The organism is Desulfitobacterium sp. (assembly GCF_982384815.1).
Genome location: NZ_CEVWNY010000005.1, coordinates 1 through 57,671, shown reverse-complemented (window position 1 = coordinate 57,671; position 57,671 = coordinate 1). Strand labels below are relative to the sequence as shown.

Annotated in this window: 44 protein-coding genes, 2 pseudogenes and 1 riboswitch; of the genes and pseudogenes, 32 read left to right on the top strand and 14 right to left on the bottom strand. The window is 42.6% G+C overall.

The features are described from left to right. Nucleotides 1–401: 401 nt before the first annotated feature. On the bottom strand, nucleotides 402–914 hold the full coding sequence (locus AC1U9U_RS01975; RefSeq protein ID WP_479958870.1) for a ferritin: 513 nt from the start codon (nucleotides 912–914) through the stop codon (nucleotides 402–404). A gap of 224 nt (nucleotides 915–1,138) precedes the next feature. On the opposite strand from AC1U9U_RS01975, the gene AC1U9U_RS01970 reads away from it, so the two are divergent. The 12 genes and pseudogenes from AC1U9U_RS01970 (at nucleotide 1,139) to thpR (ending at nucleotide 14,249) form a co-directional block, all read left to right on the top strand. After that, complete coding sequence (locus AC1U9U_RS01970; RefSeq protein ID WP_479958869.1) at nucleotides 1,139–2,053, top strand: NAD-dependent epimerase/dehydratase family protein; 915 nt, start codon at nucleotides 1,139–1,141, stop codon at nucleotides 2,051–2,053. A gap of 104 nt (nucleotides 2,054–2,157) precedes the next feature. Continuing rightward, a complete protein-coding gene (locus AC1U9U_RS01965; protein WP_479958881.1) occupies nucleotides 2,158–2,343 on the top strand; it encodes a glycosyltransferase family 2 protein in 186 nt (61 codons plus the stop codon). A gap of 216 nt (nucleotides 2,344–2,559) precedes the next feature. After that, the gene (locus AC1U9U_RS01960) at nucleotides 2,560–2,976 is read left to right on the top strand and encodes a bacteriohemerythrin (protein ID WP_479958868.1); all 417 of its coding nucleotides are present in this window, start codon (nucleotides 2,560–2,562) and stop codon (nucleotides 2,974–2,976) included. After that, nucleotides 2,976–3,437: a chemotaxis protein CheX gene (locus AC1U9U_RS01955; protein ID WP_479958867.1), complete on the top strand. Its 462-nt coding sequence runs from the start codon at nucleotides 2,976–2,978 to the stop codon at nucleotides 3,435–3,437. Before AC1U9U_RS01960 ends, AC1U9U_RS01955 begins: the two co-directional genes overlap by 1 nt. 338 nt (nucleotides 3,438–3,775) lie before the next feature. Beyond that, a pseudogene (locus tag AC1U9U_RS01950) lies at nucleotides 3,776–4,867 on the top strand (HD-GYP domain-containing protein); the annotation flags it as partial. 156 nt (nucleotides 4,868–5,023) lie between these two features. Further along, on the top strand, nucleotides 5,024–6,337 hold the full coding sequence (gene brnQ / locus AC1U9U_RS01945; RefSeq protein WP_479958866.1) for a branched-chain amino acid transport system II carrier protein: 1,314 nt from the start codon (nucleotides 5,024–5,026) through the stop codon (nucleotides 6,335–6,337). A gap of 331 nt (nucleotides 6,338–6,668) precedes the next feature. Beyond that, nucleotides 6,669–7,481: a YitT family protein gene (locus AC1U9U_RS01940; RefSeq protein WP_479958880.1), complete on the top strand. Its 813-nt coding sequence runs from the start codon at nucleotides 6,669–6,671 to the stop codon at nucleotides 7,479–7,481. 574 nt (nucleotides 7,482–8,055) lie between these two features. After that, entirely contained in the window at nucleotides 8,056–9,615 is a 1,560-nt protein-coding gene (locus AC1U9U_RS01935) for a LysM peptidoglycan-binding domain-containing protein (RefSeq protein WP_479958865.1), read from the top strand. A 191-nt stretch (nucleotides 9,616–9,806) separates the two neighbouring features. After that, nucleotides 9,807–11,409 (top strand): annotated as a pseudogene (locus AC1U9U_RS01930) (spore germination protein). After that, on the top strand, nucleotides 11,360–12,499 hold the full coding sequence (locus AC1U9U_RS01925) for a GerAB/ArcD/ProY family transporter (protein ID WP_479958879.1): 1,140 nt from the start codon (nucleotides 11,360–11,362) through the stop codon (nucleotides 12,497–12,499). Before AC1U9U_RS01930 ends, AC1U9U_RS01925 begins: the two are co-directional and overlap by 50 nt. After that, nucleotides 12,496–13,668 (top strand): Ger(x)C family spore germination protein, encoded by a 1,173-nt coding sequence (locus tag AC1U9U_RS01920; RefSeq protein ID WP_479958864.1) that lies wholly within the window; start codon nucleotides 12,496–12,498, stop codon nucleotides 13,666–13,668. Before AC1U9U_RS01925 ends, AC1U9U_RS01920 begins: the two co-directional genes overlap by 4 nt. 17 nt (nucleotides 13,669–13,685) lie before the next feature. Further along, entirely contained in the window at nucleotides 13,686–14,249 is a 564-nt protein-coding gene (gene thpR / locus AC1U9U_RS01915; protein WP_479958863.1) for an RNA 2',3'-cyclic phosphodiesterase, read from the top strand. 20 nt (nucleotides 14,250–14,269) lie between these two features. Here the strand turns inward: thpR and AC1U9U_RS01910 are convergent, their stop codons facing one another. The 4 genes from AC1U9U_RS01910 to AC1U9U_RS01895 all read right to left on the bottom strand — a co-directional run bounded on the left by AC1U9U_RS01910 (nucleotide 14,270) and on the right by AC1U9U_RS01895 (nucleotide 17,959). Then, nucleotides 14,270–14,881 (bottom strand): TlpA family protein disulfide reductase, encoded by a 612-nt coding sequence (locus AC1U9U_RS01910; protein ID WP_479958862.1) that lies wholly within the window; start codon nucleotides 14,879–14,881, stop codon nucleotides 14,270–14,272. Nucleotides 14,882–14,926: 45 nt separating this feature from the next. Beyond that, nucleotides 14,927–15,598, bottom strand: a complete 672-nt coding sequence (locus AC1U9U_RS01905; RefSeq protein ID WP_479958861.1) for a cytochrome c biogenesis CcdA family protein — start codon at nucleotides 15,596–15,598, stop codon at nucleotides 14,927–14,929. Nucleotides 15,599–15,726: 128 nt separating this feature from the next. Next, a complete protein-coding gene (locus AC1U9U_RS01900; protein ID WP_479958860.1) occupies nucleotides 15,727–17,274 on the bottom strand; it encodes a sensor histidine kinase in 1,548 nt (515 codons plus the stop codon). Continuing rightward, complete coding sequence (locus AC1U9U_RS01895; RefSeq protein ID WP_479958859.1) at nucleotides 17,264–17,959, bottom strand: response regulator transcription factor; 696 nt, start codon at nucleotides 17,957–17,959, stop codon at nucleotides 17,264–17,266. The genes AC1U9U_RS01900 and AC1U9U_RS01895 overlap by 11 nt, the downstream gene beginning before the upstream one ends. A gap of 235 nt (nucleotides 17,960–18,194) precedes the next feature. Between AC1U9U_RS01895 and AC1U9U_RS01890 the strand changes: the two genes are divergently transcribed. The 5 genes from AC1U9U_RS01890 to AC1U9U_RS01870 all read left to right on the top strand — a co-directional run bounded on the left by AC1U9U_RS01890 (nucleotide 18,195) and on the right by AC1U9U_RS01870 (nucleotide 22,188). After that, nucleotides 18,195–18,644, top strand: coding sequence for a DUF2680 domain-containing protein (locus tag AC1U9U_RS01890; protein ID WP_479958858.1), 450 nt, complete (start codon nucleotides 18,195–18,197; stop codon nucleotides 18,642–18,644). A 139-nt stretch (nucleotides 18,645–18,783) separates the two neighbouring features. Then, the gene (locus tag AC1U9U_RS01885; RefSeq protein WP_479958857.1) at nucleotides 18,784–19,044 is read left to right on the top strand and encodes a hypothetical protein; all 261 of its coding nucleotides are present in this window, start codon (nucleotides 18,784–18,786) and stop codon (nucleotides 19,042–19,044) included. Nucleotides 19,045–19,250: 206 nt separating this feature from the next. After that, nucleotides 19,251–19,432, top strand: a riboswitch (Lysine riboswitch). A gap of 241 nt (nucleotides 19,433–19,673) precedes the next feature. After that, complete coding sequence (locus tag AC1U9U_RS01880) at nucleotides 19,674–20,528, top strand: transporter substrate-binding domain-containing protein (RefSeq protein ID WP_479958856.1); 855 nt, start codon at nucleotides 19,674–19,676, stop codon at nucleotides 20,526–20,528. Between the two features lie 134 nt (nucleotides 20,529–20,662). Next, entirely contained in the window at nucleotides 20,663–21,427 is a 765-nt protein-coding gene (locus tag AC1U9U_RS01875) for an amino acid ABC transporter permease (RefSeq protein WP_479958855.1), read from the top strand. A gap of 17 nt (nucleotides 21,428–21,444) precedes the next feature. Beyond that, complete coding sequence (locus AC1U9U_RS01870; RefSeq protein WP_479958854.1) at nucleotides 21,445–22,188, top strand: amino acid ABC transporter ATP-binding protein; 744 nt, start codon at nucleotides 21,445–21,447, stop codon at nucleotides 22,186–22,188. Between the two features lie 123 nt (nucleotides 22,189–22,311). On the opposite strand, the gene AC1U9U_RS01865 is transcribed toward AC1U9U_RS01870, so the two are convergent. Further along, nucleotides 22,312–24,156 (bottom strand): ABC transporter ATP-binding protein, encoded by a 1,845-nt coding sequence (locus AC1U9U_RS01865; protein WP_479958853.1) that lies wholly within the window; start codon nucleotides 24,154–24,156, stop codon nucleotides 22,312–22,314. Nucleotides 24,157–24,396: 240 nt separating this feature from the next. Here AC1U9U_RS01865 and AC1U9U_RS01860 point away from each other — a divergent pair, with 240 nt between their 5' ends. After that, on the top strand, nucleotides 24,397–24,966 hold the full coding sequence (locus tag AC1U9U_RS01860) for a manganese efflux pump MntP (protein WP_479958852.1): 570 nt from the start codon (nucleotides 24,397–24,399) through the stop codon (nucleotides 24,964–24,966). Nucleotides 24,967–25,023: 57 nt separating this feature from the next. On the opposite strand, the gene AC1U9U_RS01855 is transcribed toward AC1U9U_RS01860, so the two are convergent. The 3 genes from AC1U9U_RS01855 to AC1U9U_RS01845 form a co-directional block, all read right to left on the bottom strand. Beyond that, on the bottom strand, nucleotides 25,024–25,926 hold the full coding sequence (locus AC1U9U_RS01855) for a glycine betaine ABC transporter substrate-binding protein (RefSeq protein WP_479958851.1): 903 nt from the start codon (nucleotides 25,924–25,926) through the stop codon (nucleotides 25,024–25,026). Between the two features lie 100 nt (nucleotides 25,927–26,026). Beyond that, a complete protein-coding gene (locus tag AC1U9U_RS01850; RefSeq protein WP_479958850.1) occupies nucleotides 26,027–26,863 on the bottom strand; it encodes an ABC transporter permease in 837 nt (278 codons plus the stop codon). Next, nucleotides 26,832–28,076 (bottom strand): quaternary amine ABC transporter ATP-binding protein, encoded by a 1,245-nt coding sequence (locus tag AC1U9U_RS01845; protein ID WP_479958849.1) that lies wholly within the window; start codon nucleotides 28,074–28,076, stop codon nucleotides 26,832–26,834. Before AC1U9U_RS01845 ends, AC1U9U_RS01850 begins: the two co-directional genes overlap by 32 nt. A gap of 403 nt (nucleotides 28,077–28,479) precedes the next feature. Between AC1U9U_RS01845 and AC1U9U_RS01840 the strand changes: the two genes are divergently transcribed. Beyond that, nucleotides 28,480–29,667, top strand: a complete 1,188-nt coding sequence (locus AC1U9U_RS01840; RefSeq protein WP_479958848.1) for a pyridoxal phosphate-dependent aminotransferase — start codon at nucleotides 28,480–28,482, stop codon at nucleotides 29,665–29,667. 204 nt (nucleotides 29,668–29,871) lie between these two features. Next, complete coding sequence (locus AC1U9U_RS01835) at nucleotides 29,872–32,172, top strand: cell wall-binding repeat-containing protein (protein ID WP_479958847.1); 2,301 nt, start codon at nucleotides 29,872–29,874, stop codon at nucleotides 32,170–32,172. A gap of 63 nt (nucleotides 32,173–32,235) precedes the next feature. On the opposite strand, the gene AC1U9U_RS01830 is transcribed toward AC1U9U_RS01835, so the two are convergent. Beyond that, complete coding sequence (locus AC1U9U_RS01830; RefSeq protein ID WP_479958846.1) at nucleotides 32,236–33,306, bottom strand: methionine synthase; 1,071 nt, start codon at nucleotides 33,304–33,306, stop codon at nucleotides 32,236–32,238. A 263-nt stretch (nucleotides 33,307–33,569) separates the two neighbouring features. Between AC1U9U_RS01830 and AC1U9U_RS01825 the strand changes: the two genes are divergently transcribed. The 3 genes from AC1U9U_RS01825 to AC1U9U_RS01815 all read left to right on the top strand — a co-directional run bounded on the left by AC1U9U_RS01825 (nucleotide 33,570) and on the right by AC1U9U_RS01815 (nucleotide 38,252). Continuing rightward, a complete protein-coding gene (locus AC1U9U_RS01825) occupies nucleotides 33,570–36,506 on the top strand; it encodes an ABC transporter substrate binding protein (RefSeq protein ID WP_479958845.1) in 2,937 nt (978 codons plus the stop codon). Between the two features lie 107 nt (nucleotides 36,507–36,613). Continuing rightward, a complete protein-coding gene (locus AC1U9U_RS01820) occupies nucleotides 36,614–37,408 on the top strand; it encodes a cell wall-binding repeat-containing protein (RefSeq protein WP_479958844.1) in 795 nt (264 codons plus the stop codon). Then, a complete protein-coding gene (locus tag AC1U9U_RS01815) occupies nucleotides 37,368–38,252 on the top strand; it encodes an N-acetylmuramoyl-L-alanine amidase (protein WP_479958843.1) in 885 nt (294 codons plus the stop codon). Before AC1U9U_RS01820 ends, AC1U9U_RS01815 begins: the two co-directional genes overlap by 41 nt. A 45-nt stretch (nucleotides 38,253–38,297) precedes the next feature. On the opposite strand, the gene AC1U9U_RS01810 is transcribed toward AC1U9U_RS01815, so the two are convergent. Further along, entirely contained in the window at nucleotides 38,298–38,963 is a 666-nt protein-coding gene (locus tag AC1U9U_RS01810; RefSeq protein WP_479958842.1) for a hypothetical protein, read from the bottom strand. A 337-nt stretch (nucleotides 38,964–39,300) separates the two neighbouring features. Here AC1U9U_RS01810 and AC1U9U_RS01805 point away from each other — a divergent pair, with 337 nt between their 5' ends. Next, a complete protein-coding gene (locus tag AC1U9U_RS01805; protein ID WP_479958841.1) occupies nucleotides 39,301–40,953 on the top strand; it encodes an L-lactate permease in 1,653 nt (550 codons plus the stop codon). 294 nt (nucleotides 40,954–41,247) lie between these two features. Here the strand turns inward: AC1U9U_RS01805 and AC1U9U_RS01800 are convergent, their stop codons facing one another. After that, nucleotides 41,248–42,474 carry a PucR family transcriptional regulator gene (locus tag AC1U9U_RS01800; protein ID WP_479958840.1) on the bottom strand — a complete coding sequence of 409 codons (1,227 nt, stop codon included), beginning with the start codon at nucleotides 42,472–42,474 and terminating at the stop codon, nucleotides 41,248–41,250. 373 nt (nucleotides 42,475–42,847) lie between these two features. Here AC1U9U_RS01800 and AC1U9U_RS01795 point away from each other — a divergent pair, with 373 nt between their 5' ends. The 7 genes from AC1U9U_RS01795 to AC1U9U_RS01765 all read left to right on the top strand — a co-directional run bounded on the left by AC1U9U_RS01795 (nucleotide 42,848) and on the right by AC1U9U_RS01765 (nucleotide 52,860). Beyond that, nucleotides 42,848–45,490, top strand: coding sequence for a molybdopterin-dependent oxidoreductase (locus tag AC1U9U_RS01795; protein ID WP_479958839.1), 2,643 nt, complete (start codon nucleotides 42,848–42,850; stop codon nucleotides 45,488–45,490). A 19-nt stretch (nucleotides 45,491–45,509) separates the two neighbouring features. Further along, nucleotides 45,510–46,088: a 4Fe-4S dicluster domain-containing protein gene (locus AC1U9U_RS01790; RefSeq protein WP_479958838.1), complete on the top strand. Its 579-nt coding sequence runs from the start codon at nucleotides 45,510–45,512 to the stop codon at nucleotides 46,086–46,088. A gap of 3 nt (nucleotides 46,089–46,091) precedes the next feature. Then, a complete protein-coding gene (locus tag AC1U9U_RS01785) occupies nucleotides 46,092–46,970 on the top strand; it encodes a dimethyl sulfoxide reductase anchor subunit family protein (protein WP_479958837.1) in 879 nt (292 codons plus the stop codon). A 248-nt stretch (nucleotides 46,971–47,218) separates the two neighbouring features. Then, the gene (locus AC1U9U_RS01780) at nucleotides 47,219–47,578 is read left to right on the top strand and encodes a BlaI/MecI/CopY family transcriptional regulator (protein WP_479958836.1); all 360 of its coding nucleotides are present in this window, start codon (nucleotides 47,219–47,221) and stop codon (nucleotides 47,576–47,578) included. Beyond that, nucleotides 47,575–50,058, top strand: a complete 2,484-nt coding sequence (locus AC1U9U_RS01775) for a DUF5301 domain-containing protein (RefSeq protein WP_479958835.1) — start codon at nucleotides 47,575–47,577, stop codon at nucleotides 50,056–50,058. The genes AC1U9U_RS01780 and AC1U9U_RS01775 overlap by 4 nt, the downstream gene beginning before the upstream one ends. Before the next feature lie 239 nt (nucleotides 50,059–50,297). Beyond that, nucleotides 50,298–52,319, top strand: coding sequence for a molybdopterin-dependent oxidoreductase (locus AC1U9U_RS01770; RefSeq protein ID WP_479958834.1), 2,022 nt, complete (start codon nucleotides 50,298–50,300; stop codon nucleotides 52,317–52,319). Further along, complete coding sequence (locus AC1U9U_RS01765; RefSeq protein ID WP_479958833.1) at nucleotides 52,312–52,860, top strand: 4Fe-4S dicluster domain-containing protein; 549 nt, start codon at nucleotides 52,312–52,314, stop codon at nucleotides 52,858–52,860. The genes AC1U9U_RS01770 and AC1U9U_RS01765 overlap by 8 nt, the downstream gene beginning before the upstream one ends. A gap of 136 nt (nucleotides 52,861–52,996) precedes the next feature. Here the strand turns inward: AC1U9U_RS01765 and AC1U9U_RS01760 are convergent, their stop codons facing one another. Both AC1U9U_RS01760 and AC1U9U_RS01755 read right to left on the bottom strand, forming a co-directional pair. Further along, entirely contained in the window at nucleotides 52,997–55,648 is a 2,652-nt protein-coding gene (locus AC1U9U_RS01760; RefSeq protein WP_479958832.1) for a cation-translocating P-type ATPase, read from the bottom strand. Nucleotides 55,649–55,732: 84 nt separating this feature from the next. Further along, entirely contained in the window at nucleotides 55,733–56,908 is a 1,176-nt protein-coding gene (locus AC1U9U_RS01755) for a cation diffusion facilitator family transporter (protein ID WP_479958831.1), read from the bottom strand. Between the two features lie 207 nt (nucleotides 56,909–57,115). Here AC1U9U_RS01755 and AC1U9U_RS01750 point away from each other — a divergent pair. Continuing rightward, on the top strand, nucleotides 57,116–57,671 hold a 556-nt coding region (locus AC1U9U_RS01750), incomplete at its 3' end, for a DUF2156 domain-containing protein (RefSeq protein ID WP_479958830.1).

The following is a 57,671-nucleotide window of genomic DNA, read 5'->3' as shown; positions in this document are numbered from 1 at the left end:
TTAATTGATAAAGCAAATAGCACAAACGATGATATGGAAATCAGTATAAAGGTTCTGAGTTTCAAATCCATCATCCGTTCTCAAGATTGGTTCATAACCCCAGCAGGATATTAATTTTAGTATTTACCGGTTTTCTAGATAAATACTTTCCTATTTCTAAGAAGTTTGACGGGACATGAAAAGTGGGCCATCCTGTATTAGGACACCCCACTTATTTTGCGTACCGTATAGTATTTGGGAGGTCTGAATGTCATCCTGAGCAGGGCGAAGGATTATTTCAGGTTAGCGCTGACTCTTGTCATAGGGTATGCCCTCCGCCTTAGGTGCCCTGGATTTTTGCGAGGTAAAAGCACACCGCTGCGCTCACTGAACATGCCGCCGAGAAAAAACGCACGTAGTAATTATAGTACGAGGGAAGGTGCGGTATAAACCCGGGTACTAAGTTCTTGGTTAAGCATGTATAGCCCTTTGGGATCTTGGCCAAAGAGTTCGAATTTACTAATAAGATCAGTAGAGTTTTTCTCTTCTTCTCCTTGTTCTTTAACAAACCAATCTAAGAACTGCATGGTACGAAAGTCTTTTTTCCCATAAGCTACAGCATATATATTATTAATGGATGCTGTAACCGTCCGCTCATGGTCCAGGGTTGCAGTTAGGGGAGCTTGGAAATCAAGGTATTCCAGATCAGGAGCAGCAATAGTACCTAAGGTGACTTTATCATCATTATTCAAAAGATAAGTACGGAATAGCATTGCATGGTCTCGTTCTTCTTGGGCCTGGATATAAAACCAGTTTTCAAAGCCCTCAAGACCTTTATCTGAATAAAAATTAGCGATATCTAAGTAAAGATATGCCGAATAGAGCTCCTTATTAATTTGTTCGTTAAGCAAAGTGGCAATTTCACGATCCAGCATAGTAACTATCCTTCTTTCTTGATTTATTATTAGTATTTGTTCCATTATAGCAGAATTTCCCTTAGGAACCTAAAATTTAATAAGTATTTAGTAAAAACAACTTTGCGACAACTTGGCGGTTTTGAAAAGGGTAAGCTTTACTATGTAGCTAATTTCCTGAGTGCCTCATATGATACATCGTATGACCAATTGCGTAATTAATATTGCCATAGGGGGGGGCGATTATGAAAATCCTGGTTACTGGGGGCAAGGGTGTCGTTGGTACACATCTAGTGGAAAAATTAAGGGATATGGGGCATGAAGTTCGGGTGTGTGATCTCGGACATAGCCATGAAGATAACTATTATCGCTGTGACGTGGGTAAATTTAGACAACTGCAGAAAATCTTTCAAACACACACCTTTGACTTTGTCTACCACTTAGCCGCGGAGTTTGGCCGCTGGAATGGAGAGGATTATTACGAAGATCTATGGCTGACCAATGCGGTAGGGACAAAAAATATTCTGCGCTTACAACGAGAATATGGCTTTAAAATGGTTTTTACCAGCAGTTCGGAAGTATATGGTGATTATGATGGGGTAATGGTTGAAGAGGTGATGGATAAGCTGGAGATTAAACAGATGAATGACTATGCCATTACGAAGTGGGTTAATGAGATGCAGATTCTTAATGAAACAGCCATGCATGGGAATCAAGTGGTCCGGGTCAGGATCTTCAACACCTATGGACCCGGAGAATACTACACTCCTTATCGCAGTGCCATCTGTAATTTCACCTATAAAGCCCTTCATGATCTTCCTTATACTATTTATTTGGGACATCGGCGCAATGCTCTCTATATTGAAGATTGTGCACGGGCTTTAGCCAATATTACCCTCAATTTTAAAGCCGGGGAAGTTTACAATATTGCCGGAACCGAAATGCATGATATGAAGTCCGTTTCTGATCGAATCTTGCAATATTTGGGCAAAGATGACAGTAAGGTCACTTATACAGAAGAAGAGCTGTTTACCACGAAGATTAAGCAGCCTGATATTACTAAAGCACGACGAGACTTGAATTGTGAGCCTCAGGTTTTTTTGGAGACGGGAATCCCTAGAACTGTGGAGTGGATGAAGAGTGCGTACGGGCTGAAATAGCCTAAGGACTTTGCATAATACTGCTGAATTTATGCGTAAGTATACGAGGTATACCGCAGCCCAAAAACATGCCGAAGCCCTAGCAAGAAAGGCCAAAAGACAAGATCAGTATTATTATCCCCTTCTATAACCGCATATCTTTTCTTTTAGAAGCTATTGACAGTGTGATGATCCAATCCTTTAAAAACATAGAAGTGCTGCTGATCGATGATGGGTCCACTGAGGATTTAAGTCGGCTGAGAATGCTAAAAGATCCCCGAATCCGTTATATCTATCAAAAACATTTTTAAGCCCCCCAAATACAACACGGTAGATAAGATTTTAGAATTGCGGATCTACTAAAAAGTTATAATACCTAATTACCCGATAGATGGAACCCGATATCGTTATTGATATCGGGACTTTTTCGTTGCGTAGAATAATTATCCTTTGATAGGTTTTTTACGTGTGATATAATTATTTAAAAATAACAATACAATTTCGTGGAGAGTGAAAGGAGTAGTGCAATGATCTGGAAGGATAAATATAGGATTGGTGTTCCTCTCATTGATAACCAGCATGAGGAACTGTTTTCTCGTGTCACAGCCTTTGTGGAAACTTTGCGTTCTGATAAATCCTGGGAGGAAAAGGTTGAGAAGGTTAATGAAACCCTGGAATTCATGAAAGGCTATGTAGTCACTCATTTCGCCGATGAAGAGGCTTATCAGGCAAAAATCGGCTATCCCCAATTCAAAGAACATCAGAAAATACATAAGGATATGGTTGCTTATGTGGTTGACTTGTCCGAGAGGTACGAAAAGGAAGGCTATCGTGAAGAATTAATGCAGCAATTTGGCGGCAAGTTAATGGCTTGGCTGATTAACCATGTGGTTGCTGATGATCAAAAGATTGCTGAATTTGCTAGAAGTAAGGAGGATAATTAATGAGCACCGATCTTCTAACCCCATTTTCTAATGCAGCCAGTCAGACTTTTAAGCTTTTATTAGATCTGGATGTAGCTACAGATTCAACCCAAAGCGTCGAAAGCAGCCTGGATCATAAGGATAATGTGGATATTGTCATAGAAATCACCGGTGACCTTGCCGGGGAGGTTATGTATAGTTTTCCCAAAGATACCACTTTGGAAATAGTAAAGATGATGAGTGGGATGGAGTTCAATGAAATCGATGAATTTGTCAAATCCGCTCTAGGGGAGATTGCCAATATTATCAGCGGTAATGCGATGACTGGATTGTCACAGGTTCAAGTAGCTTGTGATATTCGTCCCCCCAAAATTGTTGAAGGAGAGGCTCTTTCAACTTTGGAAGGATACTCTATTTATAAGACCAAAGTAAAGACTGCTATCGGGGATGTAGAACTTAATCTGCGAACAGTTCAAAATTGAGGAGGGACTTTCTGTTGGCTTATATACCTTGATGCTCCCTATTGAAAATAAGCAAAAATAATCATATAATTTAAACACTTCTCTAGATTATGGCAAGAGCCGTAAAAACTATCCAAGCATAAATGAGGGAGAATTATATGGATATATTCGCCTATGCTTTTGCCTATGTGGCTCAAGTTGCTCAGGTTTTTTCTTTTTCCAACAAGTTAGCCCCTATCACTTTGTTATATTTTATTGGTTTAACCATTTACACAGTCCATCTCAATTATAAACTTAAGCAAAAAAATGGGGAGCTTTCCCAAGAAAAAGAGCGCTATAAATTGACCTTATTGGCCATTCAGGAAAAGCAGGAAGAGATTCGCTATCTTAGTGACCATGATCAGCTAACCGGCCTTTATAATCGAAAATTTCTGGAGGGGGAGCTTAGTCGGCTTAATCTAGAACAAGATCTTCCTATTACTATTACGATGGCCGATGTTAATGGCCTGAAACTGGTTAACGATTCCTTTGGTCAAGCTTATGGGGATGAATTGATTCGTAAAGTCGCCCAGGTAATCCGCAATGGCTGCCGATCCAATGATATAGTGGCACGGATCGGCGGCGATGAGTTTATAGTTTTAATGCTCAAGACCAGTGAATTTGAGGCAAGAAGAATAATCAAAGGCATTAAAGAGCAGGTATTGCAGGAAAAAATCGGTGCATTTCAATTGTCCGTATCTTTTGGATACGAAACTATGGTGAATCCCGATACCGGTATTCAAGAAATCCTAAAAAAAGCCGAAGACTACATGTACAAGAACAAGCTGTCGGAGCGGCCCAGCGCCAGAAGTAAAACCATTGATACGATTATCAGGACTCTCCACGAGAAAAACAAGCGGGAAGAGCAACATTCCCATCGGGTTTCAGAATTATGCAAGAGAACTGCCATCGAACTTGAGTGTTCCAATGATGAAATTGAAGAGTTAAAGACGGTGGGCCTTCTTCATGATATTGGGAAAATTGTTATCAGTGAAAGTATCTTGAACAAGCCCGGTAAGCTCCGCGATGATGAATGGGAAGAGATTAAGCGTCACCCCGAAATTGGTTATCGTTTACTCAGTACTATTAAGGAAATGTCGGAAATGGCCGAATATGTTCTTGCTCATCATGAACGCTGGGATGGCAGAGGGTATCCTAAGTCCTTAAAGGGTGAAGAAATTCCCTTACAAGCCAGAATTATCTCCATTGCCGACTCCTACGACGCTATGATTAGTGAGCGAAGTTATCGCAAAGCATTGCCGGAAGAAGTAGCGATAGCGGAATTGGAAAAGAACGCGGGAACACAGTTTGATCCAAAAATTGTTAGGGTTTTTATTGAAAAAGTCTTGGGAAAATCTTGTGAGTTAAAGGCCGGCTGTTTAGGTACAAATAATCTAAGTAATTTGTTATAATTTTAGGCCCCTTCATCCTTAAAGAATAGTGATGAGGGGCCTTTTCTATGTCCGGTAAAACATTGACATAACTTAAGGACGGATGGTATTCTATAATAGTTTGTTAAAAAAGCTAGAAATATATTAAATACAAGAATATTAAAAGGAGTCGAAGCAATGAAGTTTTCCAATAAGGATATTTTGACCACCGGATTCGCCCTTTTAGCTATGTTTTTTGGGGCTGGAAACTTAATTTTTCCACCTATGTTAGGCTTGAAAAGTGGAGAGTACCTCCTCTGGGCCTTGGTGGGCTTTATCATAACCGGAGTAGGATTACCATTTTTAGGGATTACTGCGGTAGCTAAAGCCGGTGGGGATCTGGAACTGCTGGCTAATCGGGTTCATCCAACTTTTAGTAAGATTATTACTACCATCTCGGTACTTTGTATCGGTCCTCTTTTGGCTATTCCCCGTACTGCGGCTACAACCTACGAGGTCGCGATTGCTCCGGTTACCAAAGGACTCAACCCTCAATGGGCATTATTAGTGACCTCGATATTCTTTTTCGCGATTACTTTAGTTTTTGTCTTAAAGCCAACAAGAATTCTCGATAATGTAGGTAAAATACTCACTCCCTTGATGCTGATTTTCTTAGCAATTGTCATTTATGTAGGTGTAACTAATCCTTTAGCAGGGGTGGGTGCAAGCAGTTATACCAGTCCGTTTTCACAAGGTTTTTTAGAAGGCTATAATACTATGGATGCTATTGCTTCGGTTATCTTCGGGATGATCATCGTTAAAGGTATCAAAGATAAAGGTGTTACTGATAATGGTCGAATTGCTCGAATCACTATTATCTCGGGAATGATTGCGGCAACAGGCCTGGGTGTTATCTATATTGGGCTGGCATATATCGGATCTACTACCGGGACCCTATTTACAGGCAATAATCATGGGCAGATGCTCATCTTCTTGAGTGAATCCTTATTAGGATCAGTAGGAAGAACCATAATCGGGATCGTCATGGCTTTAGCTTGTCTTACTACTGCAATCGGTTTAGTGGCTAGTTGCGGAGAGTTCTTTAGTCGTTTGACCAATGGTCGGGTGAGCTATAACCTCATCGCCATCATTACCACTTTCGTCAGCTTTGTCTTAGCAAACATGGGTTTGGCCAATATTCTGAGAATTTCCGTCCCTTTGTTGGAATTCGTATATCCTATCATCATTGTCTTGATCATGCTGGCTCTTCTTCATAATTTCTTTAGAGGAAAAAGGGCGGTCTATGTCTATACTGTAGGGGTTATTGTACTCTTTGTCACCTTAGATACCCTTTATGATCTTGGATCAAGCATGGGAATTAATGTAGGAGTAATTAAGCAGTTGCTAAGTTATTTGCCTTTCTATGATTTAGGTCTGGGTTGGATTATCCCGGCCTTATTGACCTTGATCGTAAGCCTTGTTTTTGCCTCCAATAGACCCTCGGAAGTGTAATGTTTTATGGGACAAGGTTACCTGTCCCCTTTTCTCACAAAGGAATCTAGGTTGAAATGCAGAACTCATTTTAGGGTTCTGCTTTTTATTTTATATCTAGGGTATATAAAAAGAAAAAAATTGCGAGAGCCCGGCTTTCTTAAAACCTGGCTATTGCATACTAACAACGATAAAGATAAAATTAATTTTTAGGTATTTACAATGGTAAAAATAATAGTAAGAATTGGAGTGATGCGTATTGGGAGAGGATCAGGCGGCAGCAATAAGTCAATTGGGTAGCGTAAAAATTCATAAAAAAGTGAAAGCTAGAAATCTTGTCAAAAGAGCATTCATGATCATCTTAGGGTCAACCAGTATGGCCCTTGGCCTAGAAGGTGTGTTGATTCCTAATCATATTATTGACGGCGGAGTCACTGGGATTTCGATGATGTTATCCCACCTAACCTCTGTAAGTTTAGGAGTTTTTTTATTTTTATTAAATCTACCTTTTTTTTTCTTAGGCTACAAGCAGATTGGAAAAACCTTTGCTTTAAGTATGCTTTATGGAATTAGCATTTTGTCAGTAGCAACAGGTTATTTGCATAGTATGACACCTTTTGTCCATGATGTACTGTTAGCAGTTATCTTTGGCGGTCTGATGTTGGGTTTTGGAGTGGGCTTAGTTATTCGCTCAGGTGGAGTTCTAGATGGAACTGAAACCTTAGCGATTCTCATCGAAAAAAAGACACCTTTTACGGTGGGCGAGATAATCATGATATTTAATGTTATAATTTTCTCTGTTGCAGCTTTTATCTACGGATTAGAAAACGCCTTATATTCCATGCTAACCTATTATATCGCCTTTAAGACCATTGATATTGTAGTTAAGGGTTTTGATGATATGAAGTCTATTTACATTATTAGTGAGTATAATGATGAGATTGCTGATACTATTTCATCGCGCCTAGGTCGTGGTGTAACCTTTTTAAATGGTGAAGGATCTTTTACGGGTGAAGTAAGACGCATAGTCTTTTGTGTTTTTACCCGATTGGAAGAAACAAAGATGAAGGATATTGTTCGGGAGATCGATCCCTCGGCCTTTGTCATTATTAGTGATGTGGGTGAAGTAAAAGGTGGACGCTTCAAGAAGAAGGACATTCACTAATAAGATAAGTCTTAAATAAGATCATAACTTGGTTAATCCGATAAATATAAAAGGACTTAGCGTCAAGGAATTCATGAGCTAAGTCCTTTACCATTAATATTAATTCTGAAAGTAGACTCTCCAAAAGGGTATAAGGTTGCTAATGACATAAAACGGTTTGGAGGATTTCCTAGGGGAAAATAGAATAATTTTAAGGGACTAGTTCATTAAAGCTAATTATTTGATTTCGAACTAATAAAGCACGGAAAGAAATGCCAATGGTGAGTTAGTTAATGAAAAGGAGTAAGTGGATGTTAATAGGTATTTCTTTTCTGATCGTATCTGCAGTCCTTCTTCTATTATGGGGCTTTGCATGAAAAGCTGAAGCAACCAATGATTCAGAGTGGCTGACTAGCACTTTAATCGCTCATCGAATATGAGAAAATCAAAGATGCAAGTGACAACTTTATTGTGGAGATATTTGATCTAGATTAAGTTTCTAAAATTTAGATTACTTTTTATAAAGGAAATTCGTAGACACATAGAGAATTGTTATAAATATTACAATTATTTCTTTTGGAAGAGGAGGTATTCAATGAAAAACAGGAAGAAGTTATTAGCGATTTCCATATTACTAATAGTTGTACTGGTACTAACGGGGTGTACAGCAAACCAAAAAGCAATCTTTGATGCTTCAATGAAAATGCAAAAGGTGAATTCAGTACAACAACATATCACTATGTCCATAGGTCTAACTGGTTCGGGGCTAGATCCAATGATGCAAGAGCAAGTAGACCGGATTGCGGCTATGCTGAAAGATGCAAACCTCGAACTAACTGTAAAAACAAATAGTAATGAAGAAAAGACCAAAGTGCAATCCCAAGTAGCTATGAATTTGAATATGGCAGGAATGGAAATCAGTATGCCCTATTGGGTAGATATGGATCTTACCAGGGAAGATCCTAAACTAAAAGAAATTTTCCGTCTCCCGCAAATGGCCAAAGCTACATTTCCGGAAGAGTTTAGGTCCAAAGAGTACATGGTAATGGATATTGCCGATACCGGCAACCCGCAATTTAACACTTTGGACATGACTAAGCTCATGAACTTTGGCTTAAACTACCAGGAAAAATGGACAGACTTTTTAGTAGGTTATGCTGATCGTTTCAATCCAAATATTGAGGTAATTAGTGTGCCCACCAATGATAACACACTAAAATTCTCTATTCGTCTTGATGATAAAGGATTTAAGGAATTGCTCAGTTATACTGTGAATAATTTTGCTCAAGATGAAGAGGCATTAGGATTACTAGAAGAGTATTTCAAGATGATTTTTGAAGTGGCTGGGCAAGCTGCTTTAGATGGCTCCATGTCTTTTGAAGAAAGTTTTGTGGAGACTGAAATCGATGCAACTAAAACTTTGGACAAATTCAATTCGATCATGGAAACCTTGCGAAATGTAACCCTTATTGGAGATAAAGGCATCCGGTTAAACTATACTATTGCAGATGGCTACATTGTTGAAAGTAGCGGCAGCATCGATCTACAAATTGATCTCTCAGAAATTAGTCAATTGATGCCGACGCCAACCACAGACATGGATTCGCCGGAAATGAGTGGTATCCTGGGTTTAACTGTCAACTATAATACGAATACTTCAAATATCAACCTTCCAGTGGATATCAAAATTCCAGAATTAACCCCGGAAAACTCATTTGATTATTTTGATTTTCTCCAAGCATCCTTAGCCCTCGTTGAGCCGATTCCGGACACTACTGTTCCCGTCTCTCCCCTGGCGACAGATTACATAGTCCAACCCGGTGATACTTTAGCTACGATCGCCCTCAATTATTACGGTAGCTATGACAACTATACTAAAATCTATCAAGCCAATCGGGATCTTTTTAACAAAAGCAATAACCGTTTAGATGCCGGAATGGTCTTAACCCTTCCAACCGAAGGCCTTCTTGCACCGTTAGTTGCAGAAGACGTAAAGCAAGTGTATATTGTAAAAGCCGGTGATACCCTCGGGATTATTGCTAAGAAGATGTATGGCGATAGTTCACTATACACAAAGATTTTTGAAGCTAATAAGGATAGACTGAAGAGCCCTAACCTTATTTTCGAAGGACAAAAATTAGTAATACCGAATTAGTGATTTTCAGGACCAAGTTAAACCAGAGATAAAAAAATAATACCTATAAAGTAGTTGGGTTTAGGCCTAACTACTTTTTTAGCTCTTTTTTACCTAAGGAGAACCTCTTAAGCATGAATAGTGCTAATTATTGACATACTAAGCATATATTAGGCGGGTTTATAATATTTCAAGAAAGTTAGTGAAATAGGTTGATTAAGAAGTTCATGCAAAAAGCCCTTTCTTTACAAATACCAAAAGCTAATAAAGCGGAGAGACAGTGGGAAATCCCTCAAAAGCCTATGGCTCATTCTTTTGAAGATAACTTGGCTTATCTTCAAGGGGCCTTTGAGTTGTGTGATGATATTGTGTTTCGGGAGTTCCAATTTCATGCCAATAAGCCCTACAAGGCTGTGCTCATTTACCTTAGGGGAATTACCGACATTAAGATCATTTCCGAGTATATTCTTGATCCCTTAATGCATGAGGCTTCTAGCTCGGCAGAGGATCAACTTCAAGAGGATGAGGTTCTTAAATTTGTTTTGGATCGTTTAAGTACAGCTGCCAGTGCGGAGATGGTTCAAGATCTGGGGGAATTAATCAAGGGAATTGTGGATTCTAAAGTTGCTTTACTCATCGAAGGGACATGTTCAACATTGCTCATGGCTGCTCCGGGGGGTGAGACCAGATCCGTTAAAGAGCCGGACTCAGAGCCGGTTGTACGGGGGCCGAAAGATGGCTTTGTTGAAGATATCTCCACTAATCTGATACTGATCCGCCGCCGACTGCGCACTAATCTTTTAAAAGTTGGAATTGGGATCTTTTAGCCGTACCCGAGTAGCCATATGTTATATTCGAGGAATTGTTAATGATAAATTAGTCGAAGAGGTGAAATCCAGGTTAAAACGAATCAAGGTCGATGGAATCTTATCAAGCGGTCAGATCGAGGAAATGATCCAGGATGAGCCAATTTCACTTTTCAACCTGATCTTCACCACCGAACGTCCTGACCGGGCAGCGGCATGTATCCTTGAAGGCCGTGTCACAATTATTGTGGATAATACCCCCATGTGCCTTGTGGTTCCTTGTACTTTCACCATCCTTCTTCATGCCTCCGAAGATTATTATCTTAATGCGGAGTTTTCTTCCTTTGTCCGCATCCTACGTTTTATCGGCTTGAACTTTTCCTTAATGCTCCCGGCTTTAACAGTAGCAGTATTTAGCTTTCATCAGGAGCTGATTCCCCGGTCCCTGCTTTTCACAGTTGCCGGTGCTCGCCAGGAATTGCCCTTTCCTATTTTTCTGGAGATCCTCCTAATGGAGGTTACCTTTGAACTACTCAGGGAGGCGGGGGTAAGGCTACCTAAAACCATCGGTCAAGCTGTTAGCACCGTAGGCGGTTTGGTAATTGGGCAAGCCGCTGTAAACGCCGGTTTTGTCTCTCCCCTTTCCGTTATCGTAGTGGCATTGACGGCCATCTCCTCCTTCACAATGCCCAACTATGCGGCGGGAACGACGATTCGAATTTTACGCTTTGCCCTCTTGGTATGTTCCGCCATATTAGGAATGGTAGGCATTATGTTTGGCTTAATGACTATACTCTTCCATTTAAATAGTCTGAGATCTTTTGGGGTACCTTATCTAAGCCCGATTGCCCCCTATAGCATAAGAGATTTTAAGGACACGGTAATTCGCGTCCCTTGGTGGGCGATGATAACCCGTCCCCGGCTTTTTGAAGGAAAGGAACCTGAACGTCAAGCCCGGAATCAGGGCCCTCAGAAGCCTACTGAAGAGGAGGAAGATTCCAATCAATAAAGAGCGTATTTCCGGTTCCCAGTTCACTATCCTCTTGTTTTTTACCATAATGGCAACGGTGATCCTATTCGTTCCTAATATCACGGCTAAGGTAGCCAGGCAATCCGCTTGGCTAGTACCCCCTGTAGCTGCGGGAGTAGGTTTTTTTACCCTTTGGCTAATAAGTAAACTCGGTGAACGCTTTCCCCGTCAAACTCTTATCCAGTATAGCATGGTGGTTTTTGGAAAATATTTGGGAAAGCTTGTGGGCGGTAGTTACATACTTTTTTTCTTTGTTTTTAATATGTTGATTATCCGAGAATTTGCTCAATTTATTACCCTTTCGTTCTTGGATAGAACCCCCATCTGGTTCATAACCTTCACTTTTATTTTGGTGGGAAGTTACGGTGCTATTTTAGGACTTGAGGTGATTGCCCGCTCGGCTCAATTTGTTCTTCCGATTTTTTTAAGCATTTTTTCGATTATTCTTTTTTTAGCCCTTAGAGATCTGGATTTTAAAGAGTTTTTGCCTATATTTGAGGGGGGATTGGGCCCGATATTAAGGTCATCCATAACCCCGGCAGCTTGGTTTGGGGAAAGCATTATCCTGGCCTTTTTACTGCCAAATATCAATAAACCCAAGGAAGCGCTGGGTAAAGGCGCCTGGGCACTTTTATTCTCCATCATCGTACTTTCCGCAGATATTATTTTTTGTCTCTTAGTTTTAGGCTCGGAATTGGTGGCAAGCTACAATTTGCCCCTTTGGAAATTGGTGCGTTACTTGGAGATTGGGCGTACCTTTTTGCGTGTTGAATCAATTCTTGTATTTCTTTGGATTGCCTCGGTAGTTGTAAAATTCACCCTTACTCATTTCTTAGGGAGTGTAGTAGTGGCTGAAGTTTTTGGCTTGAAATCCCATAAAAAGATCGTACTGATCGTGGGGGCCGCCTTAGGTTTTGCTTCGGTAGTTTTTGTAAGCAGTACCATGGAGCTAACACATGTACTGGAGGTATACTGGCCTCCTTTTGCCTTCTTTTTTGAGCTGTTCATACCAAGTGTTCTCTTGATAACGGCTTGGCTGCGCAAGGTGCAAGGGAGGAAAAGCTCATGAAGAAAGCCCGTATCGTTGTATGCTGTTCACTCCTAGCCGGTTTACTTTTAATTGCTGGGTGCTGGGACAGTAGAGAAGTAGAGAATTTAGCTATTATGACCCTCATAGCCTGGGATAGGGTCACTGTAGACGGAATGGATCTTTGTCAAGTTTCAACCCGAATTGTTAATCCATCCGGAAAACCCACTGATTCCGAAGCCCCAAATACTTCTGCCGAAGAAATCTTAATTAAAGGTACGGGAATAACCGTTCAAGATGCCTTTAACGAAATGACAAGGCGTTTACCCGCGAAAGCATTTTGGGAACAAGACGTGGCGATAATTTTAGGAGAGAGAGCTGCTCAAGAAGAATTACCTGCTCTTATGGCCTCAACCCTGCGTTTTCCCCATGCCCGGCTTAGGGTCGATATGTTTGTTTGTGAGGGGGAAGCCGCCAAGATCTTAGAATCAAATCCTGAACTCAGTTCGACTCTTTCCAAAGAGATCAGCAAAATTGCCGAAAAAACTGCTGAACAAACCGGGGTATCGAAAAAGGTAACTTTATTGGGTTTAAGCAAAAAGCTGCTTAGAACTGACAGAGATACTATTATTCCTAAGATATTGATATTTCCTAAGCAAAAAGGTGAAAAACCCGTTGAAAGTTCAGTAAAGATTGAGGGTTTTGGGGTAATTCGTGAAAATAAATTGGTTGGCTGGTTAAATGAAAAAGAGGCATTAGGCTATCTTTTAGGTGTTGGAAACCCAAAGGAACCGGAAATACCCATCGCGGTAACTAAGGACGATATTGTATTTAGTTATTATCTTACCAGTACAAAAGGGCGTGTTTCTTCAAAGTTCGAAGACGGAAAACCTAAATTTACAATACGGATTAGCACGGGGGGTATAGTTCACGAAGCAAAAGTAGCGAAATTAAAGTCGGAGTTACAACCGACCCTGGAAAAGGCTACGGAAGAAAGAATTATAGAAATCGTCTTAGCAACTATTAGTAAAGCAAAAGAGTATAACGCCGATATTTTCGGCTTGTTTGAGCAGATGCACCGCTACCACCCACGGGATTGGCAGAAAATCGAGCCCAACTGGCGAGAATATTTTCAAGATGCGGAAATAGAAGTAGAGGTTGATGCCAAAATCAAGAGCTTCGGAACATCTAACGAAGGGTTTAACTTTTAAATGTAGGGGCGATAAATATGCGGGCTTTTGTAGGAATTGATTTTGCCCAGGAAGTAAAAACTGAGATCTATGAGTTTCAGCAAAGGTTACGGGGTTTTGCCCAAAAAGGAAGGTGGAAGCACCGTGATAACTTCCACCTAACCTTAAAGTTCCTTGATGAGATTACGCCGACTCAGAAGTCGCGGATTGATGAATCCTTGTTTAAATTATGTTCAGAGGAACCCCCCTTTATTCTGGCTTTAAAGGGAGTAGGTATATTCACCGGCAAAGAATCCATTCGGGTCTTGTGGCTTGGCCTTACGGGTGATGTAGAGGAATTAGAGTCACTTCAGAAAAAGGTTGATAGAGCATTAACTCCCATAGGTTTCGCTCCGGAAAGAAGACGCTTTAGCCCCCATATTACGATTGGTCAGGATATTCTCTTTACAGCCGGATTCGCAGAGATTAAGGCAGTGGTCAAAGATCTGAAGTTCAGCCCAATTAAGGTAGATAGGATTCATCTCTTTAAAAGCGAGCAGATTCAACACAAAAGAATTTATACCAGGGTTTCCGATTATCCTTTGCCAGCTACTATAAGATAGCCGCAAAGGGGGGGAAAAGCTTATTTTTTTAACATGCTGTCAAGGACTGTTTCCAAAGTGCTTTTCATTAATGGCCCCCGATAGCCGGTAAAGATATAACCTTCTGAATCAATAAACAGGGTAGTGGGAATAGTGGTTACCCCATAGCTAGTCGCCGCCTGCGTATTTTTATCCAGATATATGGGAAAATCGTACCCTTCTTTCCGGACAAATTCTACCCCGGAAGTCTCGGTTTCCCGCTGACCATCGACCAGGTCAATCATTAGAAAAGCTGCTTTATCTTTATATTCACTATAGACTTCATTGAAATGGGGCATTTCCTGACGGCAGGGAGGACACCAAGAAGCCCAGAAGTTAACTACTACGGGCTTACCTTGAAAATCGGAAAGCCTATACTCGGTGCCGTCTGTCCCATAGACAGTGAAATCAGGGGCCATGGTCTTCTTCTTTTCCTGGGGGGAATCCGAATCTTGGGAATCTTCTGAACCTTGGGAGGCCTCATCACCCTGGCCTAACCGGGCCTGTTGGCCGGATTCAAATTTCGCAGACAATGAGGAATAGGCACTATAAGCAATCCCGAGGAATAAAGCGAATACTACGATACCTAAGATAACTTTAGTTTTATTATTCATATATTTTTCTCCCTTAACATTTTTACTAATAGCTATGACCTAGGGCTAGAAGGAAAGTAGTCCAAGGAAATAGCCCATCATCCCGGTAGCCATTAATATCCCGACTATGACTAGAAGCCCTCCTGAGATTATGTTGATAATCCGATAGTTTCTTTTAATAAAGTCAAAAGTGGATTTTAGGCGATCGATAAGTACAGCACTGGCGATAAAGGGAATTCCCAGTCCCAAAGAAAAACATAGGAGCATCAGAATTCCTTTAAGGCCCTCTCCCTCGGTAGCTGCCAACATTAAGGCTGAACCTAAAAATGCGCCGACACAAGGTGTCCAACCAATGGAGAAAATTATACCAAAGAGCAGGGAAGGGAAAAATCCCATCTGAGGAACATTTAAATTCAGTTGTCTGTTCATATTCAAGTAGGGAATCCGGACTGCGCCCATGAAGTTGAGCCCGAAAATAATCACAATCAACCCGGTCACAAGATTAACCCCTTGGTTATATTCCCGTAAAAAGCTCCCCATGGTTCCGGCAAAAGCCCCCAGGGTAATAAAGACTAAGGTAAAGCCAAGAACGAAGGCCAAAGCATTGGTCAGAGTTCTTTTTTTATTGCCCTCCGTTCCCTGTCCGGCAAAGTAGGAGATGTAAATGGGCAGCATCGGCAGTAGACAAGGGGAGATAAAGGTAATTATTCCTTCCAGAAACAAAAGTAGGTATTCCACACCACCATCATCCTTTCTGATCTAGTTTAGAGTTATATTATTCTAAAGGGAATACCCCCCAAATGACTGTAACTAATGTCACACTATACTACGCAAGTCATCATGGGCCAAAGTGAAGGATCTAGACTCTAGGGCCGTAAATCAAAATTAAACTCAAACTGGGTTCCTTTCTTTAGCATACTTTCTACGGCAATGGTAATATTGTGCCGGTCGGCAATTTGCTTGGCGATGGCCAGCCCCAGACCGGTTCCGGTTTTGTTTTCCGAAGTCTTCCCTTGATAAAATCGCTCAAAAATATTGGGCAAATCTTCCGGAGCAATTCCACTTCCTTCATCAATGATAGCTACGGTATTGCCGGTCAGCACGACGAGAACTTTACTTTTGGGCGGGGAGAATTTAATAGCATTATCGAGGATGATCAGAAACATCTGCCGCAATCGCACATAATCCCCTTGAATCGCAAAGGGTATTTTAGTTGGTCTACTCTCTAGATTCACGGTGATTTCTTTGCTGCGGGCAATATTTTGGGCACTACGGATCACATCACTCAGTAAATCGTTAAGGTTGATTTCTTTCTTTTCGATCTTAAAATCGGGATTCTGTAGACGGGTTAGGTCTAAGAGATCATTGACTAAACGCTGCAAAAAGATGCTTTCGTTAAGCATTTGCTGATGATAGGCTTTAATCTGATTAGGATCAGTGATGACTTCGTCGCAGAGAGCTTCCAGGGATCCTCTGATGACTGTAACCGGAGTTCTGAGTTCGTGGGAGATATTAGAAATAAAGTCACGGCGTAGTTGTTCCAGTCGTTCACTTTCGTGGCTGGCTAACTCCAAACGCTCACTTAAAATATCGATGGCGGAGGCTAATTCGCCAATCTCATCCTTCTGATGCACCCCAGTCCTAGCTAGGTAATCGCCTTGGGCAAGCTGCAGGGTGGACTTCTTCATAAGATTTAAAGGCTTGGCAAAAGTATAGGCCAGGAGGATAGATAATGAAAGGGAAAGAAGAAGAGCAGCCCCAATACTAATACCTAGGATACCGCCCCCACGTTTAAGGGCTTCGGTGGTTCCCTCAATTGGAGAATGGAGCAACACTGCCCCGACCACTTTTCCGCCGGAATTAATCGGTGCCCCCACGGTTAGGGTGGGGGTATTGAGGAGTGAGCTGAATCCTTCGCTAAAGGTGGTCTTGCCTTGAAAGACTTCTTTAACAACTTGGTCGGCATCCGCGGGCAAGTCTGAATAGTCAATGGATCTATTGGTCATATGGCCGATTGTAAGCAACTGAAGATTTTCATCAACGATCCAGACATCTGTCATGGCGATTTCATCGAGAAAACTTAGATAGGCTCCATAGCCCATCATGTAGGACATCATGCCGCCCATGCCATTCTTCCCACCGCTGCCCATCCTGCCACCGGACATCATGCCGCCCATGTAACCGTTGCCGTTTCGCGGTCCTAAGTTACCCCCGGCGGCTCCCGATTGGTCACCTTCGATATAGGTTGAAAGGGTAGAAGCTATGGAAGCAGCTCGCTTTGCTAATTCAGCTTGGTGAAGTTTTATTGTTTGGTCCTTGAATAAGGTCATAAAAACCCCGCCGATGATGACAGTGAACAAAAGAAGGGCTACGGAAAAATAAAGAGTAAGTTTTAAGGCGATTTTATTTTTCATTAATTATACCCTCGAATTTATAACCTACGCCCCAGATGGTTTTTATCTCCCAATATTGATGGGGAAAAGCATCCAGTTTGGAACGAAGGCGTTTAATATGGGAGTCCACTGTGCGAATATCCCCGAAATAATCGTAACCCCAAATGCTATTGAGGAGATTATCCCGTGAAAACACCTTGTTGTTATTGGTTGCTAAGGTCCAGAGAATCTCGATTTCCTTTTTGGTTAAAGAGACCGGTTGTTCGGAAATAGTTACGATATAGTCGTCAAGATTGATCATAAGGTTATCGAAGATATGAATTTGTTTTTTCTGCTCATCGGATTGGCCGATCCTTCTGAGAATTGCTCTGACTCTTGCCATGACCTCCCCTGGGGAAAAGGGCTTAACAATATAATCATCGGCCCCAATATCCAAGCCCATAATCCGCTCAAAATCTTCCCCACGAGCGGTAATCATAATAATAGGAACATTAGAGGATTTGCGGATTTCCCGGCAGACTTCGAAGCCGTCGATTTTTGGCATCATAACATCCAGCAGCACAAGATCCGGCTGAAGCTTATGAAAAAGCGCCAAGGCTTCACAACCGTCAAAGGCAATGTGGGGCTGGTAGCCTTCCTTCTTGGCGTATTCCTGTAGAATCGAAGTGATCTGTTTATTATCATCAGCGATTAGAATTTTTAACATAAAGTTCCTCTCCAATTTATTACCTATACCTGATTATATCATAATCAGGTATAGTCTAGAAAAAGTCTGTGTCAGAAGTATGGCATTCAGATATTTAAAAACATAAAATTAGAATATTAATGACATAGTTATGTCACAGATTTAGTTTATTCTATACTCACAGGATCAGTGGTGAAGAACATATTTCGTTGTTAACACTGTAATTCTGAGTAATAAAGATATGGAGGTAATGTACATGACTAAACTAAAGAAAATTATTGTGGCCGGGGCTGTTGTGCTAGCGATTGGGGCAACTTCCTCTACCGTACTCGCAGCATCCAATTACAGCAATCCTGCCGAAGCTTTAGCGGGCCTCACGGGCAAATCAGTGGATAGTGTAATCTCTGAGCGAGCCGAAACAGGAAAAAGCTTTGGCATGATCGCCGCTGAAGCAGGCAAATTGGATGAGTATCAAAAAGAGATTTTAGAAATGAAAAAGGATATCTTAACTAAAAAAGTCGAATCCGGCGCACTGACCCAACAAGAAGCTGATCAACTCGAAGCAGTTATCGAGGAGAACCAAGCTTATTGCAACGGGACCGGTTATGGTAGGGGCCGGGGTATGATGGGATCAGGCTATGGAATGTATGGTCGTGGTCAGAGTGGCTGTGGCTGGGGAGGCTTTGGTTATAATCTGGGCCGATAATCGGCATTTCCACGCCCCATCGTTACAGCAGCGATGAATTAAAAAGAATTTTTCCAGATAGACAGAGCAATTGATCACTATGACCCAAAAGATAAAATGGCTTCCCTTAGTTCCGAAAGGATTAAGGAAGCCATTTTTTTTGCTCAATTCTAAAGCTATCAATGATGTAGTAATGGAGTTCAGCTCTACTTCAGAAGAATTGCCGGCTTCTATGCAAAGTATGACAGAAGCCATTAACCGAATTGCCGGTGTCTCTAATGAAGAGGCCATGGGGGCGACCAATATTGCCCATGAGGCTTCAGCAATCTTAGATATGTCTCAAAACGTTATCGAACTGGCAGGCAACGCTAAAGAAAAATCCGGTCAGCTAACCAGGGCTGTAATGCAGTTTAAAATCTAATGTTTCATAGTCGTCCCGCATCCCTTTAAACTTTTTGGCAACATTTTTGGATAAAACTATTTTCTGCCATATTCAAACTCCTTTATACGGTTTGTCCTTACTAATATTATGAGCATTGTGTCAAAAAGCTATATGGCGATAATGGTTGACAGAAGTCCCACAGTAATGTAGACTTAAAATAATTCTATATGTAACCTCACTTTTTTGGGTGGGGTAGAGGCGCGATGTTTATTAGTCCTTTTTGGAGCGAGAGCAGTGATGATACTAAGGAGAAGGAAATGTCGCCGAAGCAAATAGTACGCTCGGTATTATTTGCTGGGTCTGCAGTGAATAGTTGCAGAACTGTCTCAATAGACATCCCTGTTTATTGAGTTGTGCTATCTCGTCGGGGGAAAAGAGGGGTAATTAGGGTAAAAAGATTTTTATGACCTGAGTTCCGTCTCAGGTCTATTTTATTTTTAACATCTGGACTTCCATGCCGCAAAGCGATACCTATTGTTGGGATCAAGGTACTTCGCTTTGCTCAGTATGACAACGGACTAGTTTATGTGTCATCTTCAAGGAATAATTGACAAAGGATTTTAAAAAAACAGATAATAATGGTAAAAAAAGAAGGAGAGGGTTCTATAATGAAAAAGAGATTATCATTATTGGTAGCAGTGGTTGTATCTGCAATGCTGCTGGTAACCGGTTGTGGTTCCAGCAGTACGCAACAAAGTGGGGGAAATAATGCCCCGGCGGGATCTAGTGACAATGTGTTTAGAGTTGGTATGGAGGCCGGCTATGCACCTTTTAACTGGACTCAAGTGAATGCTTCCAATGGTGGCGTAAAAATCGATGGCGGTGCTGAGTATGCCGGGGGCTATGATGTAGAGATCGCCAAAAGAATTGCCGAAGGCTTAGGCAAAGAACTTGTAATCGTTAAGACAGAGTGGGATGGCCTTACACCTTCTTTGACTTCCGGAAAAATCGATGCGATTATTGCCGGTATGTCTCCAACCGAAGATCGTAAGGAAACCATTGATTTTACCGATATTTACTATCAATCTGACTTGGTGATGGTGGTAAAGAGCGGCAGCAAGTATGAGAATGCCACATCCATTCAAGATTTTAAGGGTGCTAAAATTACTGCCCAGCTGAATACTTTCCACTATGGTGTAATTGACCAAATCAACGGTGTCGTCAAAGAACCCGCTATGGATAATTTCCCGGCAATGCGGGTAGCCTTGCAATCCGGCTTTATCGATGGTTATGTCTCCGAACGCCCGGAAGGTGTCAGTGCCCAAGCCGCTAACAGTGACTTCAAAATGGTTGAGTTTAAAGAAGGATTCCAGACTTCCCCCGATGATACCGCCATTGCTGTTGGAGTGAAGAAAGGCAGTGAACTTACTGCTAAAATCAATGAAATTCTTAAAGGAATCTCGGAAGCAGAACGCCTCCAGATCATGGACGAGGCTATTAAGAATCAACCTGCGGCTAACTAAGTAATTAGATTCTTTGTCACTACGAATAGTGTTTCATAAAACCGGCTACATTTAAATGCAGTCGGTTTTGTCCGCTTAGTACACGATGAATTCCACCAAATGAGATTACAGACAATATTGTAAGGGGGAGAATGATGAGCTTAGAGTGGATTATTCGAATATTTTCCGAGAATTGGCCTATGTTTCTACGGGGAGCTGGGATCACTCTTTTAATCTCCATTATTGGTACTATCATCGGCTCACTTATCGGTTTGTTAATCGGCGTTATACGTACTATTCCGATGCCGGAACGAGGACTTAAAAGAATACTTCTTAAAGTGGTCAATGGGATATTGGCCTTCTATATCGAATTCTTCCGGGGCACCCCGATGATCGTTCAGGCTATGGTAATTTTCTATGGAACAGCTCTTGCCTTTGGGATCCATATGGATCGTTTATTCGCCGCGATTTTTATCGTTTCCATTAATACCGGGGCCTATATGTCGGAGATTGTGCGGGGCGGAATTATTTCTATTGATAAAGGGCAGTTTGAAGCGGCTCACGCCATTGGTATGAACCATATTAAAACTATGACTAATGTAGTAATGCCTCAGGTCATTCGTAATATTCTTCCTGCCACAGGGAATGAATTTGTTATTAATATTAAAGACACTGCGGTTTTGAACGTTATCTCCGTTTCGGAACTTTATTTCCAAACCAAGTCGATTGCCGGAAACAACTTTAGGTATTTTGAGGCCTTTTTTGTAGCCCTAATATTCTATTTCATTATGACCTTAACTATTACTAGGATTCTACGTTATATTGAGAGAAGAATGGATGGACCGGAAAGCTATATTATGAATCAAATGCAGGTAGCTACACCGGAAGATATATTGCGACATAATCAGCAGAATAAGTAGGAGAGGGGGAGTAACCTGTGGAAAAAGTCATTGAAGTTCAACATTTAAGCAAGTCCTTTGGAGCCAATGAGGTCTTGAAGGACATCGATTTTTCTGTGTACAAAGGAGAAGTTGTCTGCATTATTGGCTCCTCCGGTTCCGGTAAATCAACCCTTCTTCGTTGTATTAACCTTTTGGAAAAACCCAGTGGCGGTCAAGTTATTTATAAAGGTGAAAATATCTTAGACGATAAACATGATGTCTATCAATATCGGCAAAAGCTAGGGATGGTCTTCCAGCAATTTAACCTGTTTAATAATCATAATGTCTTGAGCAACTGCATGGTAGGCCAGATCAAGTTGTTAAAACGTGCCAAAGCCGAAGCTGAGGAAGTAGCGATGAAATACTTGCGAGTGGTTGGTATGGAGCAATACATCAATGCTAAGCCCAAGCAGTTATCCGGTGGGCAAAAGCAGCGGGTAGCGATTGCTCGGGCCCTTTCCATGGAGCCCGATGTCATGCTCTTCGATGAGCCTACTTCAGCTTTAGACCCGGAGATGGTGGGGGAAGTTCTCAAGGTAATGAAGCAACTGGCCGAATCCGGACTGACCATGTTGGTGGTTACTCATGAAATGGGATTTGCCAAAGAAGTTTCCGACCGGGTGGTATTCATGGATAAAGGGGTTATCGCCGAAGAAGGACCACCTGAGCAAATCTTTAATAATCCAGTCCAAGAACGGACCCGGGAGTTCCTAAAGCGGACCTTAAGTCCGCAAGTGTAGGCTAGCAGGCGATCTTTCAGACTGAGCACTATCAAAGTATTTAGTGGTACTCTAACCAAAAGAATCTCTTGAGGAAAGATACTTCACTTATTCAAGAAGAAGATGACCTTGGCAGGTTGGTATTCACCTGCCAAGGTCGTTTTTAATATCCTCTAAAGCTACTTTAAATTGGGTCTCATAAAGTTCCTTATATACCCCCTCCTGCTCCACTAATTCCAAATGGCTACCTTGCTGGACGATTTCCCCGTTCCGGAGTACGATGATTTCATCCACAGCCATAATTGTGGAAAGGCGATGGGCGATGATAACACTGGTTCTGCCTTGAAGAATCGGTTCGATAGCCTCTTGGATAAGGTTTTCATTGATGGAATCAAGGGAAGAGGTGGCTTCATCCATGATAAGAACCTTGGGGTTCTTTAAGAGAACCCGGGCAATGGAGAGGCGTTGTTTTTCACCACCGGATAATTTTAAGCCCCTGTTTCCCACCAGAGTGTCAAAACCATCGGGGAGAGCGCGGATAAAATCAAAGATATTGGCCTCTTGGCAAACCCTGATCAAATCTTCTTCTGTGGCTTCTTCATTGGCGTAGAGCAGATTCTCCCGAATGGTACCGTTGAATAGATAGCTATCTTGGGGAACCATGCCAATGTTTTGGCGTAGATAGGCAAGGTCAAGGTCGCGAACATCCTGGCCATCCAGCAAAACTCTGCCCCCGGTAACATCGTAAAGCCTGGGAATCAAGTTAACCAAAGTGGATTTTCCGGTTCCGGAAGGGCCAACGATGGCTACAGACTTGCCTTTTTCGATGTTAAGATTCAGACCTTTTAAGATGGGTTTGCCATCGTAATCAAAGGATACATTATCAAAAACAATTTTTCCTTCACAAGCCCTAGGGATGATGGCATGAGGGGAGTTTTTTATTTCCACAGGGATATCAAAATAATCAAAGATACGGGAAAACAATGCCAGAGAGCGGATTACATCCACTTGCATGGTTAAAAGTACATCCACGGGACGATAAAGGCGGCTCAGGAGGGCGACAACCACGGTAATATCTCCAACAGTCAGGTCTGAACCCATTTTGATGATAAGATAACCCCCGGCCAGATAAATGATCATGGGCCCCATGTTGATAAAGGTATCAAAGATAACCCGAAAACCTTTACCCACCAGTACTTCCCGAACGCTCAAGCGGGTGATTAGTCGGTTGATCTTTTCGAATTTCCGGTATTCCTTGTTCTCCCTAGTAAACAATTTAACCAAAAGCTGCCCGCTCACACTTAAGGTCTCATTAAAAAGCTGGTTGGCGGCATCGGTATGTTCCTGTTTGGCCATGGTCAGGGACCAACGACGGTTACCCACTTGATTGGTAGGAATGATGAACAAAGGGACGATGATAAGGCTGATTAAAGCTAGGGTCCAGTTTTTTTGAAAAAGGGCTACGGTGGTTGTAATTAGAATGATAGAGTTGCTGACAATCTTGGTCAGGGTACCGACAATCACACTTTGAATTCCATTAATATCTGTGGTCATCCGGGTGATGATATCGCCTTGGTTGTTATTGGTAAAAAAACGATGGGACATCTCTTGCAAATGGCTATACATCTGATTTTTCATATCATAGATGATATTTTGTGCCACCCAGGTGGTTAGGTAACCTTCAAGTATATTAATTAGGTTGGAAGTTACGAGGACGACAAAAGAAATTATTATTAACTGAACCAATAGGGTGAAGTCTTTACCGATTAGGCCCTCATCAATAATTCGCCCGGATAGAAGAGGAGGAAGGAGTCCAAGGATCGATGAGAAAATTATGGCGAAGAATACCAGGGCTAGTCTGGGCCAGTAGGGGAGAAGATAGCTCAAGATCCGTTTGAGAAAAGCTTTGGTTATCTTAGGTCGGTTTTCTATTTCTTTATCCGTTAGGGGGGAGTGGATGCTCCGACCTGGGACGCTGGCATACCGCATATAATCCTTCTTTCGCTCCGTTTCTAAAGTTATGGATAATAATGCCTAGAAATCCTGTCGGCGAGGATATATAGTAATTATAGGATATTCTTGTTCAGGTGTCACTTTTTTGGGGAGAAATCAATCATGGGCAAATACGATTGAAAATAGTGGATAAATAATATAATATTTTAATTCGGGGTATTTAAAATATGGGGAAATATAAGTCTATTTAACCTGAAATAGTTTTAGTTAGGAAGTATGCTGATGGGAAATCTAGAATTATTCATTATCGCTGTTGGGCTTTCCATGGATGCTCTTGCCGTAGCCATCAGTAAGGGATTGTCCATGAGCAAGATGAGTTACAGAACCGCTCTGGTCACCGGAGCTTTTTTTGGTGGCTTTCAGGCTTTCATGCCTTTGCTTGGCTTTTTATTAGGAACCAGATTTGAGTCCTATATTACTTCTATCGACCATTGGATAGCTTTTATATTACTATCTTTAATCGGTTTAAATATGATTAAGGAGTCTAGAGGCCCCTGTGAAGTAATTGAGGACCGTTTTAATCTAAAAGACATGGTCCTCTTGTCTTTAGCCACCAGTATTGATGCCTTGGCTATCGGTGTGACCTTCGCTTTTTTGCGGGTCAACATCATCCCTGCCGTATCCATGATCGGCGTGATCACCTTTGCCTTTTCTTTTTTAGGAGTAAAGATTGGCAATGTATTTGGGGAATATTATAAATCAAAGGCGGAATTTGCCGGCGGGGTGATTCTTATCCTTATGGGGCTGAAGATTCTTTTAGAGCATCTTGGGATCATCGGTTATTGATAAAAAGTCCCTAAGATAATCCTTTGTAGGGTATCCTAGGGACTTTCGATTATTTGTTTACTTAATCCAGCCGTCCACAATGGCTTGGTTTTCGGAGCTCCACTTTTTAGCAGCTTCTTCCGGCTTCATACCATCGTTAATATAGGCTTCCAGTGTACCGATTTGGGTGTCATCCATTTTGAATTTCTTCAGCATCCCGGCTACTTCCGGATTATTTTGGGTGAACTCCTTATTCGCTAAGGTATGGATGTGCTCGGAGGCACCGTAGGAGCCTTTTGGATCTTCAAGGTATTTTAAGTCATACTTAGCAAACTTCCAGTGGGGACTCCAACCGGTAACAGCTATCCACTCTTGATTGCGATAGGCTTTTTCCAAAGCGGCGAGCATGGCAGCCTCGGAGCTTTGGACTAGTTCATAATCCAAACTATAATCAGTTATGGCTGCCTCTGAGGCTTTCATGATTCCGGCACCCGGGTCAATGCCGGTGAGCTTTCCGCCAAATTCATCCTTTTGGGAATTAAGTTCTTCAATAGAATTAATATCTACATAACTAGGAACCACAAGGCCAATCTTGGCTTCACCTTCGTACCATACTCCATAATCGTCAAGTTTATCTTGGTATTTTTTCCAGTAGGCTTCGTGAGTAACCGGCAACCAGCTATCCATAAAGAAATCTAAATCTCCCGCAGCCAATCCGACAAAGAGGGGAGCGGCATCTAGACTCTTTAACTCTACCTTATAACCCTGGTCTTCAAGAATTACCTTCCAAAGATTACTTACTGCCACACACTCTGCCCAATTCACATAGCCGATGGTGATTTTTTTGTCTGCGCCATTGGTTTTACCACCTTGGCTATCTCCTGAACTTGAAGTAGTGCCACATCCTACCAAGCCGATAATGAGCATAGACACCATTGCCCATAATAGGATTTTTTTCCATACTTCTTTTTGTACTTTCACCTAATCACCCTTTACAATAGATTTTTTTATTTAGCAGCCATCCGCTTGGCTTTTGCTAAGCCAGGCAAGGTAACCTTTGGGAAGGCAGTGCCCTTAAGATTTACTTTGCCGCTATGCGGTTGTTACGGATAATTCCTTGACTGAGTCGGTCTAGAATCATAGCAATAATAACTACGGCTAGGCCATATTCAAAGCCCTTACCGATATCCATCTGGGAGATTCCGGCCAGTACTCCGGCTCCCAGCCCTTGGGCCCCAATCATAGCAGAGATAACCACCATAGAAAGGGAAAGCATCATGGTTTGGTTGATTCCGGCCATGATGGTCGGTAATGCCAAGGGTAATTGGATTTTCCAGAGCATCTGCTTGGAATCGGAGCCAAAGGCCTCTCCTACTTCTACCAGTTCCACCGGGACCTGACGAATGCCCAGATCCGTTAAGCGGATAACCGGAGGCATAGCAAAGATCACTGTGGCAAAGACTGCAGATACGGTGCCAAGCCTGAAGAATAGCAAGGCAGGAATCAGATAGACAAAGGAAGGCATTGTCTGCATAAAGTCCAGAATCGGAGAGAGGATTTTATGAAATCCATCATGGCGTGCACCCAGAATTCCTAAAGGAATCCCGATCACAAAAGATACAAAAGAAGCGATCAAGACTAGGATTAGGGTATCGAGAAAGGCAGACCAAAGTTCAAGATTATAGATCAGGTAAAGCCCTGCCGTTGTTCCTACGGCTAAACGCCATCCTTTGGCCCGCCAAGCTAAGAGGGCGAAAGCAAGGATGATTAAATACCAGGGAACTATACCTAGACCATCCCGGATAAATTCTGTAAATAGGGTTACGGATTTTGTAAAGGCATCGAAGGCATCCCCCATATACAAGAGCATCCATTCGACTCCGTTATTAACCCACTGCCCCAAAGGTATTCGTGTCATTGACTTCACCTCCGGTGGTTATATCTGTGTTTACTGATTCCGCTAAGGCTGCTAGTACGGCACCTCGGACAATAATACCGATCAGATGCCTCTCTTCATTGACTACCGCTAAAGGAACTTTGCTGTTGGCGATAATCGGTAAGATATCTTGGACGTGGACATTTCCATCACGAGTTGGAACTCGGATTAGCTTGACATCCTGGAGACTTTGAACACCACGCTGGCGGGCTTCGATGGCCAGATCAGCATTAATGAGCCCGTGCAATACTTTGCTCCGATCCACCACGAAAACACTGGAAAGACCGTGCTCCTTCATGACCTGAAGGGCTACATTCGGGCCATCCTTAATTTGAACAACAGGCTGCGGCCGCTTCATGATATCCTTGAGAGTCAGAATTTTACTGCGATCAACACCGCGGGCAAATTTGGCTACATAATCATCGGCCGGGCTACCGACAATTTCTTCCGGTGTACCTATTTGGACTAGGGAACCATCCCGAACGAAAGCAATACGATCACCGATTTTTAAAGCCTCATTCAAATCATGAGTAATAAAGACGATAGTCTTATTCATCTTCTGTTGAAGATTTAGCAACTCATCCTGCATTTCCTCACGAATTAAAGGGTCCAATGCACTGAAGGCTTCATCCATGAGCAGAATATCCGGGTCATTGGTGAGAGCGCGTGCTAACCCTACTCGTTGCTTCATTCCACCGCTTAATTGATCGGGGTAGGAATTTTCCCAACCGGCAAGCCCTACCATTGCTAAGGATTCCATAGCCTTTTTTTCCCGTTCGGCCTTGCTTATTCCTTGAATCTCTAAGCCGAAAACCGTGTTTTGGAGAACTGTACGATGGGGTAGGAGGGCAAATTGTTGGAATACCATTCCTAGTTTCTTTTGGCGAACCTTTCTAAGCTCTTGCGGTTTTAACTTTGTAATATCGATACCATCGATAAGGATAGAGCCTGCACTAGGTTCGATTAAGCGATTAAGACAACGGAGGATGGTAGATTTACCACTTCCGGAAAGACCCATGATAACGAAGACTTCCCCGACTGTTACTGTAAAGCTTACTTTATTGACACCTACTGTTTGCCCGGTCTCAGCAAGAATCTGCTCCTTACTTAAGCCTTTCTCTAAGAGATTGAGGGCTTTCTGGGGTGAATTGCTAAAAACTTTAACCAGATTGTTAACCTCTATTTTTACGCTCATATTCGACCTCCTCTCAAGAATCATCAGGATAGCTGATGACAACTTCCATAAACGAGCGAGTTGTTACTTGATAAGTCTATACCTTTTTTTAACAGGATGTCAAAAGTGCTCAGGTCTGATAATTCCTGCTGAGCCGTCCTCAGAGGACATGAGCTTAAATATCCTAGCGGAGAGGGTAACATCCTCCAAAATACTGACACACTCAATAATTTATATAAGTTGTCAGCTGAAGAACCCCTCCTTGTCGCAGATGCTTACAAACACTAAACTTTAAGAAATAACTGTAAAGACAAGATAAAGATCTAAACTTTAAGATGATTTAAAAAATATAAAGATTTGCCGATATGTTAAAAAAGGTGTTATGATGATAGAAGTTACTTCGATTAATAGTGAGGCGATGGTTATGATTTCAAATACTATGAGGGAGCAAGTCAAAAGCAGCTCTATCATTCGGGCCATGTTTGAGGAAGGAAAACGCCTTGCCTCAATATATGGTGCAGAGAATATCTTCGATTTTAGCCTGGGTAACCCCAGCGTGGAACCACCGGTTGCGGTGAAAAAGGCGATATTAGAGATAATTAACGAAGAAAACTCTATGGCTGTTCATGGTTATATGAATAATTCCGGATTTGAGAGTGTCAGGGAGGCAATCGCTAACTCACTAAATATGTGCTTTGGCACTAAGTTTACCTATGAGAATATCCTGATGACCGTTGGAGCAGCCGGTGGCCTGAATGTAATTTTTAAGACCCTACTCAATCCTGGAGATGAGGTCATTGTTTTTGCTCCCTTTTTTGGTGAGTACCGTAATTATGTCCAAAATTACCAAGGTCGGCTTGTCATCATTTCACCTAATAGGTCGGACTTTCAACCTAATTTGGTGGAATTTAGAGAGAAAATCGGTCCCAAGACTAAAGCAGTACTGATCAACTCCCCTAATAACCCCACCGGTGTGGTGTATTCGAAAGAAACTATTAAAGAACTCGCGGGTATTCTTAGAGAGAAACAGCGGGAATACGGCACAGAGATCTACCTGATTTCAGACGAACCTTACCGGGAGCTTGCTTATGACCAGGTGGAAGTGCCTTATTTAACTAAGTATTATGAGAATACCATTGTAGGATACTCTTTCAGCAAGTCACTATCTTTACCGGGAGAGAGAATCGGTTATTTAGTGATTCCCGGTGAGGTTGCCGATTATGAAAATGTCCTTGCCGCTGCCAATATTGCCAATCGGATCTTGGGCTTTGTTAATGCACCCTCCTTATTCCAAAAAGTAATTGCCAAATGCCTTGATGCCCAGCTGGATTTGGACAGCTATAATCGGAACCGTGAGCTTCTCTATAATGGACTTTTATCCTATGGCTATGAATGTATCAAACCCGAAGGGGCCTTTTATCTGTTCGTAAAGACTCCCCTGGACAATGATGTTGAATTCTGTAATCTGGCCAAGGAAAAAAATATTCTTATTGTCCCCGGTACTTCCTTTGCTTGCCCAGGCTATGCTCGAATTGCTTATTGTGTGGCTTATGAAACAATTGAGAGAGCTCTGCCGGAATTTAAAGCCCTGATCGAAGAAATAAAGGCTTAATTACTGTCAGATACATTCTGATAAATACGTCAGTGATTAACAAAGGCTTACTTAGGTTTCTAAAATCGTGTAAGCTTTTGTTTTTTTGTTTATATTAATTTAAGAATTATTTAAGATTTATAAAGGAAAAAGTATGGTAGATTTATATATAAATATTCGTGCAAAAATCAGGACCGGCTAAGTAAAGGTAAAGGAGGAAGAGAGATGAAAGTAATAAAAATCAGAAAAAAGCCATTTATTACTCTGGCTTTTTTAAGCTTATTATGGGTGTTGTTTCTTCCTACTTCTGCTTGGGCGGATTTTGCCCCTACCGTGAAAACTTTTGGCGGTTCTGATTGGGAAGTTTTTAATGCCGTGGATCAAACGCAGGATGGAGGCTATGTGGTAGTAGGGCATAGCAACTCCAACAATGGGGATTTAGAGGGGCTAAATAAGAAATATTCAGATGCGCTTATTGTCAAATTTTCCGCTAATGGTGAGGTCCAATGGGTCAAAACCTTCGGTGGCAGTTCAATTGATAGCTTCAAAAGTGTAAAGCAAACGAAGGATGGGGGGTACATAGCGGTGGGTTCCAGCTCCTCCATCGATATGGATATGGCCAACTCTCGTAAAAAGATTCGCGAAGGGGATCGGGATATTTCCAATGTGGATGCCATAATTGTCAAGTTTAATTCCACAGGGGATGTGGAATGGTCAAAAGATTTCGGTGGGAGCAAGCTGGACATCTATAACGGAGTCGTGGAGACAGATGCAGGGGATTTCTTTGTTGTCGGCGAATCGGAATCCAGTGATGGAGATATGGCCGGCTTAAGCAAAGGAAGTAGTGATGCCATTTATGTCAGCTACAACCATAATGGAGAGTTTCTGAGTGCTCATACTTTTGGCGGCACCTCCGGCGATGGCTTTAATTCAGTTGTAAAACTACCCGATGGAAGTTTTGTGGCGGTTGGCTATAGCAGCAGTAGAGATCGGGATTTACAAGGCACAGGAACAAGCTTGCTTAAAGGAATAATCGTTAAGATTGGTAAGGACTTGAGTATACCCTGGTCGACTTCCGTAGACTTTACAAGTCCCGAGTACCAACGTTTGGTCTACTCTTCCGGTAATGGATTCCAAGATGTTAAAACCACCGGTGACAACGGATTGATTGCGGTGGGAAAAGGAACCTATATTGACCGTAAAGAGGATGGCAGCGGCAATATGAATGAAGACGGCAGGATCTATAAATTTGATTCGGCGGGAAATGTGGAATGGTTCGATATTTACACTAATCAAGCTTATACCAGGTTTTTTGGTGTGACCCAGGGCCTTGATGGGACCTATACAGTAGTGGGAGATAGCTACATGCCACAAGCGAAAAAGATCATCGCTTTAAGGTATGACGCACATGGGGTACGACTTTGGGATCGTGAAGATGAAGGTAGCCGTAACAGGTATTTAATGAGTATCCAAACTGTTGGATCTCAATATGTGGCGGTGGGTTCTAAATATATCCAAGGGAAAAGTGATGAGGGTCTATTATATATTGGCGGCTTCGAAGAAATTAACGAGAAGTTAATTATGACAGCGGGTGTATCCCCAAATAGTTCCTCAAACACCACAGATAAGATAAAGGTGAAAGATACGGAGCGTTTGGGAGGGGAAAATCGCTATGAAACAGCCGTAACTACAAGTCAAAAGGGCTGGGAAAGGTCCGAGAATGTTGTCCTGGTCAGTGGTAATAATTTTCCTGATGCATTGGTAGGCTCAAGCTTTGCTCAATTAAAAAATGCCCCAATTTTGATCACTCCTTCCGATTTTCTGAACCCTTTGACTAGAGATGAAATACTCCGCCTGGGAGCTAAGACGATCTATATCCTTGGTAATTACGATTCTGTAACGAAGAACCTTGAGGATCAGCTAAAGGGTAATTACCAAGTCGTGCGGATCGGAGGGGTTGAAGTATTTGACACTGCTGTCAAAGTTGGCGAAGAAGTACGCAAGCAAAAGCCCTTTGATACCGTAATTATTGCGACCCAGCATAATTTTCCCGATGCTTTAGCCATTGCACCTTATTCTGCTATGGAGAATATTCCAATTTTATTTACCCATATGAATGAATTGAGGCCGGATACCAAGAAGGCTCTAAAAGATTGGGGAATTAAAAATGCTATTATCTCCGGGGGATCGGGGGTGGTTTCTCTGGAAGTGGACTTGGAACTGGATGACATGGGGATTACAGTTACTCGACTGGGTGGACTGGACAGGTATGATACGGCTTTGGCTATTGCTAGACACTTTGGTGCGGGAAATCCTCCTACCGCCATATCCATCGCTACCGGGGAAAACTATCCTGATGCTCTCACCGGAGCGGTGCTGGCGGCTAAGTATAAAACTCCCCTCATTCTAGTCAACAAGAATCGGGCCAAGAAGACAGTGTTGGATTACCTCAACGGCCTTTCCTTACAAAAAGCCTATATCTTTGGTGGAGCGGGGGTTGTCGCAGATAGTTTGGTAGAAAAGTAGGTAAAATTGAAGGGGACGCTCACATGGTTTTTAACCAAGTGAAGCGCCCCTTTGGCGTTCTGATTAGGTATAAATGGCACTTAATTCATACAAAAGCCGGTAAACCCGTTCTGCCAAAGCAATATCCAAGGCACCGGTACCACAGCTTGGGGTTAGCATACTCTGTGACCTCAATCTTTCTTCTTGAACTCCTCTTTTCACAAGCTCGGCTATGTTTGTTTCTAAACGCCGGCTTAAACTAGATGCTGACTCTTCCCATGCTTTCACTGAAGTCGGAACAATTCCCCAAGAAAGTATGCCGCCTTTTTTCAAAAATTCCTCCAGTGGTTCGGCCAGTACTGTCATACTGGTCATGTATTCATAAGCATCAAAATTTACGACTTTGATTTTTGAGTCAAACAGAAGAGTCCAATCCATTCCCGCACAGACATGTGCTCCGGGTACTCCGCCTGCTTCGAGAATTCCTTCGGCGATCTCATTGAGATTGGCAATTAGAGTCTCTCGATCAAGAGTAAGGTGGGATGAAGCACCATAGGCATATAGCCCCGGGTCATCGATGGACATTAGGACCGGTAATCCATACCGGGTCAATTGCTTAGTCTGCCAACGAGCATGGACTCGTAAGGATTTAACAAAAAGATCTCGCAGCAGCTCGTCATAATAGACAGCCCGGCGATTAGGGTCGGTTATTTGCATGCCTACGGTTACGGGACCGCTCAATTGCCCTTTTAATAACTGTGCTCCTTGAGTTCCCTTGTGATTAAGCTCATGACGGAACGCTTCAAATCCAATTCCTCCCTCAGGGGTGAAACCGAATTTTTCCAGGGCTGATTCGTCTCCCGACTCAGTTAGAAGATAATATTCGTAAAAACTTGCCATGCGCTCCACCCAATCTGCGGCATCTACTTGGAACCGTGGTTGGTCAAACCCTGCGATTAAACCTGTCTCTACAAGCGCTCGCAGGTATTGCCCAACAAAGGAGCTCTCGGCTCCCAGGGTGGGAAGTTGCGGCCAATGGGGTGCTTGGGGCAGGGTTTTCCATATTTGTGCTAGGGCAGTCTTGGCATCTCGGTAGGGGAGGCTGCCTACACCTGTGGCAAGGAAGTTTGGTTTCCAGCCTTGTGAATCCAACATATCTTAACCTTCTTTCTCTAGCTTGTAATTTAGTTCGTTATTTATCTTCGGATATTATGGTTAGGGGCAGTGAATATCTTGAGTATTTAGACTACTCTTACCTGATTATAGCTGGCATGGTAAAGAGGAGCAAGAATTTTAGTAATTGAAATAAATTTAAGTTGGATGTTCTAAGAGCAGGAAATAAGCATTAAATGAAGAATATAGAGAGAAAATTCAGAAATTAGGAGGGAGTAGGGCGGTTGATTGAAAGGGGGATTATCATGAGTAAGGTAACGATCAAAAATTGGTTAAAATTTATTATTTTTACTTTATTAATTAACTTATTCTTTTTTGCACCCACTTCAGGATATGCTGTCCAGGAACCGGTAAATATACTGGTTCTAAACTCTTACCATCAAGGATTAAAGTGGACGGATGATCAGACCGAAGGAATTCTACAAAAGTTACGGGATCCTTTGGAGAGACAGATATATATAGAGTATATGGATTGGAAAAGGTATCCTAATAAGGAGCGTTTAGAAAGTCAGTATGACTATTTAAAAACAAAATATCAAAATAAGAAGATCGATTTACTCCTGACCACTGATGATGTTGCCTTGCAATTTGCCCTAAATCATCGACAGGAGATCTTTTCCAATGCACCGATTGTTTTTAGCGGTGTAGTAAAGAGCAGTGCCGACCAATTATTGAAAGGCCAAGACAGAGTTACCGGGGTCTATGAGAGTTCTGATGCCGAGGGTACCCTGAGGCTTGCTCTGCAGCTTAATCCGCATTTAAAGAGTATTTATATTTTGCATGACCAATCTGAAAGTGGTCGGGATAGCGGAAAAGATGTTATCGAGGCTGTTGCAAGACTGAATGCTGCTGAAAAACTAGGACTTACCGCATACAGCTTGGCGGATTTGAGTATTGAAGATATAGATAAAAAAGTGGCAACCCTAGGAAAAGAGAGTATCGTCTTGGTCGGATCTTATAATATGGATAAAGACGGCAAAATACTGTCACCAGAGTCGGCAGCGAACCAAGTTAGTATAAATAGTAGTGTCCCGGTATTTTCTTTATTTGAGTTTCTCCTGGATAGCGGAGTCACGGGGGGAAGCTTGGCCAGTGGTTGGATTCAAGGTGAATATGCCGGTGACCAGGCGTTAAAGATCCTCGGTGGCCGAGACATAGGTGAATTGCCAATTCTTGAAGAGGGAACCTTTGTTAAAGGTCTAAATTATAAGGAATTAGTACGTTTCCAGATTCCGAAAAAATTAATACCCAAGAATAGTACGATAATCAATAAGCCCTTCTCTTTTGTTGAAACTTATCGCACCTTGGTATATTCGACAGGGGCAGTATTTGTTTTGCTCCTTTTATTAATCGTAGTTCTTTTGGCCAATGTAAGTAAACGTAAAAAGGTTGAAAGACATTTACGAACTAAGAATGAAGAAATCACCGCCATGCATGAAGAGTTGACAGCTGTGGAGGAAGAACTTAGACAGCAGTTTGATGAGTTGGTACAACATCAGGAACAGTTAAAGAATACCAAAGAACTCTATCAATTGGTGTTGGAGGCTGCAATCGATGCCATTTGGGATTGGGATATACTTAAAGACACCCGGATTTTTCACTCTAAAACCTTAGATATTTTAGGCTATTCTAAGGAAGAGATTAGTAAACGCCGGTTCTGGATTGCCCTTATTCATCCGGAAGATCAGCCGGTACATGAGGAAAATATTACTAAGCATTTGAACGGGGAAACCGAGAGATATAGCTGCGACTACCGTATTAAAGCCAAAAACGGAAATTATCGGTGGATTCGTGCTTTTGGCAAGGCCCTATTTGACGAAAAAGGTAAGCCTTATCGAATGGTTGGCTCCCATCGTGATATTTCTGAACTGAAAGAGCAGCAAATGAGAATAGAATATCTTGCTTATCATGATTTTTTGACTGGGTTACCTAATAGGGCGATGATCCAAGAAATAATTCATAACGAGATAGTAATAGCCAGTAAAAAAGACACTATTTTTGCAGTTTTGTTCTTGGATATTGATAATTTTAAATCCATTAATGACTCTTACGGGCATACCACAGGAGATAAACTTTTAATTCAAGTAGGACGATGTTTGTCCCAAATACTAGGGGACCAAGTGGTAAGTAGGTTAGCCGGCGATGAATTCCTGATTCTTCTTCATGATCTCAAAGAGAAGCAGGAAGCCTTGGCATATGCAAAAAAAATCATGGAGCTGTTCGAAAAAGCCCTTACCGTTGGTGAGCAATTATGTTATGTTTCTGTAAGCGTTGGGATTGCTTTTTATCCAGAAGGTGGGGATAATTATGAGGAGCTGTTGAACAATGCGGATACAGCAATGCATAATGCCAAGGAATTAGGTAAGCGAAATTATGTAGTATTTGACCAAGAAATGAAGAAGGCCGTTGTGGAGAAAGCAGAAATCCAAAATAATTTGCGTAAAGCAATCGAGGCTGAAGAATTTGTACTTCATTATCAACCGCAAGTAGACCCCCATACGGGAAAAGTATTAGGCTTAGAAGCATTAATTCGCTGGCAAAAGGATAATACAATTATTCCTCCGAATAAATTTATTGGTATCGCCGAAGAAACAGGGCTAATTGTACCCATAGGGGAATGGGTCCTGCAAACAGCCTGCGTCTTCTTGAAAAAGCTTCACAATATTGGTCACAAAGAATTGACCATAGCGGTCAATATTTCCGCAATACAATTGCATGAAGAATATTTTGTGGAAAAGGTCTTAAAGGTATTGCGAAAATGTGATCTTGATCCCAGTTATTTAGAGTTGGAAATTACCGAGACCATGCTCATAGAATTCTTTGATACAAAAGTCAATCGCGTTTTGACAAGTCTCAAAGAAAATAACATTAAAATATCCTTAGATGATTTTGGACGGGGATATTCTTCGCTCAACTATCTAAAGGAATTGCCAATTTCAACATTAAAAGTTGATAAGTCCTTTGTTGACGATATTAATAATACATATGGACGTGAAAATATGACCGGGTTAATAGTGTCTTTTGCACATGAACTGGGTTTAAAAGTAGTAGCAGAGGGTGTAGAAAGGCTTGAGCAAAAAGAGTATCTTATGAAGTATAAATGCGATGCCATACAAGGATATTTGGCCAGCAGGCCATTACCCGAGGACCAGGTAATTAAGATGTTGGAGAGCAGCAAATAAAATGTAGAGATAATGCTGGCACATAATTCCAATGACCTTCGAATTGGCTCATGGTATAATCGAAAATGTCTATTTATGTCGATACCATGACCGGAGGAGGTAAATTTATGCAATGGAAACGGGTTTCATCATTGCTGTTGGCGACGGTTCTTTTTTTGAATTTCTCACCTTACACGGTCTTGGCTTCTGACACATCTACAGGGTTTTCTAAGACTGAGGTAACGTCGGAGTATACTGAAACGGTCGCTTCGACAGTCAGGCTCTATGGCAGGGATCGGATCGCTACTTCCATTGCTGTCTCCCAACAAGGGTGGATAACCTCAGATATCGTTATTCTTAACGAGAAAAACAATTATGCAGATGCTATTGCAGCTACGCCGCTGGCTGTTCAGCTGGATGCACCTGTCCTTTTAACTCCGGGTGGTGGTCTTGACCAACGGGTGAAAGAAGAACTGAAGCGTTTAAAGCCCCAGAAGATTATACTCTTAGGTGGTAATGGTCGCCTATCAACTAATATTGAGAATGAACTCACTGCTCTTAATTATGATTGGGAAAGAATCGGCGGACTGGATCGTTATGAAACTTCGACTTTGATCGCCGAGAGGGTAAATAGCGATTCTATGATCCTGGTCAATGGTGATGATTTTGCAGACGCCCTGTCGGCTGCATCCTATGCAGGGATTGAACAGATACCGGTTGTCCTTATGTCTAATCCAAAATTCCCTCAAAAAGTAGCCGAGTATTATCAAAAGAAACGGCCTGGCCGGGTTATTGTGGTTGGTGGGGATGGTGTAGTACCTGATCAGCTTCTCGCGGAACAAAATATCCCTCTAACCATTCGTTTAGGTGGGAAAGACCGCTATGAGTCGGCGGCATTATGCCTATGCGCAAAACTCTTATGAATCAAAGCAGCTTTATTTAGCTTCTGGTGAACAATATCCCGATGCGATGGTGGGAACTGTTCTAGCCGCTAAAAATAAGTCGGCTTTGCTTATCACGAGACGTGGGAGTCTGCCGGGTTCCCTTCAAACCATTTTTGCCCCGGAGAAAGTTGCGTCTATGGAAATCTTTATTCTCGGTGGTACCGGCGTTGTTTCAGGGAAGATACAGGCTGAACTTGAAGGGAAAAACTCTCTAGAGTATTTGCTTATAGGTAAAACGGTGGTTGTCGATCCCGGCCATGGGTTTCCAGACCCAGGTGCTATTGGACCCAGCGGATCGAAGGAAAAGGATAACAACTTAGCTATTGCTAAATTGTTGGCTACTAAGTTAGAGGCTATCGGTGCTAAAGTAGTTTTGACTCGTGAAGATGATTATTCCCCTGCTTATTCCCCGGAAAAACGGCATACCGAAAGGGATGATCTGCAGAAACGGGTTGATATTGCGCATGAGAACAATGCCGATTTATTTATCAGTATTCACAATGACTCTTGGCAAACAGCCCATGGTACCACAACCTTCTATTCATCAACGAATCCTAGTGGTGCTTTAAGTTATCGATTAGCTCTATATATCGAAAGTGAATTAACACAGGCTATAGGTACAAAAAATCTTGGCGTGAAGGATTCACGCTTATATGTAACTAGGAATACCACTATGCCGGCAGTTCTCGTCGAGGTGGCTTTCATCTCCCACCCCACGGAAGAGAAGCAGCTAATGGATGATGCTTTCAGACAAAAAGCGGCTCAGGGCATTAGTGAAGGGGTCCAAGCTTACATCCGCTATTTGGAGGGCATAAAATTATAGGGCCTTCTTATTAAGTGGTGTGCACTGAGGCCAAGTAATCCTGTATTATTCATGGAAAAGGAAATCATTTCTCTTAAAGGACCATTTTATTTCTTTGCATTCAAGGGGAGGATATGCTAGGGAGCTATGAGGATTTATTTCGTAGCAATATTTGGCATGGATGCAATTAGGAATATCTAATAAATCTAAGATTTGCTTGGTTAGGTATACGCATTCTCCATAGCCTCCGCCGATCAAGTGAACTTTGGAGTCTCGGCAAGATTCCAGATATTCCCTAAAACCGGGCGGAAGGTACTCCAGTAAATATTCTTGAAGGTCCTCCGAATGGCAGCATTTGTAGTCCGGTATATAGCTTGGTTCAATTAACACCATTAAGCCATTATGGAAGGGCATAATACAGTGATGTTTGAGTAACTCTTGCTTTATATCTACGGTGTCGATACCGTCTTCATCCAAAAGTCTAACTGCTAAATCTGAACAATACTGCTTGAAGATCGGTTTACCGGTTAAACTCTTATCGATAAACGAGGGGATAAATTCTCCAAAATAGCTTTCATCAAAGACATCTATAAGCATCCTAATATCATCGAAGGAATGTTTAGCCAGAAAGCCTTTTACTTTTAGAAGATAGTTCAAATTATAGAAGTTTGAGTAGGTTTTCTGAATATCGATGAGCAATAACTTATGTTTATAGTGGTGGAGTAATGACATAAGCTTCACCTCTAGTTAGCAATTAATTTCACTTATAGTATAGATGATTTTCCTGATTTTGTAGAGTAGCAAATGGAGTTCACTTTATAGAGATAATCGAAGAAATTGTCGGTAAGAAAATATTGATTAGCAACTAAAATAAAGCTAATATAAAAGTGAAATATATAACATTATCTATCAGTTATGGTAAGACCACCGAGCTGTATTGGTATCTGCTTATCCTATTAATAATATTTAGGAAAGAATGAAATTCCGGAAGGGTGGGATGTTTATTGAAATAAGTGAATATTAGTTCATCTTTACAACTGAATAGAAGAAGATGAAGGGTGGATTTTATATGGCATGGACACAAAACTATAGTGCTCTAGGAGATAATTTGTTTCTAACGGCCATAGTTGTAGCAATTCCAATTGTCTTTCTTTTTTGGGCTTTAGCAATCAAGAAAATGAAAGGCCATATTGCCGGAGTTTTAACCCTATTAATCGCTTTTGTGGATGTCGTACTTGTTTATGGTATGCCTGTCAAAGTAGCCTTCTCCGCTACGGTTCTTGGAATTATGAATGGTTTATTCCCAATTGGTTGGATTATTATTACCGCGGTATTCTTTTATAATCTTACGGTTGAGGCCGGTGCTTTTAATGTAATTAAAAGCTCTATCGCTTCAATTTCCAGTGATAGAAGGCTTCAAGCTTTATTAATTGCTTTCTCCTTCTCAGCTTTCATGGAAGGTGCTGCAGGTCAAGGTGCACCCGTAGCTGTTGCGGCAGCCATACTTATCGGCTTGGGGTTTCCTCCGCTGCCGGCGGCGATTATTTGTCTGGTAGCTAATGTTCCTCCCGTACCCTTTGGCCCCGTGGGTACACCAACCATTACTATGGGCAAGGTAACCGCTATGAATGATGCGGTACTAGCTCATGGATTAGCCATAAATATGTCCTTATTCTGTATTATTATTCCTGTAGCTATGCTCCTTGTCTTATGTGGCTGGAAGGCAACTAAGGAGGTTCTGCCGGCAGCCTTTGTGAGTGGAATTAGCTTTGCCATACCATTCTTCCTTCTTGCTAAATATAATGGACCAATGCTTCCCAGCGTTGTTGGTTCTGTTGTTTCCATAGTGTGTACAGCAATCTTTATTCGTGTTTGGAAGCCTAAAACACTTTGGCGTTTTGAAAACGATCCTGAAGTATCTAAGGAATTCGGGCAAAAATATACTGGGGGACAAATCTTTAGGGCCTGGTCACCTTATCTTGTCTTGATGGTTCTGATGGGAATCTGGGGTACTCCGCAATTTAAGAATTGGGTGGCCAATGACCTGCAATGGTTCGTGAATATTAAGGAATGGCCAGGACTTCATGGTTTTGTTATGCAAGCTGCTCCCATCGTCTCCGACCCCAAGATTTATGCCGCTAGTTATAAATGGGATTTCTTTGGTTATGCTGGAACTGCTATGTTAATCTCCGCGATTATTACTTTGCTTATTTTAAAAATCACCCCCGCCACAGCGGTACGGGTTTTTGGTAAAACCATGAAACAGTTGGCTTATTCATTAATAACTGTAATGTCTGTTTTAGGTATCGCTTGGTTGGCCAATTACTCTGGAATGTCCTTTACACTGGGTTTGGCCTTTGCTTCCACAGGGGTACTCTTCCCCTTCTTCTCTCCGGTTCTTGGCTGGCTCGGTGTATTTCTCACAGGTTCCGTTACCTCCTCCGGAGCATTGTTTGGAATGCTGCAAAAAGTCACTGCCACTCAGTTGGGTATGAATCCGGTTCTGACAGTTACAGCAAACTTGCTTGGCGGTTCCATGGGGAAATTGATCTCTCCACAATCCATTGCCATCGCCTGTGCGGCAACAGGATTAATCGGCAAGGAGAATCAGATTTTCCGTAAGACGGCAAAATACTCTGTTTATCTGCTGCTCATTGTCATGGTGATTATATTCCTAGAAGCTTATCTGACACCGGGCCTTATGCCCATTGCTCCAGAGTGACCACCTTTCTCAAAGGTAAGAAGCTCTCTAGTCAGGAGCGTTACGGCATCCTATGTGGCGGTGGTCGTCATACTTATTCGTTTCTTTCATAAAGACAGAGGGAAAACCTGTTTAAACATTTGCAGAAAAAAGGGGTTAAGAATCCGGTCATCGTTAAGCCATGGGGTAGTGTCGGTAATAGTTAAAAAAGAGTAGGGGCGATTTTTCGCTCCTACTTTATTGGTTTTGTAAGATCTATACACAACCTGCCTTTATAGAACTAATTAATATTAGGCATTTGCATAATGGGATTTTTCAAGATAACAGTTCTTCTAGGCCATGAAGTCTTTTTATTTTCAGGGAGGCCATGATATCTAAACGAGTATTATTATCTGCCAAAGATTTGCCTAAAATATTTTCAATTTTATTAAGCCGGTAGCGCAAAGTATTAGGGTGCATGAAAATGGCTTTTGCAGTCTTGCTCACATCAAATTGATTATCGGCAAAGCTTTCGAGGATAGTCACCAGCGAACTTTCCGGGTCGTCTTGTTTATGCAACTCCCCGAGGACATGGAGATAATATTCCTTTAAATCCTGAAGATCGTGTTTATAGAGAATCCGTTCGAGGCCGAGATCGCTAAAGAAGGGAATAGGGATACTTAAGAGTTTTCCCATTTCAAAAGCTACTTTTGCTTCTTGATAGCTGCGAAAAAGTTCTGTCGAATCAGCATAGACCTGTCCTAAGCCGCAGGCAGAAAGACCTCTTAATTCTGTATTTTGGACTTGGGAGAGGATTTTCTCGGCAAAAGCGCGAAGTTCTTCCTTTTGTTGAGCGGGCGTATCTGTTTGTAGGGGAACAAGGATGACTAGCTCATTCTGGCGAACTATGGCAGCCGGGTTTTTATAGTATATCTCGATAAAATTTTGCTCAATAATTCTGGAGAGGACATCCATGAGATGCCACTCGGTCGTATGAAGCTTAGGTTCAGGTAGGAGAAAAACCATGACGGTGTGCGGAAGGCGAAAATTCCAACCCCACATTTCGCCGGTGGTGATGATATCATCGCTGCGTTTAAGGTTTCCGTAGAGAAGATCATATAAAAAGGCGTTTTTAAACTTGCTTTGCTCTTGTTTCAGTTCCAAGCGGCTCTGAAGATGAACTGCACACAGGGATGATGAATAATCCAAAATGGATTTGTAGTTATTAAGTTTAGGGTTGTTATTATCTGTAAGCACAAAGATATAGCCGAGGATACGGCCAAAGGGAGCAACAGCTCGGCCTATGGCAGGTGCTTGAAAAGTACCGGAGGAAATAAGGCAGGGAAAAAGTGCTTCATTAGTAGTCCGAGGGTGATCTAATTGAACATGAAAAACCTCGAACTCATAATGAGAAGAGGCAGAGACCAATTTATAAGCAGCAGAAGAAATTAAAACCGGACGATTCACTATTTTGGCTAAGGCAGCAGCGAGTTGATCAAGACCATGTCCGGAAGCTAAGATCAATTCTTGCATGTAATTAGGAACCGTGAATTCCATGTCCATCGTTTCATCCACCTTTCCTATGTTGCTTTCCAAGAAGTGTAAGGGGCCTTGTCCTATACTCTAGGGACTTGGTAGTATAAAATAATTGTGGACAAACTATACGAAAGAAAATATATTGTAGCTATATTTTCATACTGGTGGTAATCATAGTGTAAAGGAAACTTTGGCCAAGGACTTTGTTGCAGAGTCTAAAAATCACAGGGCTATTTTGTACTTGTGAACATATGGCCTAATTGCAGGCTGATATATACTGATTATAGATTCAGGAGCTGCTTCCGGTCAAATTAGGGCCAATACATTCCTTGATTTGTACCTGGATGCACAGATCTCCAATTAGGAAGATGGATCAACGATAAAAGGGAGGTAGGGATCTATGTCAAGTCTACTAAAAAAAATAAGAGACAATAAGATAAGCCGTAGAAATTTCCTAAAAGCTACTGCGGCCGGTACTGCTAGTTTGGCTTTGGCTGGTTGCGGAAGCGGCTTAACTTCAGTAGGGAAAAATGTTAATGCCCTTGGCGAAGAGCAAGGAGAATGGATTCCCGCCGCATGTTGGCATAACTGCGGTGGTAGGTGTTTGAACAAGGCATTAGTGGTGGATGGAGTTGTCGTTCGTCAAAAAACCGATGATACCCATGAGGATTCTCCGGATTATCCTCAACAAAGAGGCTGCCTCAGAGGACGCTCGCAACGTCAGCAGGTTTTTGGTGCAGATCGTCTGAAGTATCCCATGAAACGTAAACATTGGCAACCAGGGGGCGGCGACAAATCCTTACGTGGTAAGGATGAATGGGAAAGGATTTCCTGGGATGAAGCTTTAACTTATATTGCCGATGAATTGCAAAGAGTAAAAAAAGAATACGGCAATCGCTCTGTTTTACACATCGGTGGCTGGAGCAGTAGAATTACCGATATCTCCCGAACCCTAGGGTTGTTCGGCGGATACTGCGAATACTGGAATACCAACTCCTTCGGTAGTTGGGCGATGACTCCCAAAACTGTTGGTTTCCTGCAATTAGGCGTATGGGATCAAACAGTCAACGACCGTTTCGATCTGCGCAACTGTGAGACCATTATTATGCTTAGCATGAACCCGGCTTGGAGTGCTATGGGAAGTTCCAGCTGGCATTACCTCCAAGCTAAGAAAGCCGGAGCAAAATTCATCGGTATCGACCCCTTTTACAATACTTCCTATTCTATGTTGGGCGCAGAATGGGTACCGGTACGTCCAAGTACCGATGCGGCTTTATTATTAGCAGTTGCCTATGTGCTCATTACCAAGGATCACCCGACTTTAAATCCACTTATCGACTGGGAGTTTTTAAATAAATACTGTCTCGGTTTTGATGTAGACCATATGCCTGAAGGGGAAGATCCTAAAGGTAACTTCAAAGACTATGTGCTCGGAACCTATGACGGCATTCCCAAGACACCGGCATGGGCTAGCGAGATCTGCGGGGTAAAAGAAGAGCAAATTGAAAAGCTAGCCTTGGAATTCCGAAAGGACAAAAAAGTAGCATTCTTATGTGGAATGGCTTCGGCCCGAACCAGAAACTCAGATAATTTGCCCCAATTGATTATGACCATCGGTGCGATGACTGGCCACATGGGTAAGTCCGGTCATATGACCGGCAGTACTATGCATGCTACCTCCGGTAATGGTGGTCCGGCTTTAGTCTGTGCAGGTTCCAACGGGTTACCCGGCATTGCCAATCCTGTGGATGACAGTATCAACGCCGGTGAGGTCTGGGATGCCATTCTCAATGGTAAGTACAATTTTACGGGAAGCGGGGACTTTACCTCTGCCGATCAATACAAACCCGGAGAAGAAAGAGATATTGATATCCACATCATTTACCATTCGGGTGGGGCAACTTTGCAGACCAGTGACGGTATGACTAAAGGTATCGAAGCTCATCGCAAGGTAGATCTGGTTGTTTCTCATTCCCAATTCGTCACGACCAATTCCAAGTATGCTGATATTGTCCTGCCGGTGACCACCGAATGGGAGAAATTCGGCGGATTCTCCGGGGGAACCTTGGTTCATAGCGGTAACCGGGAAATGATCATTATGTATTCCCAGATTTCAGAGCCTCTCTATGAAGCCAAGAGTGACCAGTGGATAGCTATCGAGCTTGCCAAAAAGTTAGGCATAGATGAAAAAGAGGTATTTCCCTTTGACGAAAAGCAGCAATTCTTTAATACTTTAGCCAGCACCACGGTCGTCAACGAAGATGGCAAAACCTATGGTCCTCTAGTAACCATCACTGAAGAAGATATTAAGGAGATGGGTGTTGCCGGCAAACCCCAAACTGGTAAGATCACCTACCGCGAGCTTAAGGAAAAAGGAGTATACCAAGTAAAACGGTCCCAGGGGGATAACTATGGCTATATCGCTTATGAAGATTTTGTTAAGGATCCGGAGAAAAATCCCTTAACTTCCGAAAGCGGTAAATTAGAGATCTATAGCCGTAAGTTAGCCAAAACCATCAATGAAATGGGCTTTAGTAAGATTCAACCTATTCCTTCCTATATTAAACCAGTAGGTGGATACGAAGATACCCTCCAAGATTGGGAAGGTAAGAACAAAGGGGATTATCCCTTCCAAGTTATTAACCCTCACTATTTGCGTCGTTCTCATACCGTCTTTGACAATGTGAAATGGCTGCAAGAAGCTTGGCCCAACCCGGTCTTCCTGAATACCAAAGATGCTCAGGAGAAGGGTATTAGTGATGGAGATACGGTTCTTATCGCTAGTCCCTATGGAAAGATCCTGAGAAACGCTTGTCTAACGGAAAGAGTAAGACCGGGTGTAATTGCTCTACCTCATGGTGCTTGGGTCGATATGGATGAAAAAACCGGCATCGACGTAGGTGGTGCTGACAATATTCTTAGTGGTCAAGTTCCCACCGGGCAAGGTGTCTCAGGATTTAATACCGGTGTAGCCAAGATTGAGAAATATACGCCATCAAAACTAATTCCCGATGTGGAAAAACCGGCAAGAATCGTATTTTAGGAAAGGGGTGTAAGTAAAAATGGGCAAATTAGGTTTTTACTTTGATATGGAAGCCTGCATTGGCTGTTGTACCTGTCAAATTGCTTGTAAAGATAAAAATAATAACGAGATTGGCGTGTTATATCGCCGGGTAAGGAATTTTGAAACAGGTGTTTATCCGCAGCCTGATGCTTTCAATTATTCCTCTTCCTGTAACCACTGTGCAGAGGCTAAATGTGTAAAGGGTTGCCCCACCGGTGCCATGCACTTCGCAGAGGACGGAACCGTGCAACACGATAAGGATAAATGTATCGGGTGTAAATATTGCATCTGGAACTGCCCTTATGGTGCCCCCCAATTTCTTGAAGAAAGCGGCATAGTGGGGAAGTGCAATAGCTGTAAGGATCTACGTGACCGGGGAGAAAATCCTGCCTGTGTGGATGCTTGTATTATGAGATGCCTGGAATTTGGCGACTTAGACGAACTTAAAGCCAAACATGGTGTGGGTTTAGTTCAAGAACTACCCATTTTACCAACGACAAAACTCACTAACCCATCGGTATTGATTAAACCCAAGGATTGTGCAATGGATTCTAACCCTAGAGAGAAGGAGGTGTAAGCAGTGGAAAACTTATCTTTAATCTTATTTTCTATCTGCATACAAGCCGCTATTGGGACAATGACCTTTGTAGCTCTAGGTAAGTATTTCAATAAGGAAGGGCAGTTTAAATCGGCTATGGTAACTGCAGCTGGTTTGGCGATAGTTGGACTGCTTGCTTCACTTATGCACTTAGGCAAGCCCCTTTCGGCTCTGAATTCTCTTGCTCACTTTGGCACCTCTTGGCTGAGTCGGGAGATTTGGTTTACCGGTGTCTTTACCGGATTAACTGTTGTTGCTGCATTATTAATCATTGTAAAGCCTTCAGCCGAAGGTGCTGTCAATGTTCTGACCCCCCTTGCGGCGGTTGTCGGCCTAGCTGATGTCTATGTCATGGCTTCGATCTATAATTTTGCCTCTGTCCCGGCCTGGCAGCACGGTTCGATTTTTGTAGAGTTCTACGCAGCCGCCATCTCCCTGGGAGCAGTCATCTTCCTCGCATTAAGCGGAAAGGAAGCAGTAAAAGTAAAAAAGGCAGCATCTTTAGCCGTAGGAGTTGCAGTCGTATTGCAAGTAGCGGCCATGGTACTCTACTATATCCAACTGGGAACAAGTGAGAATTTAGCCGCAGGACAGAGCCTAGCTCTCTTGAATAGTATGGGCGGAGTTATGGCTATGAAATGGCTCTTGATTCTGCTTGGGGCGGGATTGCTGATGTTCCCCATGGGTAAAGGAAGTATGAAGGTATCTGCCGGTCAAGCTGCAGTTCAAGTGGCGGCAACTACTGAAGGTGCGGTGGTCGCAACTGTTTACCTCGCAGCTGCCCTGCTGGTCATCGGTCAGATCCTGGGACGCTATCTCTTCTATGTAATCATGGTTATCAATACGGTTGGCTTAAGCTGAATCACAGGCTACATTGATGCACTCTTTGATTCAGTGATAACTAATATGTAATTCGGGGCTGCTACTCTTGAACTTTATGGTTCGAAATAGCAGCCCCTTTGCATATTAAAGAATTCTTCGCCGAGTTAAGGATTCTCATTTGACAGAGTAGGTTTATTACGATAAACTTACATTAGGTTTATTATGACAAACCTTATAGAAGAATAATTGAGTAAATCTATAATGAAAATGATGAAAGGAGGATACACATGGAAGAATTTAAGCTTTTTGATGCGGAATATAAGTTTCTTAGTATCATTTGGGAACTTGAACCCATAAATTCAACGGAGTTAACAAAGGTGTGTCAAGAAAAGCTGGGTTGGAAAAAACCAACCACCTATACGATGATCCGTAAACTGTCCGAGAGGGGTCTTGTCAAGAATGATAAGGCCACCGTTACGACCATCGTAAAACGGGAGCAAGTCCAAAAGTATGAGAGTGAGGTGCTCTTAGAAAAATCCTTTGATAATTCTCTGCCGGCATTTTTAGCTGCCTTTCTCAAAGGTAAGAAGATCTCTAGACAGGAGGCTGAGGAAATCAAAAAGATGATTGAGGAGGCGACAAAATGAGCGGGTTACAAACTGCATTTACAACCGTATTGAATATGAGTATTACGGCGTCCTATGTTGCCTTAGTTGTCATGCTTATTCGTTTCTTCTTAAGAAAGGCTCCCAAAATATTTTCCTATGCTTTGTGGTCGGTCGTTCTGTTTAGACTTATCTGTCCTTTTACATTGACTTCGGACTTTAGTCTGTTGGGGCTGTTAAAGATGGATTCGCAAACAGGTACAGGGGCCAGCGTATTAGAATTCATTCCAAGTGATATCGCGATGATGCCCAATCCGACAATCCAGTCCGGTATCGTCAGCTTAGATACTGCGGTAAATTCATCCTTACCACCGGCTACACCTATGGCAAGTGTTAACCCAATGCAAATATGGTTGGATGGTTTGAGCTTGATCTGGATGATAGGTATTGTTGTACTAATTACTTTAAGTACAATTTCTTACATAAGGACTAAAAGGATACTTCAAACGGCTACCCTGGTTAAAGATAATATTTATGAATCCGACCGCCTGAGTACTGCCATTGTATGTGGGTTTATGCGCCCAAAAATATATGTACCTCTGGGTGTAACCGGAGCCGATTTGAATTATATACTGGCACATGAACAAACTCACATTAGAAGAAGGGACTACCTCATAAAGCCTCTTGCTTTTTTTGCTCTCATTCTCCATTGGTTCAATCCTCTGATGTGGCTGTCTTTTATCCTCATGAGCCGGGATATGGAGATGTCCTGTGATGAAAGTGTTCTAAGGAAGATGGGTGAAGAAGCAAAGGGTGGGTACTCCAATTCTTTACTGGCACTTTCAGTGAAAAGAAACGGGCTTTTTACAATAAATCCTCTGGCCTTTGGCGAAATCCATGTAAAATCAAGAGTTAAAAATATCCTTAATTATAAGAAACCTGCTTTTTGGGTTGTGATCGCTTTGGTCATTGCTGTGGGCGGTATGTTATTCACTCTGATATCTAACCCCGCTGATAAAGAACCGGATCTGTCCTTCCTCAATCCAAATAATCTGGCATCCCTGCTTATGCAAGGAGAAGGGGTACAGATTAGCGAAGCGGGGTATTCTTATCCCATCATAGTGTCTAGTGTGGAGTTGGGAAAATGGCTGTCCTCGGCAGCGGATGATTGGAGGAAAAAGGAAATCACCTCACCCTATAAACTTACGCCCTCCATTACTATTCATGTCAATGGGGATAACGAGATTCGCTTTTTTGAAGCGGAACCAACCCTGGCCATGGTCCAATCTGGTGATCAGCATCGTTACTATGCTATTCCTAAGGAAGATTTCCAAGTTATTCAGAAAATGACTCTGCTTGGCTATCCCAAGATCCAAAGCGTGACGATGTCCGAGTGGAAAAAAGGGGAAGAGGTTGCTCCGGTAACCAGTACAGACGGTGCTATTTTAGAGATGGCAGTACACCTGGCCCAGGAAGAAGAGAATCCTTCCTTCCTCTGGAGGTACACCAGTGTAAACGATGTACCGGCTACGGCCAATTTTATGCGAATTGTCTTGGAAGGCCCGAATGCTGCCTATACATATTTCCTCTACACTGAGGACGGCAAGAACTACAATGTTGAAAAACCTTATGAACGCATCTATAGAATCAGCCCGGAGACTGCCCAAGCAATCATCAACCTGTTTCGAGAGGTTGGGAATAAGCCAAAGGAAACCGCCACTTTTAATATAGAAGGAAGTATTAACACCATTATGTCTTCTCCGCTAAGCTCCTCCAACCCACAAGATTACATCAATGCCCATCCGGATGAATATGAAAAAATCCTGAAATATGGTGGGGATGAAGCCATGCAATATATGTTTCATCAATTTGAACAGGGGAATGCTGAAGGTCTGAGGGGACAGATCATGATGCGACTCTGTAAAGACATCTTAGGAGCAAGAAATACTATCACAGATGAATCTCTTTCTCCCCAAGAATGGTATTTCGCTTTATCCAGCCAAGAAACGATTAAGCTCCCCGATTATACCTATGATGGAGAGGATTGGCTGGAAAAGCTTGTTTATAGGACTGAAACTGAACGCTATTCCCAGCCCCAACGGGGATTTAGTGTAGTGGCGCCCAAGATATTTATGAGTTATGAGGAAGAAGATTTTCTCAAGGTATTTGTAACTACCTATAGCGCGACTTATATAGCAAATTATAATAATGGGAATGCTTTAGTTCGGGAGGTAAGTGGGAGGATTACACCCGCTAACATTACCTACAAAAAGAATGGGGGAGGGGGCTACGAATTAGTCAGCTATGAGCAGGCAATGGACGGTGCCGAATTTCTCCCTTCGATTCGACAATACTGTACTACACCCGTATCAGGCAAAGAGATCCCCGGCTTAGCTGATGAGATCACTAAACATTATGGGAATTATGAGGACCTCCATAAGCTGCAGAGAGAAAATCTGCTTAAGCATTTGCGGAAAAATGGAGTTAAGAACCCAGTTATCATTAAGCCTGGGGCAGTGTAGGTAATAGTTAAAAAAGTAAGGGGCATGGTGTTAACTTTTCGAACCCATATGAACGAGGACTCTAAAATTGCTGAAGAAATTGCTGCACCTATTTAAGTCGGTCTTGTGCAAGTAGAATACGCGTCGGAAACCTTGCTAAAAATATTGAACGAGAAAGACTGAGATTATGACAAGTAAGGAAAAATAGATTATTCAATATTGTAAGTTACTATTATAAAGGCTAAAGGCTGGTGTTAGGTATGCCTACTTTTCGCAATACTTGTCCGCGGCATTGCTATGGCTCCTGTAGTATGATTTCCCATATGAGCGGGGGTAAGTTGACACGTGTGGTCGGTGACTCCGAGCATGGCTATACCCGGGGGAGGCTTTGTGCTAAAGGATATTCCTTGATTCAATATACCTTGGATGAGTATCGTTTGAAGTATCCATTGCGACAGGTGCGGCGGGGATCAGGGGAGTGGCGACGAATCTCTTGGGACCAAGCCTACGAGATTATCGCCTCAAAAATACTTGAGTTGAACGACCGCTACGGTTCCAATCTGGGCTTAGGGTATTATAAAGGAAATGGCAATGCCGGGTTACTGCATCAGGCAGTTGAAGGAATGTTCGCCAGTCTGGGTCCTCATACTCGACCGGTCGGAGATATTTGTTCCGCTACCGGGGAAACAGCTCTGCTGGAGACTATAGGGGAATTAAATAACCCTGATCCGGAGGAGATGAGCGATGCCGGGTTAATCGTGATCTGGGGAGCCAACCCGGCGAATACCAATATTAATCAGATGAAATTTATCTATGAAGCCCGCCAAAAGGGAGCACCGCTTGTGGTTATCGACCCGATCCTTACCCATACAGCGGGTAGAGCGGATTTATATATCCAGATCAATCCAGGCACCGATGCCTGGCTGGCTTGGGGTATCGCAAAAATACTGATTGAGAATGGTCGGAGCGATAAGAAGTTCATTGACCAGAGGACCGAAGGTTTTGATCGATATAAACAAGAGCTTGAGAAGATTACTTTAGATGAAGTCTGTTCACAAACAGGAGTTCAACTAACTGTCCTTGAGGAATTAGTCGATCTCTATGCTCTTCGTCCGGTCGCTAATTGGCTAGGCTTCGGCATCCAACGCTATCGCAATGGGGGAGAATCCATAAAGGCCGTAAGCGCTCTGGCGGCTTTGACAGGGAGTTTTGGGTTAGGTGGTGGGGTCTATTTTCGCAACCGACTCCAAGAAAATTTCCCTCAATCCTTAGCAAAGCATGAGGGAGTAAAGCATCCTTTAATCCCTTCTTCCCGAGGGGTCCCGGCCAACGATTATCCTCGTAGTGCTATGAAGCTTCAAGATCCACCTCTAAAGATGCTTTGGATATCTTGTGGCAATCCTTTAGCCCAAGATTATAATCTACAGGCTTGGCGGGATTTATTGGAACAAATGGAGTTGGTGATTACTGTGGATCTCTATCTGAATCGCACTTCTCGACAGTCCGATCTTGTCCTGCCTGCTGCTTCCTTCTTTGAAGAAGAGGATTTGCATGTAAACTTTTGGCACCATTGGCTTTCTTACAACCAAAAGACTCTACCCGCTTTCTATGAAGCAAAAAGTGATCTGCAGATTGCCCGGGATCTAACCCGAAGGCTTAATGAACTTGGGCCTGGTTTTTCAAATTTCCCTTCAGATAAAGAACCCTGGGATTGGATTGAAGAGGAGTTATCACCGGGGGTTAGGGAGCTTTATGCTTTGGCGAATCCTGCTGATATCAAGAAACGCTCCTTTAAAAGGAAGAAAGAGGGCTCCCCAGCTAATTGGGTGTATCGTTTCCCAAGAGTTCAACCACAAGTTTTCGCTGCGACCGAAGCTGCCGATTCAGCGCTGGATTTATCAGTAGATTCATCGGTCGATTTATCTTTTCAATTGCCTTATCATTTACTCACTCCCCAGTCTTTGCTTAAATTCCATACACAATACGAGACTTTAACTTGGCTAAATTCAGAGGGGGAAGAAGAACCAACCATCGAACTGGCGGAGGAGATCGCTCGTCAGCATAACATCCGGGAAGACTCTTCTGTGGAAGTCTATAATGAGAATGGTTTCCTGCGTGGAAGAGCTAAAATTAGCCCCTATCTTCCTGAAAATGTTATCTTGGTGGAGCAAAGTGATCGTTATCCTATAAATCATCTGATCAGTGGTCAAGGTAAAGCGGGGGAGAGTATTCCTTATTTTGATTGTATGGTCAACATCAGAAGGAGTCGAAAAGATGTTTAAAAGAAAGGGCTTCTTATTTAATGCAAATCTCTGCATAGGTTGCCGTGCCTGTGAGATGGCCTGCCGTAACGAAAACCATACCCCGGCCAATATTCACTGGCGGCATGTTAAGGAAATCGATGTGGGGACATATCTATCTATGGCGTGTAACCACTGTGATAGCCCGGAATGTTTTCGCGTCTGTCCCAAGCATGCCTTTAACAAAAGAAAAGATGGGATTGTCGAGATCGATTCCTCCCTTTGCAACGGTTGTCGTATCTGCGTGAAGGCTTGCCCTTATGATGCTCCCCAGTATAATATCAATACCAATAAGGTGACCCGTTGCCAGATGTGCTATCCCCGTCAGGATCATGGGTTACCCCCGGCTTGCGTGGAGGCATGTACCACGGGAGCTTTGACAACAATGGACCTTAACGACCCTCAGCTGCCGGAAACTGTACGGGTAATTCCGGGGTTTACAGATATCCGCTTAACAAAACCTTCAATTCTCTTTTATCCACCGCGGCCGAAGAGGAGATATTTTCTTAAGCACGATTCATAACAATATGCAACCATTAAGAAATATCTAAAATGGAGATGATATCCAGGGATGATGTGTCGGTGTCTTAGTTATAGAAGTAAAGCCTACCATGCGTAGGCTTTTTGTAATTTCAACTCCGTCCCTTTGACACGAATTTTTAAGCGCTTCTTCTAACAAAAAATTTATAGACTTCCTTAAGGATAAGAGGGATAACAGCTAGGCATAGGACGATTCCCCAGTCTCTCAAGGAGAGCATTTGCAATTTGAAAGCACTGGAGAGGAAGGGGACGGAGATGACCATCAGCTGGAGTAACAAGCCAACGATAATCGCCCCGATTAAGTATTTGTTAGAGAAGAAGCCTACCTGGAAAATGGATTTGGTGGCACTTCTCATGGCGAGGGAGTAGAATAGCTGGGAAGCCGCTAAGACCACGAAAGCCATGGTACGAGCATAGGTGAGGACATCGTCTGGGATGTTGTTGGAACCTAATGTATAACCGTACTCCTTGAGGCCCACGTAGAAAGCCACAAGGGTCAAAGCCCCAATAAGCACACCGCCGATAATCGCCCGCACACCGGCTCCATGGGCAAAGAAGCTTTCTTTGGGATCCCGGGGTTTTTGCTTCATGACTTCTTTATCCCCGGGGTCGACACCTAAGGCAATGGCCGGCAAGGTATCAGTGATCAAGTTAATCCATAAAAGTTGAGTGGGCAAAAGAGGAACGGGCCAGAAGAAAAATACCGAGAAGAAAATGGTAACTACTTCTCCTAAGTTACAGGAGAGGAGGTAGATGACGGATTTTCTAATATTATTATAGATATTACGGCCTTCCTCAATGGCGTGAACAATGGTGGTAAAGTTATCATCGGTTAGAATCATATCGGAGGCACCCTTGGAGACGTCGGTACCGGTAATTCCCATGGCTACGCCGATGTCGGCATTTTTAAGGGAGGGAGCATCGTTGACCCCATCGCCGGTCATGGAGACGATATTGCCTTGGGACTTAAAGGCTTTGACGATCTTAACTTTGTGCTCCGGTGAGACTCGAGCAAAGACTCTTAATTTGCTGATGCGGTTGGAGAATTCTTCATCGGATAATTCATCAATTTCGGAACCGGTCATACTTTGCTCTAAGGATTCGGCGATACCTAGCTCCTTCGCAATGGCCACGGCGGTATTTTTGTGATCTCCAGTAATCATAACCGGAGTGATGCCTGCTTGCTTGGCATCACGGATGGAGTCCTTGACTTCGAGACGGGGCGGATCGATCATTCCCACCATACCGATTACAGTAAGATCCTGCTCCAGTTCATCAGGACTGATGATGCGGTCCACATCTTTATAGGCTGCTCCCAGGACCCGCAGGGCCTCATCGGACATTGCTTCGGCCACCCGGAGATACTCTATTTTCATTTCATCGGTGAGAGGAACTACTTTCCCTTCGATTAATGCCGTGGTAGAAATTTTAAGAATATTATCGATGGCTCCTTTGGTATGTACCCGATATTTCCCATCCTCTTCATTGAGGGTAGACATAAGTTTGCGGTCAGAATCAAAGGGTTTTTCGACCACTCGCTTATGTTCGGTATTCAAGGTCTTTTTGGCGAGGTTAAAGCGATCTCCTAAGATTACCAGGGCGATTTCCGTCGGGTCTCCCGTCCCTTGTCCATTTTCATAGGTGGCATCGGAGCAGAGGACGAAGGTCTTGACTAATTCTTTTTCCTGAATTCCCCCGTCAAGATTTGGGCTTTCCCGAGGTACTTCTTTCAGAGCATTCAAAGTATAATACTTAACCACGGTCATTTGGTTTTGGGTTAGTGTCCCAGTTTTATCAGAGCAGATAATATTGACAGATCCCAGAGTCTCGACGGCGGGAAGTTTTTTTACGATAGCGTTGATTCCGGACATGCGGGTGACTCCAAGGGCCAAAACAATGGCGACAATGGCCGGCAGGCCTTCCGGTATGGCTGCTACCGCTAGGCTGATGGCGGTCATGAACATTTCAAAAAGCTCTCGCTTTTGGAAGAAGGCGATGACAAAGATTAGTACGCAGATGCCGATGGCAAGATAGCCAAGGATTTTTCCTAACTCTTCCATTCTCTTCTGTAAAGGGGTCATTTCCTCGATGTCTTCATCGAGAATCCTGGCGATTTTGCCGATTTCTGTCTCCATGGCCGTGCCCACCACTACCCCTTCTCCGCGACCGTAAGTAGCTAGGGTAGACATAAAGGCCATATTATCTTGATCCCCTAAGGGCGTTTTGGGATCTTCCAGGACCTTTTGAGCATCTTTTTCCGTGGGCACGGATTCACCGGTTAGGGCGGATTCCTCGATCTGAAGATTGGCGCTTTCGATGAGGCGAAGGTCCGCAGGGATAAAGCGCCCAGCGTCAATGATGACAATGTCTCCCGGTACCAGTTCTTCGGAATTGATTTCTTTAACTTCCCCATCCCGGCGTACTAAGGTTCTAGGGGTGGTCATCTGCTGTAAGGCCTCGATGGCTTTTTCCGCCTTATACTCCTGAAAAACGCCAATGGCCGCATTGAGAAGAATTACCAAGAGAATGATTATGGCGTCCACATACTCTCCAATAAACAGGGTGACTAAGGCGGCGGCTATCAATACATAGATCAACATATCTTTTAACTGGGCGAAGAATAGAGAGATAAAACTTTTCTTGGGCTTTCCCTTTAGTTTATTAGGACCATACTTTTCCAGTCGGGCTTGCACCTCTTGGTTAGTAAGTCCCGAGGAAGGATTAACGTTAAGTTCACTTAGAACTTCCGCTTGAGGTTTGGTAAACCACATTCCCGGATCACCCTCCATTACTGATACTTCTCTAAAGTTGAGTAGACAATATGAAAAGGCTGCAACAAGGTGATAATATTTAAGTTAATTTTCTGTGTCTGATTGTGTGACAGAGTTGATGATAACATTTAGTTGAGGGTCTTTTTCCTTTAACTTACTAATGATAAGTTTGCGAATTTTATCGGCTTCCGGAATGAGCGGAGAAGGGACGGATAATTCAAAAATGACGTTCATACTCCGGTAGCCTTTGGTCATACGAATATTATACGCAGTAAAAGATGCATTTACCTCTTTCACAACATTTTGAACTAGGGACTCCATATGCTTAATCTTTTGTTCATCGGTTGTAATAGGGTCGATGTGAATAACAATGTTAATATTAAGTTCTTCAGAGATGCGCTTTTCTAGATCATCAATTATTAAATGGGCTTCCACGATATCCACAGTATCCCAAATTTCGGCATGAATAGAGGCAATGGTTCTGCCCGGACCATAATCATGAACTTTTAAATCATGAGTCCCCACCACATGCTTACCTTCATTTACCATATCCCTAACCTGAGCGGACAGTTCGGTATTAGGGGATGCCCCAAGAAGAATATTGACTGTTTCCTTGGCGATGGTGTAGCCGGTATAGAGGATAAAAAGGGAAATAAGCAGCCCTACATAACCATCGATGGCTAGGTTAAAATAATACCCTATTAAGGTAGAAAGGATGACGGCACTGGTAGCTAAGGCATCATTAAGACTATCATAAGCAGTGGCTTTAATGATTCCTGAATTGATCTTTTTCCCGATATATCGGTTATAGGAGAACATCCAGATCTTGAGGGCAACAGAAAGTCCCAAGATAATCAGTGAAAGGTAACTAAAGATTACCTCCTCCGGGTGGAGAATCTTACTGAAAGAATTTTTGAGAAGTTCAAAACCGACCAGAAAGATAAGAAAGGAAACGATCAATGAGGATATGTACTCAATTCTGCCGTGACCAAAGGGATGTTCCAAATCTGGCGGACGATTGCTCATTTTTGCCGAGACAATGGCAATGATGGAGGAGCCACAATCGGAGAGGTTATTGAAAGCATCGGAAATTACGGCGATGCTGTTCATAAATAACCCCAGAAGCAGCTTAAAGGTAAAAAGAAGAAGGTTGCAGATGATGCCCAGTTTTCCTGCTAAAATTCCATAAGCCTCGCGAACCTGCTTATTTTCGATATTCTCATAGTTAGGGATGGTGCGTTTAACGATAAGCTTGATCAATATATTACCTCTCCCTCAGGATATAAGCTAAAGTATATAATCCCAAGGTATTAGCTATTTGATTCTAAGATATTTTAGAGTATGATAATAAAGTGCCGGAAAAAAGCTAAAAGCACTCTGTAGACTTTGGCAAGTTGTTCTTATAAAATAATAATATCATGTTTAGGCAATTTATAAAAATTGAATAGTACATAAGGTGGATAGAAAATGATTGAGTTTAAAAAGGTTGAGATTAAAGATAAAGAGTGGATGAAACCCTTGCTTGAGGCTGCGGATCTGGGCGGTTGTCATCAAAACTTTACTAACATTTTTGCATGGTCAGATGTTTATCGTTATGAGGTGGCCAGAATAAATGACTACTTAGTTGTGAGAGGACATATCGAAGAGCTGCCTCACTATTATTTTTATCCCGCCGGGACGGGAGATGTGCTTCCGGCCCTAGAGGAAATGAGGAAGGATGCCCTGGATAATAACCATGAGTTTGTGATATTAGGAATGTCACCGGAAAATATGGCTACTTTGAAGGAGCTGTATCCCGATCATTTTGAGTATCAGGATATGCGGGATAGCTTTGATTATGTATATCTGGCGGAGAAGCTCGCGACCTTAGCCGGGCGCAAGCTCCAAGCCAAGCGCAATCATATTAATCGTTTTAACGCTAATAATAATACTTGGGCTTTTGAATTAATCACTCAGGAAAATATTGCTGAATGTTGGGAAATGAACTTAGAGTGGTGCCGAAGAAATAATTGTGCTGATGATG

Bases quoted from the DNA above. Each gene is read 5' to 3' on its own strand.
- AC1U9U_RS01775 (WP_479958835.1), top strand. From the start codon at position 47,575: ATGAGCGGGTTACAAACTGCATTTACAACCGTATTGAATATGAGTATT.
- AC1U9U_RS01800 (WP_479958840.1), bottom strand. From the start codon at position 42,474: ATGGACATGGAATTCACGGTTCCTAATTACATGCAAGAATTGATCTTA.
- AC1U9U_RS01835 (WP_479958847.1), top strand. From the start codon at position 29,872: ATGAAAGTAATAAAAATCAGAAAAAAGCCATTTATTACTCTGGCTTTT.
- AC1U9U_RS01940 (WP_479958880.1), top strand. From the start codon at position 6,669: ATGATCATCTTAGGGTCAACCAGTATGGCCCTTGGCCTAGAAGGTGTG.
- AC1U9U_RS01955 (WP_479958867.1), top strand. From the start codon at position 2,976: ATGAGCACCGATCTTCTAACCCCATTTTCTAATGCAGCCAGTCAGACT.
- AC1U9U_RS01970 (WP_479958869.1), top strand. From the start codon at position 1,139: ATGAAAATCCTGGTTACTGGGGGCAAGGGTGTCGTTGGTACACATCTA.
- AC1U9U_RS01890 (WP_479958858.1), top strand. From the start codon at position 18,195: ATGACTAAACTAAAGAAAATTATTGTGGCCGGGGCTGTTGTGCTAGCG.
- AC1U9U_RS01790 (WP_479958838.1), top strand. From the start codon at position 45,510: ATGGGCAAATTAGGTTTTTACTTTGATATGGAAGCCTGCATTGGCTGT.
- thpR (WP_479958863.1), top strand. From the start codon at position 13,686: ATGCGGGCTTTTGTAGGAATTGATTTTGCCCAGGAAGTAAAAACTGAG.
- AC1U9U_RS01840 (WP_479958848.1), top strand. From the start codon at position 28,480: ATGATTTCAAATACTATGAGGGAGCAAGTCAAAAGCAGCTCTATCATT.
- AC1U9U_RS01805 (WP_479958841.1), top strand. From the start codon at position 39,301: ATGGCATGGACACAAAACTATAGTGCTCTAGGAGATAATTTGTTTCTA.
- AC1U9U_RS01845 (WP_479958849.1), bottom strand. From the start codon at position 28,076: ATGAGCGTAAAAATAGAGGTTAACAATCTGGTTAAAGTTTTTAGCAAT.
- AC1U9U_RS01830 (WP_479958846.1), bottom strand. From the start codon at position 33,306: ATGTTGGATTCACAAGGCTGGAAACCAAACTTCCTTGCCACAGGTGTA.
- AC1U9U_RS01810 (WP_479958842.1), bottom strand. From the start codon at position 38,963: ATGTCATTACTCCACCACTATAAACATAAGTTATTGCTCATCGATATT.
- AC1U9U_RS01910 (WP_479958862.1), bottom strand. From the start codon at position 14,881: ATGAATAATAAAACTAAAGTTATCTTAGGTATCGTAGTATTCGCTTTA.
- AC1U9U_RS01820 (WP_479958844.1), top strand. From the start codon at position 36,614: ATGCAATGGAAACGGGTTTCATCATTGCTGTTGGCGACGGTTCTTTTT.
- AC1U9U_RS01895 (WP_479958859.1), bottom strand. From the start codon at position 17,959: ATGTTAAAAATTCTAATCGCTGATGATAATAAACAGATCACTTCGATT.
- AC1U9U_RS01770 (WP_479958834.1), top strand. From the start codon at position 50,298: ATGCCTACTTTTCGCAATACTTGTCCGCGGCATTGCTATGGCTCCTGT.
- AC1U9U_RS01860 (WP_479958852.1), top strand. From the start codon at position 24,397: ATGCTGATGGGAAATCTAGAATTATTCATTATCGCTGTTGGGCTTTCC.
- AC1U9U_RS01875 (WP_479958855.1), top strand. From the start codon at position 20,663: ATGAGCTTAGAGTGGATTATTCGAATATTTTCCGAGAATTGGCCTATG.
- AC1U9U_RS01935 (WP_479958865.1), top strand. From the start codon at position 8,056: ATGAAAAACAGGAAGAAGTTATTAGCGATTTCCATATTACTAATAGTT.
- AC1U9U_RS01975 (WP_479958870.1), bottom strand. From the start codon at position 914: ATGCTGGATCGTGAAATTGCCACTTTGCTTAACGAACAAATTAATAAG.
- AC1U9U_RS01765 (WP_479958833.1), top strand. From the start codon at position 52,312: ATGTTTAAAAGAAAGGGCTTCTTATTTAATGCAAATCTCTGCATAGGT.
- AC1U9U_RS01780 (WP_479958836.1), top strand. From the start codon at position 47,219: ATGGAAGAATTTAAGCTTTTTGATGCGGAATATAAGTTTCTTAGTATC.
- AC1U9U_RS01815 (WP_479958843.1), top strand. From the start codon at position 37,368: ATGAGTCGGCGGCATTATGCCTATGCGCAAAACTCTTATGAATCAAAG.
- AC1U9U_RS01850 (WP_479958850.1), bottom strand. From the start codon at position 26,863: ATGACACGAATACCTTTGGGGCAGTGGGTTAATAACGGAGTCGAATGG.
- AC1U9U_RS01960 (WP_479958868.1), top strand. From the start codon at position 2,560: ATGATCTGGAAGGATAAATATAGGATTGGTGTTCCTCTCATTGATAAC.
- AC1U9U_RS01795 (WP_479958839.1), top strand. From the start codon at position 42,848: ATGTCAAGTCTACTAAAAAAAATAAGAGACAATAAGATAAGCCGTAGA.
- AC1U9U_RS01920 (WP_479958864.1), top strand. From the start codon at position 12,496: ATGAAGAAAGCCCGTATCGTTGTATGCTGTTCACTCCTAGCCGGTTTA.
- AC1U9U_RS01760 (WP_479958832.1), bottom strand. From the start codon at position 55,648: ATGTGGTTTACCAAACCTCAAGCGGAAGTTCTAAGTGAACTTAACGTT.
- AC1U9U_RS01900 (WP_479958860.1), bottom strand. From the start codon at position 17,274: ATGAAAAATAAAATCGCCTTAAAACTTACTCTTTATTTTTCCGTAGCC.
- brnQ (WP_479958866.1), top strand. From the start codon at position 5,024: ATGAAGTTTTCCAATAAGGATATTTTGACCACCGGATTCGCCCTTTTA.
- AC1U9U_RS01880 (WP_479958856.1), top strand. From the start codon at position 19,674: ATGAAAAAGAGATTATCATTATTGGTAGCAGTGGTTGTATCTGCAATG.
- AC1U9U_RS01865 (WP_479958853.1), bottom strand. From the start codon at position 24,156: ATGCGGTATGCCAGCGTCCCAGGTCGGAGCATCCACTCCCCCCTAACG.
- AC1U9U_RS01825 (WP_479958845.1), top strand. From the start codon at position 33,570: ATGAGTAAGGTAACGATCAAAAATTGGTTAAAATTTATTATTTTTACT.